Origin of the sequence: Catellatospora tritici, assembly GCF_019083965.1 — a bacterium.
Lineage (GTDB): Bacteria > Actinomycetota > Actinomycetes > Mycobacteriales > Micromonosporaceae > Catellatospora > Catellatospora tritici.
In genome coordinates this window covers 169,552-224,833 of sequence record NZ_JAHRCY010000009.1, presented here as the reverse complement: position 1 = coordinate 224,833, position 55,282 = coordinate 169,552, and the positions used below count along the sequence as shown (strand labels likewise).

Genomic DNA, 55,282 nt, shown 5'->3' with positions numbered 1-55,282 from the left:
AGGCGCCGCCCGGCGTCCGGTTCGCCCATGTTGTTGTGGCAGGCCTGGTAGTACAGCTCGAGCCAGCGGTCCAGTTCCGGCAGCTGCGGATACCAGGCGAAGCCGCCGTAGTCGCCGTCGCGGGCGGCCACCACCCCGCCCGGTCGGCACACCCGGCGCATCTCGCGCAGCGCCCCGACCGGGTCGGCCACGTGCTGCAGCACCTGGTGGGCGTGTACGGCGTCGAAGCTCGCGTCGGCGAAGTGCAGCGCGTGCACGTCGGCGACCACGAAGTCGATGTTGTCGACGCCGCGCCCGGCGGCCTCGGCGCGGGCCAGTTCCAGCGCGTCCGCGGAGATCTCCATGGCGGTGACCCGGCCCGGTGCGACGATCGCGGCGAGGTCGCAGGTGATGGTGCCGGGGCCGCAGCCGACGTCGAGCAGCGACATGCCCGGGGCCAGGTGGGGCAGCAGGTAGGCGGCGGAGTTCTCGGCGGTGCGCCAGCGGTGCGAGCGCAGCACGCTCTCGTGGTGGCCGTGGGTGTAGACCTGGTTCGGCATGCGGTCCACGTTAGGACGCGGTCCTGCTATACGAGACAATTTTCCTAAGATATGGGCGCCTTATGGCGCTGACCTGCACATGCGGAATGGACCGCGACGCATATCGCTACTTGGTGCGCCGGTCGGCGCGGCGCGCGGTCGGCTGGGCGCCGGCCGCGCGGCTGGTCAGCGCAAGTGCTTGCGGGGGGCGCGCTCGGCGTGGGGCTCCGGCACGGGCCAGAGCCCCACGCGACAGACTGCCGGACCGATCACCCGCAGTTGTGGATGTCGCTCTTGGCCTGCGACACCACCACGTCGGCCACCCCCGGCGCGCTGACCCGCAGCGCGGTGACGGTCAGACCGGCCGAGGCGCCCGGGATGGGCTTCTGCTCGTTCAAGGTGATCGTCAGGAGGCCGACCCGGATGACGGTATTGGGCGTGATGTCGCCCAGTCGCCGGTTGATCCCGCCGATGGTCAGCGAGCCGATCGTCGTGCGACCGGTCGCGTTCGCGCCGTACGACCCGATCTTGCAGGTGCTCCGCGAGCTCGCCACCAGGTCCGTCGCCCGGATGGCCGGCAGGCCCGGCAGGCCCAGGGTCAGCTCGGTCGTCCACGCTCGGGCGGCGGACTCCCCGTCGCCGGTGATGACGCGCGCGCCCACGCCGCTCGCGCGGACCGGTCCGGCCGTCAGGCTGCCGCCCACCTTCTCGGTGGTCGATCGCATCGACGTGGACACCTCGCCGGTGTCGCTGACCACCGCCAGCGGCCGACCGACCACCTTGCTGGACAGGCCGACGGCCCGGCCGGTGTAGAACACCAGCTTCGCCGTGGCCGACGCGGTCGACGGCAGGTAGGTGCCGTCCCCGGCGAAGGTCGCCGTGACCGGCACGCTGGTCGCTGTGGCGGGCTGGGCCACGGTCCCGATGGTGCAGCTCGCCGCGCCCGTGCCGTCGGTGGTGCCGGTGCACGACTGTGCCGACGCTCCCGAGCCGAGCGTGAACGTGATGGTCTTGCCGCTGATCGGGCCGTTGCCCGTCTCCTGCAACGTTCCGCTCAGCGTCGCCGGGAAGCCGTTGGCTACCGTGGCCGGACCGGTGACGGTCAGCGTCGTCGCCCGTACGCAGTTCAGCGTGGCCGCGAACGGGGACTGGATCAGCTCCGCGTCGCCGTTGAGGTCGCTGCCCCAGTCGGCGGTCTTGACGATGACCTGGCCGCGGACGTCGGCGTGGTGCAGCATGGTCAGCGCCGCGCGGGGTGCGTACAGCGTGCCCAGCACGCTGCCGAAGAACGTGCTGATCGAGGTGGCGGTGGGGAAGTTCCAGAGGGCGTACGCACCGTCGACGGACAGGTCGACGGCCCCGACGACGGCGGGCATCTGATGCCAGTCGTACACGTCGGCCACCGCGGCGGTGTCCACGTTGACGAGCAGCGGCGTCGAGGCGTTAGGCCTGTTCGCAAAGGTCAGGGTCGCGATGTTGGTCAGGTTGGGCGCGGAGATGTTCAGGACGTTCGTGACGCCCGGGGCCAGCGTCAGGAACGCGTTCGTGCCGGGCGGGATCACCGCGGGCAGGGGCTGGCCCTGCGCATCGGTGAGCACGATCGTGTTGACGCACCGGGCCAGTGCGGACGAGGCCTTGCGGAAGTCCTGGAACGCCGCAGCGAAGTCGATGCCGGTCGCCGCGCCGACCGACGCGACGGGCTGGGTCAGGAACAGGCTCACCCGGGGGGTGCTGTCGTAGGCGGCGCCGTCGGCGACGACGTGCGTGACCGCCGGGCCGTTCGTGTCCTGGTTGAGCACGTCAGCGTTGGACAGGTCTGCGATCTTGGCGTAGGCGTCGCCGCTCACCAGCAGGTCCCCGTCAGCGGCGCTGCCGGCGAAGTCGACGGCTCCACCGACCACCAGCCCGCTGGTCTTGGTATCGCCGGGGGCCGTGAAGGTGCTCCGGAAGGCGCTGAAATGGTCACCGCCGATGATCAGGTCGCCGCCCAGCGCTACTGAGGCACCTCCGCCGTCGGAGAGCTTGGCGTTGCCCTCCACGAAGATGTCGAAGCCGAGCGCGGCGGCCGTTGGTGCGGCCGGGCTGGCGGCGCTCGCCGGGCCGGCCGGGCCGAGGATGAGGAGCATCGTCGCGGCGGCAGCGCCCAGCGATGCGGATGTGGCGACGATGCCACGGAGCAGTTTGTGCATCTCTCGACTCTATCGACCGAATAATGCCTGCTCAGGGCATTTGTTCGGGGAACGGGTGCCGCGCCCGGCCCGGAGGCGTCAGGTCCGGGCCGGGCGCGGCGGTGGGGCTCAGGACGGGACCGGTACCCGAGCCCGGCCGGTCGCCTCCACCAGAGCCAGAGCCGCGGAGGCGACCGCGCATGCGGTCATCGTGTAATAGATGCCGGGATAGTTCCACCCCGTCGCGATGAGCCCGGCCAGCGGACCGCCCGCGGCCAGGCCGATGTCCCAGAAAGAGGTGAACGCGCCCAGGGCCGCGCCCTGCTGCGACTGCTCGGTGCGGTTGATGACGACCAGCGCCAGTGCCGGGAACAGCAGCGACAGCCCGGCCCCGACGATCAGGCCGCCGATCACGGCCACGACCAGGTTCGGCGCGACCGCGACGGTGAGCAGGCCGACGGCTTCGACCAGCGCCGACCACAGCGCGACCCGGCTGGGGCCGAGCTTGTCCGGCAACGCGCCGAGGAACAGCCGTACGCCCACGTAGGTGAAGCCGTAGGCGTTGAACGCGGCGATGCCGCCGCCGATGCCACGCGCGTCCAGGTGCAGCACCACGAACGCGGCCAGGGCGGCGTAACCGAACGCGGCCAGCGACAGGGCTATGCCGGGCAGCACCGCCGAGGGGGCCACCAGCGGGGGCCGGGCCGTGGGCGCGGGCTGCTCGGGCTTCGGCTTGAGCGCGACCAGCAGCCCGCCGACCGCCGCCGCGGCGACGCAGAACAGCCACACGGCGGTGTATCCGCCGGACGACTTCAGGATCAGCGTTCCGATCAGGGCACCGAGCGTGATGCCAGTCCACATGAAGATGCCGTACAGGCCGACGACCCGCCCCCGCCGGGCCGCCGGGGACAGCAGCACCAGCCACGCCGCCCCGGCGGTGTAGATCATGCCTTCGCCCGCGCCATGCAGGATCCGCACCGCCACCAGCACGACCTCGTTCGAGGCGACCAGGTAGGCCAGGCTCGCCACGCCGCAGGTGACCGCACCGGCGAGCATGACCCGCTTGTACCCGCGCCGGTCGGCGTACCGGCCCGCGATCGGCCGGGTCACCACGGCCGACACCGCGATCGCGGCGATGACCACGCCGACCATCACGTCGCCGCCGTGCAGTTCGCCCTTCACGTACAGCGGCAGCACCGCCAGTGACGCCCCGACGCTGAGCAGGCAGCAGAAGATCGCCCCGAACAGGGGCTGGAACGGGGCGTAGAAGCGCAGCGCCTCGAACCGGCCGGTCACTGCCCGCTCCGCTGCTGCGGGATCGCCGCCGGGCGTACGTGGAAGAAGTGGGTGGGCAGGTGCACGGCCACGCCCGCCCAGATCTCGGCGCACACGGCCAGGCCGGGCTGCGCGAACGTGCCCGGCGGGGGCTCGGCGATCCGGATGCTGGACCGGCCGCCGTCGAGCAGCCGGGCCGCCATGGCGAAGTCGCCGACCAGCGCGCAGCCGGGGTCGACCATGCGGGTGCGGCTGATGATGGTGCCGTTGCGGGCCAGGTCCTCCAGCAGGCTGCCCTTGCCGACCAGGTGGTAGTAGTAGTCCACCGGGTTGATGATCATCGCGTGGGCGGTGGCGCCGGTCTGCTCGATCTCGTTGCACGCCGCCATCAGCCCGGTCACATAGTCGCCGTGGTACGGCAGCTCGGCGATGCCCGGGTGGCTCAGCAGCCCCTGCTCGCCGATGGTCAGCGCCTGGTTCTCGGCGGTGGCCAGCCGCACCAGCAGCCGGAAGTCCACGAACACGGCCAGCGCCTCGAGGTCGTCGACCAGCTCCGGCGGGATCTGCACCCACGCCCGCACCGGCGCCACCTTCGCGCTGGACATGCCGAACTTGAACGCCGCCTCCCGGCGCAGCCCCGACTCGTGCACCGTGGCCGCCTCGTCGGCGGTCGGGCGGCTCTCACTCCAGAACCGGGTCTCGTCCCCTTCGGCGGGCCGCTTCTTGAACAGGTTGCGGACGGTCACCCGGGGCCGGTCCTTGGTCGGCTGGAACGCGTCGGTGATGGTGAAGTCGAACACGACCTCGGCCTTCTCCCGATCGGCGGCGTAGGCACGGGCGAACGCCTCACCTGGGGACAGGCTCTTGTCCACCGGCGTCACGACTGCGGTGCTCATGGGCTGTGCTCCATTCATATCGCGTGCTCAACAAGTCGTTCGTAGAAGGGCAGGTGATGGTCGTAGTACGACCGGAGCAGGTCGTTGTTGGCGACCGTGGCCCGGTATTCCTTGGCGGGAGCACCGAAGCCGCTGCTGCGGCTGGCGTCGACGTGCCACTGCTTGGTGCGCTGCCACTCGGTCCGGTCCTCCGGCTCCCAGGTCAGCGCCTCGGGCCGGAACGGCAGCCCGACCGCCGCGCAGTACGCCGCCACCACCGCGGCGGGTTCGCGCAGCAGCCGGTCGGCGTCGATCACCACCGGCTCGCGGCCCAGCACCGTGCGGGCCAGCTCGAACAGGTGCCACTGGTGCTCGTAGCCGACGTCCGAACAGGACATCGTCGGCTTCATCGCGTAGTGGGAGCTGATCGCCCGCGCCGGGTCGCGCACGATGAACGTGTGCTCGATCCCGGCGATCTGGTCGGGGTGGTCGTGCAGGTACTGGTACCGGTACTCCATCGTGTCCTTGAAGAACACCGTCCGGTCCCGGCCCAGATCGACCAGGTGCGCCAGGATCTCCCCGGGGGTGCGGCAGACCCTCGTCCCGCCGTCGCGATCCGGCAGTGGCGTCTCCTGCCAGTCGGTGAGGGTGACCAGCGGCTCGTGTACGACCGTGACGTCCCCGCGGGCGATCATCATGCGCAGGAACGCCGTCGAGGCGGCCCGCGGATGTGCCCACATGGCGATCACGGTCACATCGACCACCAGGTGGGGGTCCGGTCCCAGCGGTGCTCGCGCAGCTCGGCCAACAGCTCCGGGCTCAGTGGCACGCCGTCGCTGACGGCCAGGTTGGCGCGTACGTGCGGCAGGCGGCGCATGCCCGGGATGACCGTGCCGACCGCCGGGTGGTGCAGGATGAACCGCAGCGCCAGCTCCGGCAGGGTCATGCCCTCCGGCAGCAGCTCCTTGAGTCGGTCGGCCCGCGCCACGCTCGGCCCAAGGTTCTCCTCCCCGAAGTAGGTGGCGCGCCAGTCGCCCTCCGGGAAGGTCGTGTCGACGGTCATCGTGCCGGTGAGGCTGCCCTCGTCGAACGGCACCCGCGCGATGATCGCGACGTCGTCGCGCTGGGCCCGCTCGAACAGCTCGTCCTCGGGCGCCTGGTCGAAGATGTTGTAGATGACCTGGATCGCGTCGATCAGCCCGGTGTCGATCGCCTTCAGGCAGTTGACCGGCTCCCACCGGTTGACGCTGATGCCGACGCCGTCGATCAGGCCCTCGCGCTTGAGGTCGCTCAGCGCCTCCTGCCAGGCGCCGTCGTCGGCCCAGCGGTCCTCCCACACGTGCAGCTGCATCAGGTCGATGCGGTCCACGCCCAGGTTCTCCAGGCTGCGCTCGGTGTATTCGCGAATGTGGTCGGCGGGGAAGACCTCGTCCAGCGTGTCGGCCGGGCGCGGCGGCCACTCGCGGTTCTTCGGCGGGATCTTCGTGGCCACGTACAGGCGGCGGTCGGGGTGGCGCTTGAGCAGGGCGCCGAGCAGCTGCTCGCTGACGCCGCGGCCGTAGACCCAGGCGGTGTCGAAGAAGTTGCAGCCGAGTTCGACCGCCTCGTCGAGGGCGCCGGGCGCGGCGTCGTAGTCCCAGCCGGTGAAGCCGCCGGGACCGCCGCCGATACCCCACATGCCGTAGCCGATCTCGCTGACCTCCCAGCCGAGGCGGCCCATCTTGCGGTATTGCATTCTTTTCCTCTCGTAGTGGTGCACGCGGGTGTTCAGTGCGCCGGCGCGAGCGCCGGCAGGTCCAGGCGGCCCAGCGGGGCCAGGTGGCGGTCCAGGTGGTCGCGGTAGGCGGCGATCGGGCCGTACAGCCACTCGTCGGACAGGCCCCAGCGCTGCTCCAGCCGCCGGCACTCGTCCTTGGCGAACAGGCGCGGGTTGTCCGTCAGCAGCCCGCCGAAGCGGCGGCCAACCGCGTGCTCGGTCGCGCCCGGCGGCACCTTCAGCAGCATGAGCAGCGTGTTCAGCTCCGCGTCGCCGGTGTCCAGGGCGGCCTCGCGCAGCCGGGCCAGGAAGTCGAGGTTCGGGATGCGCTCGATCGGGCGGCCCACCCGCGACAGCACGTCGCCGAAGCAGACGCTCTCCGGGTGGAACACGTGCAGCGTGCGGCCCCACGCGGCCGGGTCGGTCAGTCCGGCGACGACGCGGCGGGCCACGTACCCGACCGGGGTGTAGTCGGAGCGGCTGGCCGCGCCGGGGCACACGCCGAGCCGGTGGTAGGCCGACAGCATCAGGTGGGTCAGCGCGCGCCGGTTCGGGAAGCCGTTGTCGGCGTCGGGCATCACCTCGCCCAGCCGGTAGATCGTGACCGGTGCGCCCTGCGCGGCGGCCTGCGCCAGCAGCCGTTCGGCGACCCATTTGGACCGGCCGTAGCCGCTGTGCGGGGTGGTCGCGGCGGCGACGTCGAAGCGTTCGCCCAGCGGCCGGTTGTGCCGCGCCGCCTCGGTGTCCAGCACGCCCAGGGTCGACACGTGGTGCAGCTGCTTGGGCCGGTGCGCCAGGGCCAGCCGCAGCACCTCCCGGGTACCGGTGACGTTGGCGGCCCGGTGCGCCCGGTAGTCGAACAGGAAGTTCACCAGGGCGCCGTTGTGCAGCACCGCGTCGACGGTGCGGGCCAGATGGTCCCAGACCGTCGGCGCCAGGCCGAGGTCGGGTCGGCCCAGATCGCCCGCGTACGCGCGTAGCCGGTCGCCGAACCGCGCCTGCCACAGCCCCTGCTCGGTCAGCGCCGCGACCACCCGCGCCAGCGCCTGGCCGTCGTCGTCGGCCCGGCACAGGCACACCACCTGCATCGGCGTACGCGACAGCAGTTCGTGCACCAGCCTGCTGCCCACGAAGCCGCTGGCCCCGGTGACCAGTACCGTGCGCGGCTCGCGCCCGCCCTGCGTCGGGATCGCGGCGGGCACGGTCAGCCCGGTGGCGCCGCGCGCGTCGCGGTCCATCTGCACCGCCTCGTCGACCTCGACCTCGGCCGGGTCGGCCTGCCGGGTGGCCAGCAGCGCCGACAGCCGCTCGGCGGTCGGGTGCGCGAACAGGTCCTGCACGCCGACCTTCACCCCGCTGTCGCGGCTGAGCACCGAGGTCAGCGTCAGCGCCTGCAGCGAGTCGCCGCCCGCGCGCACGAAACTCTCGTCGGCGCGCAGCTCGGGCCGCCCCAGCGTGCGCCGGAACAGCGACAGCATCCGGGCGGTGGGTTCGTCGGGGGCCGGGCCGTCTTCGGCGGCGAGCACCGCCGCGTTCCCGCGCAGCCACGTGTCCAGCCGCTGGTGCAGCGCGGCCCGGTCGACCTTGCCGTTGGCGTTGCGCGGCAGCTCGGGCAGCACGAAGTGGTGGCGGGGCAGGCTGTTGCGGGGCAGCGCGGCGCGCAGGTGCTCGCGCAGCGCCGCCTCGGTGACGGTGCCGTCGACGAACAGCGCCAACGACTTGGCGCCGTCGTGCTCGGCGACGAGCACCCGCGCCTGCCGTACGCCGGGGCAGCCCTCGGCCACCGTCTCGATCTCGCCCAGCTCGATCCGTACGCCGCCGATCTTGACCTGGAAGTCGCGCCGCCCGTGGAAATGCAGCAGCCCGCGCTCGTCGTAGCGCCCCAGGTCGCCGGTGCGGTAGAGCCGGTCCCCGGGGATCTCCGGGAACGGGTTGGCCACGAACACCTGCCCGGTCCGCTCCGGGTCGCCCAGGTAGCCGCTGCCCAGGCACGCCCCGCCGATGACGATCTCGCCGACCGCGCCGCGCGGCAGCGGCCGCAGCGCCTCGTCGACCACCACCGCGTAGCAGTTGTCGATCGGGCGGCCCAGCGGCACGGCGCCGGTCTCGTCCGGGTTCACCCGGTGGAAGACCATGCCGATGGAGGCCTCGGTCGGGCCGTACCCGTTGGTGAGGCTGACCGCGGGCAGCAACGCCATCAGCCGGTGGGCCAGCTGCCGGTTCATCTCCTCGCCGCCGACGATGAGGCGGCGCAGCGTGCTGATGCGCGCCAACGCCCGCTCGTCGTGGTCGACCAGCGTCACCAGGGCGTTGAAGATGCTGGGCACGAAGTCGGTCATGGTGACGCCGTGCTCGGCGATGGTGTCGACGGTCCGGCCCAGGTCCAGGAAGTCGCCCTGGGCCGGGACGACGGTGCGCCCACCGGTGGTCAGCGGCCAGAACAGCTGCCACACCGAGGAGTCGAAGGTGTGTCTGCTGTTCTGCAGCACCACCTGTCCGCCGGCGCCGAAGTAGCGGGTCATGAACCGGAACCGGTTGGTCAGGCCGCCGTGCAGGTTCATCGCGCACTTGGGCGTGCCGGTGGTGCCGGAGGTGAAGATGCCGTAGATGACGTCGTCCGGGCCGAGCACCACGCCGGGCCGGGGCGCCGGGGCCGGGCTCGCCACGACCGCGACGGGCAGCGCCCGCTCACGCCAGCACTGCGGCAGCGCGCCCGCGTCGGCGCACAGCACCACCGGCGCGGCCAGCACCTCCAGGGTGGCCGCGAGCCGGTCGGCGGGCCAGGCCGGGTCCAGCGGCACGAAGGCCGCGCCGAGTTTCATCAGCGCCAGGTACGCCACCGGCAGCTCCAGGCTGTTGCCCAGCAGCACCGGCACCGCCGTGCCCCGGGCCACCCCGTGGCCGGGCAGCTCGGCGGCCAGGGCGTTGGCGTGGTCGTCGAACTCGCGGTAGGTCAGCGTGCGGCCGCCGTAGCTCAGCGCGGGGGCGTCGGGCTGCTCGTCGACCCGGTCCTCGATCATGGTCGGGATGGCACGGAACGGTCCGTGTTCGACCTCGCGTCCAGCCAGCCGCCCCAGCAGCAGCTGCCGTGAGGCGGCGCCGAGGCCGTCGGCGTCGGCGGGGGACAGGTGCGGGTCGGCCAGCAGGGCCCGTACGACCTCGGCGAACAGTTCGGCCACCGCGTCGGCCATCCCGGCCCACGGGTCGCCGGGCGCGATCGCCACGTCGGCGGTGAGCCGGAGTCCGGTCACCCGCACGCTGACGCGTACGCCCAGCAGCGGGCGGCCGGTGCCCTGCCCGAGCAGGACCTCCAGTGCGGCCTCGGTGTCGGCGGGCAAGCCGCCGACCAGTTCGCGCACCTGGGCGCGGGCGGCGGGGCCGTCGTGTTCGCGCAGCGTGTCGGGCCAGGTCGGTAGGCAGTGCCAGGTGTCGGACTCGCGTACCCGCACGGGCAGGGTGCGCGAGAGGCGGGTGGCGGTCTCCACGGCGGCCAGCGCGGCCGCGCAGGCGAGCTCGCCGGGCTGCTCGCCTGCCTCGGGGTCACTCGGATACGCGGGGATGGTGCAGGAATAGTGACCGTTTTCCGGGGCGTGACCGGAGCCCATCCGTCCTCCATCGTCGGTGGACCGCCGGGCGCGGGTGGCGCAGGCGACAGCGATCCATCCATGAGTGCACATGCCTGATGGAGGGGAAGACTAAAGCATACAGAGGGCTTTGCGAATATCTACGGGGATCGTTTACGAGACTTTAAATAGTTGTCCGCAAGATTCACAGGTGGCGGTATCAGGAGAGGAGGCGCTTCACCGCCATCATTTCATTCACCTCGGTGAGTGCGTCCGGCCCTCCGGCGACCGCCGCGGCGAGCGCCCGGCCCACCGCCGGGGCGATCTGCACGCCGTATCCACCGAGCCCGGCCAGCCAGTGGAAGCCGTCGGCGGCCGGGTCCGGGCCGACCACCGGCACGTCGTCGGCGACGCTGGTGCGCAGCCCCGCCCAGGCGTGCCGCACCCGCCGCGCGGGCAGCGTGGTCGCCTCCCGCAGCCGTTCCAGCCCGAGCGCGACGTCCAGGTCCTCCGGGCGGGCGTCGCCGGGCACCGCCGGCGTCGCGTCCGCCGGTGACACCAGCAGCGCCCCCGACTCCGGCTTGACGTAGAAGGTCTCGGTCACGTCGCAGACCATCGGCCAGGCGCTCGCGCCCTCCGGCCCGTCCACCAGGAACGCCGTACGCCGCCGGGGCACCAGGCCGACCGGCCGCAGCCCGGCCAGCGCCGCGACCTCGTCGGCCCAGGCCCCGGCCGCGTTGACCACCACGGCCGCGCGCACCTCGCCCGCGGTGGTGCGGGCGCGCCAGCGGGCGCCATCGCGCGTCAGCTCCTGTAGCCGGGCCCGGGTCAGCACCAGGCCGCCCGCGGCGGTGACCCCGCGCAGGAAGCCGCGGTGCAGCGCGTCCACGTCGATGTCGGCGGCGGCCGGGCGCAGCAGGGCGCGGGTGAACCACTCCGGGCGCACCACCGGGCAGTGCCGGGCCACCTCGTCGGGCCCGATCTCGTACGCGGGCACCGGCGCGCTCCGCCCCCGGGCCAGCGCCGTCTCGAACAGCTCCTCGGCCCCGGCCGGGCACAGCGCGACCACCCCGCGCGGGGTCAGCAGCGGGTGCTCGGCGAACCCGGCGGGCGGGTCGGTGAGAAACGGCCTGCTCGCCGCGGTCAGCGCGCGCACGGTCTCGTTGCCGTAGTACTCGGAGAACAGCGCCGCCGAGCGGCCGGTGGCGTGGTAGCCCGGCGCGGTCTCCATCTCGACCAGCGTCACCGCGCCGTGCCGGGACAGGAAGTAACCGGCCGCGGCCCCGGCGATCCCGCCGCCCACGACGAGAAAGTCCGTCATGCCTGCGAGACAGTACCGTCAGTTATGTATGTATGTAAATGCCTCAGCGCCTGTCAGGCCGGGACCAGTGCGGGCGTCTCCACCCGGCGCAGCCGCCGGATCGGCGCGATGACCAGCAGCAGCGCGCAGCCGGTGACACCGACCACGCACCCGGCCAGCAGCAGCCGCTCCGCCCCCAGCAGCGCCGCGAGCGGCGCGGCGAGCACCTGTCCGAGCGGAATCCCGAGCACCGACCCGGCCACCTCGTACGCCGAGACGCGGTTGAGCACGTCGCGCGGGATCTGCGTCTGCACGCTGGTGGCCCACATGACCGACCAGAACGCCCAGGACAGCCCGCCCACCGCGTGCCCGGCCAGCAGCACCGGCAGCGGCGCGCCCAGCGCCGTGGTCAACGGCACCAGCACGAACCCGACCAGCACCATCGCCCCGGCCGCCAGCGGGCGGACCGGCTTGAGCCGCATCGCCGCCAGCCCGCCGAGCACCGTCCCGGCCCCCATCGCCGACATCGCCCACCCGTACGCCGCGTCGCCGAGCCGGTCGGTGATCAGCGCCGACCCGATCGGGATCAGCGGTCCGAACAGGATCACGCCGTACCCGAACCAGATCAGGATCACGCTCCACATCCAGCTGCGCGACCGGAACTCCGCCCAGCCCTCGCGCAGGTCCCGCCGCAGCGTGGTGGTGCTCGCGGCCGCTGCGACCGGATGTGCGGGCAGTCGCAGCGCGAGCAGGCACCCGGCGCTGACGGCGAACGTCGCCGCGTTCAGCGCGTACACCGTGCCCGCGCCGATCGCCACGACCAGCACCGCCGACAGGGCCGGGCCGAGCAGTTGCGCGCCCGCGTCGGCGACCCGCAGCGCCCCGTTGGCCCGCTGCACGTCCCCGGCCAGCAGCGGCACCATGCTGGCCACGCCCGGCTGGAACATCGCCGCCGCCGCTCCCGCCAGCGCCGACATGCTCACCAGCAGCCACAGCGGCGCGTGCCCGGTGAACAGGGCGACCGCGGTGACCGTCTGCGTGCCGACGCGGACCAGGTCGGCGCCGACCATCAGGCGCCGAGCCCCGGCCCGGTCGGCCAGCACACCGCCGAACAGGATCAGTGCCACGAACGGCACCATGAACGAGGCCAGCACCAGGCCCACCCCGGAGGCGCCGTGCCCCGCCTCACGCACCGCCAGCGCCACGGCGACGGGCAGCATCCCGTCGCCGAGCAGCGCCACCGCGCGCGCCACGAAGTACAGCGTGAAGTCACGCGTCCACAGCCGGGCCATCCGTCGCCTCCCCAGGGTCAGTACTGATCACGAACCGAGAACTGTAAACACACCTTCCCGTTTCGGGTGTGGCGCCGGTCACGACCGGCGACGGTGTTACATGGGACAGGACGCCGTTGGGAAGGGGCCGACACATGAACCACCACACCGCCGTACCCGGAACACTCGCCGACGTGCAGTGCGAACCGAACGGCCAACGCTGGACGCTGGTGTTCACCCGCGACCTGCCGCACCCGCCGCACACCGTGTGGACCGCGCTCACCGACCCGCGGCGACTGTCGCGCTGGGCGCCGTTCGACGCCGACCGCGACCTGAGCGGCACCGGCGGCGCGGTGCTCACCATGGTCGACGGCGACGAGCGCCACGACCTGGCCGCCGAGGTGCTGCGCGCCGAGCCGCCCGTGCTGCTCGTCAACACCTGGGGCGAGGACAACCTGCGCTGGGAACTCGTCTCCGCCCCCGGCGCGGGCACCCGGCTCACCCTGCGCCACACCATGACCGACCGCGACTGGCTGCCCAAGGTCGCCGCGGGCTGGCACCTGTGCCTCGACGTCTGCGCCCGGCTGCTCGACGGCGAACCGGTCCAGGCGATCCGCGGCCAGGCCGCGCTGGCCCACGGCTGGGCCGACCTGCGCGACGCGTACGCGGCCAAGCTCGGCCTGCCCGCCACCCCCGACCAGGAGTAAGCCGCACGTGATCCTCACCGTCACGCTCAACGTCGCGCTTGACGTCACCTACACCGTCGACCGACTCGTCCCGCACAGCACCCACCGCGTCACCGCGGTGGCGCAGCGGGCGGGCGGCAAGGGCGTGAACGTGGCCCGGGTGCTGCACGCCCTGGGCGAACCGGTCGTCGCCACCGGCCTGGCGGGCGGCCCGACCGGCGCCCGCGTCCGCGAACTGCTGACCGCCGATGGGATCGCCGAGGCGTTCGCGCCGGTCGCCGCCGACGCCCGGCGCACGGTCGTGGTCGGCGACGGCGAGGACGCGACCGGCTTCTGGGAACCCGGGCCGGTCGTCACACCCGATGAGTGGCAGGCGTTCACGGCGCATTTCTCGGGGCTGCTGCCCGGCGTGCGACTGGTGGTGCTGTCCGGGTCGCTGCCCGCCGGGGTGCCCGAGGCCGCGTACGCCGAACTCGTCGCGCTCGCCCACGCCGCCGGTGCCGACACCATCCTCGACGCTGACGGCGCCCCGCTGCGCCACGGCCTGTCCGCCGCCCCCAACCTGGTCAAACCCAACGCGTACGAGCTGCGTGCCCTCACCGGCCTGTCCGCCGCCGACCCCGCCACGGCCGCCCAGGCGGTGGCCGCCGTACGCGACCTCGGGGCGCGCGACATCGTCGCCTCCCTCGGCGCGGGCGGCCTGGCCGCCGCGACCGCGGACGGGAGGTGGCGGGCCCGGCTGCCGCACCCGCTCACCGGCAACCCGACCGGCGCCGGGGACGCGTGCGTGGCGGCGCTCGCGCGAGCCCACGTGCACGGCCTGCCCTGGCCGCAGCGCCTACGCGAAGCCGTCGCCGTCTCGGCGGCCGCGGTGGCCGTCCCGTACGCGGGCGCTTTCGACCCCGCTGTCTACCGCGACCTGCATCCCCAGATCGAGATCACCCCCTGGGCCACCCCGGCTGCGGGCTGAACTCGTCGACCCTGACCGCAGGCGCCGATCTTCGGGCCTGGTCCCGTCCAAGATCGCTGTCTGCGGTCGCTTTCTCGGCTCCAGGCCCAGGTTTCGACCGCGGACGGCGATCATCGACGGGACCAGGGCCGAAGATCGCGGCTTTCCGCATCACCGCAGGACTATCGATGTTGCGGTGGGCCGGGTCAGGCGCGCGTGACGGTGAGGCTGGAGACTCCGGCTACCGCGTCGACGTCGTAGCGGTCGGCGGCGGTGTCCCAGCCGGGCGGGGCGAACACCGAGCCGCCCGCCACGCCGGAGCGGCGCTGGCCGTCGACGGTCACGTCGGCCGCGCCGCCACCGGCGCTGACCCGGACCGGAACGCCCTGCGGTGCCCGTACCAGGAAATCGCTCGCACCTCCGGCCATCCGGACCGTCCGCGTCCCTTCCGGACGCGGCAGCACCGCCTCGATGCGGCTCGAGCCAGCCGTGAAGTCGAGCCCGCCGAGCCGCCCGGTGCCCATGTCGACCAGCGTCTCGGTCGCCCCGCCGGAGAAGCGGAGATCCCAGCGCACCTGCTCGTTGAGCAGGACTTCGACGACGGCCGGACCGTGGTCGCCGGTCGAGGACAGGTGCAGCTGATGGCGGCCGCCGGACTCGATCATGTCGGGGGAGATGCCGGAGTCCTCGGGCGTACTGACGCGGAAGAGGTCGTCGCCCAGGTCGGCCGCGCGCACGGTGACAGTCGTGGCCCCGCTGACGACCGTCAGCGCGGCGGTGTCGCGCTCGCCCCGGGCCGCCGCCACGGTGTGCGCCCGCCCGAACCCGTCGCGACCGCGCTCCGGGCCGTCCTCCCGCCACGGGGCGCAACCGGCCGCGAGCAGCGGTGCGAGGCAAAGTCCAGTCAGGACGGTACGTCGGTGCATGACCGCCGATTACCCGCCGGGGGCGGCCGTTACACCGCCAGGCGTCGCAAGGGGTTGACCGAGCGGTTGTGCTGTCTACAGTCGGCGGAATGACGACCGAGGCCGAGGCCACAGCGGGCACCGAGCGGGTACGGCGCTACTACGACAACAACGCCGCCGCCTTCGAACGGCTGGGGCAGGGCGGGGCGTCCATCCACCGGGCGGTGTGGGGACCGGGCGTCACCACCCGGGCTGACGCGTTCCATCACGTCGACGAGCTGATCCTCGCCGCGCTGCCGCCGCAGGTGGCGGTTCCGTCGGTATTGGATCTCGGCTGCGGGCTGGGCGCGAGCCTGCTGCACCTCGCGAGCCGGACCGACCTGACCGGCGAGGGTGTCACGATCAGCCGGGCGCAGGCGGTACGGGCGGCCGAGCTGATCGAGCAGGCCGGGCTGGGTGCTCGGGTACGCTGCCGGGAGGGGAACTATCTGTCCCTGCCTGACGATCTGGCCGGTTCGGCGGACCTGGCGTTCTCGATCGAGGCGTTCATCCACAGCCCGGACGCCGACGGATACTTCCGCGAGGCGGCGCGCTGTCTGCGCCCAGGCGGTCGGTTGATCGTCTGCGACGACTTCCGCACCCCGGTGGCCGCGCCGGACTCGCCGTGCAGTGCGCGCCGCATGGCCGAGTTCCGCACCGGTTGGCACGTCGGCTCGCTGCTCACCGTCGAGGAGGTGCGCGCCGTGGCCGCCCGGCACGGGCTCACGTTGGTACGCGACCTCGACCTCACGGCGTATCTCGAACTGCGGCGGCCGCGGGACCGGTTCATCAGCGCGCTGCTGGCCGTGGGGCGGGTGTTCCGGCCGTCGGGGCCGTACTGGCAGTCGCTGGTGGGCGGCGACGCGCTGCAGTGGGCGCTGCTGCGCGGCCTGCTCAACTACCGCTTCCTCGAACTGCGCCGTGCCGACTGACTCGGCGGCGAAGTTGGCATACCCGGAGCAGTGACTACCGAGTCGACTATGTCGTATGGTTGCCGTGGTGCGAGCCGGGAGTGGCCTCGCCCGTCATCACGGCGGGCGAGGCCGCTTTCCGTAGTGGGGCGAGCTTGACGGACAGGTCGGGCGTGGTGCGAGTGCGAAGACTCGCCATTGCCCGACGTCTCCTGCAAGTGACGTGCTCTAAAAAAGGGTCTATATAGCAAAGCTCACGATTGCCACATGTCAGACTTTCACTCAGGAACGGGGGGACGCATGTATGCAACCGTACGTCGTTACGACGGGGTGACTGATCCTCGCGAGGCGGCGCGGCGCGTGAAAGAGGGGTTCGTCCCGATCATCAGCGCAGTTCCGGGCCTCCTCGCCTATTACTGGGTCGACGCCGGAAACGGCGTGATGGTGTCGACGAGCGTCTTTGAGAGTCTGGAAGGCGCGGAGGAGTCGAATAGGAGAGCCGCAGGTTGGGTGAAGGAGAATTTGGCGTCCCTGCTGCCGAACCCGCCCCAGATCACAGCCGGTGAGGTCGTCGCTCACCAGGCGGAGTGAGGGACCGCTGTCCGCGAAAGAGTAACCCCGGGCTTGAGCGGATTGTCGCTACCATGCCTCGATGGGTGATCTTGCTGATCGAGTGCCGATGGACCTCGCGGCCTACGAGCACCGAGTCCGCTCCGGAAGGTGCTTCATCTGCGCATTCCTCGCCGGTGAGCCCGGCTACGAGCACGAACTGGTCTACGACGATGGTGTCTACGCCGCATTCCTCAGCCGCTACCCGACCCAGCCTGGCTACACGCTGGTCGTTCCGTGTCGTCACGTCGAGGACGTGGTCCGCGACCTCGCGCCGGACGAGTATCTGGCGCTGCAGGCCGTGGTGCATCGAGTCGCCAGCGCGGTGGGAGAGGTGACGCAGCCGGAGCGTACGTACCTGCTGTCGCTGGGGTTTCGAACTGCTGGTGGTTAGGTGAGCTTTGGTGTGCTCCAGTGGTCGTTGGTGTGCTCGGTCCGGGGTGGTGCCTGGCTGGTGGTGGCCGGTGTTGTCGTACCCGGTGTCTAGCGTGTGCCGTGTGTCTGATGTGGCCGGTTGGGTGGTGGTGCAGGCGTATCGTTTCGCCCTCGACCCGACTCCGGCTCAGGACCGTGACCTGTACCGGCATGCCGGTGCGGGCCGGTTCGCGTTCAACTGGGCCCTGGCCGCGGTACGCGCCAACCTCGGCCAGCGCGCCGCCGAGCGCTCCTACGGCCTGACCGACGCTCAGCTGACCCCGGCGTTGGGTTGGACCCTGCCCGCGCTGCGCCGTGCCTGGAACGCGGCCAAGCCGCAGGTGGCGCCGTGGTGGGCGCAGTGCTCGAAGGAGGCGTACAACACCGGATTGGACGGCCTGGCGCGGGCGTTGGGCAACTGGTCGGCCTCGCGCAGTGGCCGCCGCGCCGGGCCCAGGGTCGGGTTTCCGCGGTTCAGGTCGCGTCGCCGGGTGGTGCCGTCGGTGCGGTTCACCACCGGCACGATCCGGGTCGAGGACACCCGCCACCATGTGGCCCTGCCGAGGTTGGGTCGGATCCGTACCCATGAGTCGACCCGCAAACTGGCCCGGCGTCTGTACGCGGGTACGGCCCGGATCCTGTCGGCCACCGTCCGGCATACCGGCGGGCGTTGGCATGTGTCGTTCACGGTAGACGTCACCCGCACCATCCGTACCCCCGCCCATCCGGGGCGGACCGTCGGTGTCGATGTCGGGGTCGCCAACCTGGCGGTGCTGTCGACCGGCCTGGTCGTGCCCAACCCCCGCCACCTGGCCGCCGCCGCCGCACGGCTGCGCGGCGCGGCCCGGACCCTGTCCCGCAGACAGGGACCCGACCGGCGCACCGGCCGGCAGCCGTCGCGGCGTTGGCGGCAGGCCAAGGCACGGCTGGCCCGCGCGCACGCCCGGGTCGCAAACCTGCGTACCGACGGCCTGCACAAACTCACCACCACCCTCGCCGCAACCTACGGCACCGTGGTCGTCGAGGACCTCAACATCAAGGGCATGATGGCCAACCGGCGCCTGGCCCGGCACATCGCCGACGCGGGCTGGGCCACCCTGCGGCGGCAACTGGAGTACAAGATCGCCTGGCGTGGTGGGCGGGTGGTCGTGGCCGACCGCTGGTTCGCCTCCTCGAAGACGTGTTCGTCCTGCGGCGCCGTGAAACCCAAACTGCCGCTGCGGGTACGGGCCTACACCTGCCACATCCACTGGCACGTGGTGCCGCTGCCGTCCGGGGTGCCATACGAGAAGCAGCAGTACCACGCGCTCATGGCCGAGAACGGCATCCTGGACTACAGCCCGGAACAGACGGCCGAGTTGGCGGCGCGAATCCGCTCCGCCCTTGGCTGAGAGATAGGCGACGACAGAGAGGCCCGGTTTAGAAAAGGGCCCGACGGTCAGCATCATCAAGACCGCGAAGAACAAGTAGAGGAACATGAACCCGCCGGTCAGCGGGGCAGCTTCTCAAAGAGTTCGTTCGGGGTGTCGTAATACTTCGTCGTGCGGCCCAGGTGGGTCATGCCGAGCCGCCGGCATACGGCCTGGGAGGCGTGGTTGTCGGGATCAGTGACCGCGAGGGCCTTCGGCAAACCCCGACTGAACGCGTCCTCGAGGACCACCTTCGCTGCTTCGGTGGCGTAGCCGTGTCCCCACGCGTCCGGATGTAGATGCCAGCCGATCTCGGCGTCCTTCGGGCCGCCGGAGGGTTCGCCGGCCGACAGCGGAATTGGCTTGAGCAGCATGTTTCCAATCCGCTGGCCGTCCGTGGCTGTGGTGATCACCCAGATTCCGTGGATCGGGTCGTCGATGGCGCGTCGGCGTGCGATCGAGGCGAGCGCGTCCTCGCGGGTGCGCATGGTCGTGGGATGCGCACCCAGGAAGCGCACGACCTCCCAGCGCGACTCGACATCCAGGAGGAAGTCGGCGTCGTCGTCGCGCCAGGGACGCAGCAGCAGGCGATCGCTGGTGATGATACGCACGCGACCGAATCTAGCCTGGGCCGAGCACGCGCCTTGGCCCGACTTCCCTCGCGCATCTGCTGCGAGCCGCACGGCCATCCGTACGGGCAGCTGCCAATCGCCACAACGAACCCGGCTCGTGCAGCGCAGGTCGTCATGCCCAGCGGCTCGACACCTTCGGACGTCCTGGCGTAGGACAGGCCGGACCTAACAGCCTCGATAGCATCAGCCCGGAGGGAGCGCCCGACCGCGGCACGGGCGACAGCCCGAGGTATGTCCGCGCCACTGCCTCAGCTCCGTGACCCAGCAGCCGGACCTACTCGAGGTCCTCAGGATCATGCGGTAGTTCGGTGGCGCACCAGGGGCAGTACCTGATCGCGATGAAAGACGAGCCGCCATCGTGGATGATCAGACCGTACCGGCCTGACTCTGGGTCATACCAGATCAGGTTGTCTGCGCAGTCGAACGGATCGGGATGGTCGTCGCAGCGATGCTCGGCGTTGGCCTTCATCATGTCGCAGCAGTGGATCACCGCCTGACTGTAATTCCCGGCGTCGACCAGCCAGAACGATGTTGCCCACAAGCCGTGGCGAGGGCGTTACCGTGAGCTGGTTCGGGCGGCAACTCATCGGCTACCGCGCTGCACAGGGGAGTACCGCTTGTACGTCATCGCCCACGTCAGTGACACCCACTTCGACGGCCGCGAGCGTAGCGCCGCCCGTGCCGCCAAGGTGATGGCCTACCTGGCCGCACTGCGCCGCCCCGCCGACCTCGTCCTGGTCACCGGCGACATCACCGACAACGGCCTGCCCGAGGAGTACGAGCAGGCCCGCGAGACCCTGTCCGCCGTATCCCCGCTGGTCACCCTCCCCGGCAACCACGACGACCGCGCCGCCTTCCGCGAGTTCCTGCTAGGCCAACCGCCCTCGGACGCTCCACTGAACCGTACGGTGCAGGCCGGTGCCGCGATCCTCGCCCTGTGCGACTCCACCATCCCCGGCCGCGACGACGGCGTACTCGCTCCCGAGACCCTCGACTGGCTGCGCACCGTCCTCGCCGACGCCGCCGGGGCACCCGTCCTGATCGCGTTCCACCACCCGCCCGCGGTGCTGCACGAACCGTTCATCGACAGCCTCCGCCAGTTCGACGCTCAGCCGCTGGCCGACCTCGTCGCCGGATACCCGAACGTGATCGCACTGCTCAGCGGCCACGCCCACACCGCCGCCACCACCGTATTCGCCGGACGCCCGCTCCTGATCGCCCCCGGCGTCGCGTCGACCCTGCGCCTGCCCTGGGAGCACGGCCCGCAACTGGACCACGAGGCACCGGTCGGGCTCGCCTTCCACGTCCTCGACGACGACCACCGGATCACCACGCACTACCGCGCGGTGCAGCCCTGAACCGCCCGCTCCTCGGCTGGTGGCCCGCAGCGGGATGAACCTCGGCGTGCCTACGCTCCTGACCATGGCCAACTCGCGAAAGTGGGCCGTCGTCGGCCACGGCGTCCGACCCGGCGGCAGCCGACGAGCCGACCGTCTAGGCCGGGACGGGTCGGCCCGGGTCGGTGGCGAGCTTCACCGCGATGAGCCCCAGCATCGAGCCGGTGACATACCGCTGGACCCGCAGCCAGCTCGGGCGGCGGGACAGGAACGCGGCGATCGTCCCCGCGGCGAGCACCAGTGCCGAGTTGACGGCGAGGCTGACGCAGATCTGCACGCTGCCGAGCTGGAGGCTCTGCAGCAGCAGGTGGCCCGCTGAGACGTCGATGAACTGCGGGATCAACGAGGCGTACATGATGGCGGCCTTCGGGTTGAGCAGGTTGGTGAGCAGGCCCATCAGGAACAGCCGGTGTGGCGGATGCGGCGGCAGTTCCACCGGGCTGAAGACGGAGGTGCCGCCGGGGCGGATCGCCTGCCACGCCAGGTAGGCGAGGTAGGCGGCTCCAGCGATCTTCACGCCGAGGTAGAGCTCCGGGACCGCTGTGAACAGCGCTGACAGTCCGAGCGCGGTGGCGACGATGTAGACGACGAAGCCGACCGCGACGCCCGCGAGGGAGATCAGGCCTGCCCGGCGTCCCTGGCCGATGCTGCGGGAGACGACGTACATCATGTTCGGGCCGGGGGTGAGCACCATGCCGAGCGCCACTGCGGCGACCCCGAGTGCCGCGCCAAAACTGATCATGGTGCGATCCTGTCAGCGAGGGGGAGCGCGTGTCGAAGGCCAATCACCAGGACGTGGCCGGACATCGGGTTCCTCGGTCGGTGCCCGTGGTGGGATGACAACCGTCTACGGCAGCGGTTGTGGTCGATGTCCAATCGCGACCGGATGTCGGCTGGGTGCTCCGTATCCAGGCTCCGGGCCATGGCCAATTCACGAAAGCGGGCGGTGGTGGCGGCCAGTGCGCTGGCTGTGGCCGTCAGCACGGTCGGATTCGCCGGCCCGGCCCAGGCGGCCTTCGATGACGGCTTCTCGGTGTCCGTGCCGAACGGCCGCGGTGCCCAAGGCTGAGGGGGCGCGATCACGGTGGTCGCCACGGCCACTGGGCTGCGGCTCAACCGGATCGTCCATCGTGCCCGGTCGAGTTTCCGAGCCCGGTGGCCGGGCCAGGTGTGCCCGGTCGGACGATCTTCATTGGTGATCTTCCCCGTAGGGTCGCGGAATCCGAAACGGGGAGAGAACCGTGACATATAGACGTCTCGCACTGATCGCGGGCGCCGCCCTCATGTTCGCAGCCGGGTGTTCGTCGCCCTCGGCGCCAGGCGACAACCAGGCCGATGGCAGCCCGAGCCCTTCGGCCGCCGCGGCGTACGAGCCGAAGGTGGGCAACTGCCTGAACGTCATCGGCGGCGACATCGAGAAGGTCGCCCAGGACCGGGAGGCCGACAAGGTCGTCGCCTGTACCGAGTCCCACGACCTGCAGATCGCCGGAGTCGGCACGCTGGGGTCGGGCATCGTGAGCGTCGAGGACGTCGACAAGGCCTACCTCGAATGCGACAAGATGGCGCGCAAGTTCCTCGGTGAGGACTGGCGCAACGGCAAGCTCGAAATCCAGGTCGTCCACGACAAGTCCGCCAACTCGTCCGACGGCCCGCGCTGGTGGGAGTGCGACCTGATCCCGTACCACGCCCTCGGCTCCCCGGCCTCCACCGACCAGGACATGTCGGGCAAGATCCCGGCGAAGCTGCGGTACACCTGCCAGACCATGACCGAGGCCAACAACGAGATCGTCGACATCCACGACGTCGCCTGCTCCACGGCACACCAGGCCGAGTACGCGGGCGCGGTGGTCATGCCGGTCGGCACCAAGTACCCGGCCGACGAGGCGACCTGGAAGCCGGTCCACAACAGCTGCGCGGCGGTGGTCGCCGCGTATGTCGGGGTGTCGAAGTCGTCGTCCAAGCTGTATTACTACGGCGATGTGATGCGTGGTGAGAGCGACTGGTCGAAGCGACGTGACGTGCGCTGCTTCGTCTACTTCTGGCCCAAGAACATGACCGGCTCGGCCAAGGGCACCAAGGGCAAGGGCGTGCCCTGGTAGAGCCACACCGCCGTTCGGCAGGGCCGCCATGCACACGGCCCTGCCGGTATGTCCGACATGCAGTTTCGGGGAAACTGCACGAATCTTGGCCCGAATTCCAGCACATTCCCCGAAACTGCAGCTGATCATGTGCGCGACGCGGGCAGGCGGCGGGCGGCGGGCGGCGGGCGGGCGGCGGGCCGGGCGGTGACAGGTGGTGGTATGGACCGCGGGGGCCTACGCTGGGCACGTGGCCAAGGCGGTGCTGGAGCATGAATGGCGGGTCGACGCGGCGCTGGACGACGTGTTCCGGCACCTGGCCGACCCCAACAGCTATATCGGGTTGTCCCCGCTGGTGGTGACCGTCCGCGACGTGAAGATGGCCGTCGACGAACGCGACCGCCCGGTCCTCGACTACATCGCCGTCGAGCGCTTCAAGTTCCTCAAGAAGCTGCGCTGGGACAACCCCATCAAGGTCCGCATGCGTACGCTGCCCGACCAGTCGAAGCTGGCCCAGAGCGTGAAGAGCCCCGGCGGCGTGCGGCTGGAGTCCACGGTCGAGCTGGTTCCCGACGGCGACGGCACCCGCATCCTGGAGCGGCTGGACCTGTCGATGCCCGCCCCGCTGAAGGGTTTCGTCACCGGCCAGGCCCGCTCGGTGCAGCTGTTTCGCGCCGCCGAGCTGGCCCGCCGGATGGCGCGTTCCTGAGTCAGCGCTCGGCCGCGTGCGCCAGCAGGGCGGCCACGTGCGGGTCGTCGCTGCTCGCGGACAGGTCGTCGGCGTACACCGCGACGAGCCGGTCGCCGTCGGACAGCGTGTCGCGTAGCTTCCGCCAGCCCCACAGGTTGTGGTGCGGCAGGTCGGTGCAGGCCTCGGCGGGGGCGAGTTCGGCCAGCGCCGCGTCGAGCTGTGCCGGGGTGAGCTGGTGCGACGCGCTGCCGGCGACATGCCCGCACAGGGCCGCGACGACCACCGCGGGCAGCAGGCCCGAGCCGACGTTGACGTGCGCGAACTCGACCCGGTCACCGACGAGCTGCCCGAGGCCGAACGCGGCCGGCGGCTCGTACCCGGGGATGGCGTCTTCGCGCTGCCTGCGGGCCGCGTTGATGTCCTCGACCGTGCGCCACTGCTCGCTCATGCGCCGATGATCGCACGCTACGGTGCGAGCAGCGGTATGCGGTCGAGCACGCGCCAGCTGTAGTACACGAGGTCGCCACGATGCTGCGTCACGTCCACGAGGTGCACCTGCCGGACGGTCATCGGCGCGTGGCTGGGCCGCACGCGGGTGCGCAGCGTGGACTGCACCTCGCCGGAGTCGCCGCTGCCGGTGGCGTAGGCCAGGGTCACGTGGCCGGGCATGGCGTCGTACGCCAGTGCGCCGGGGCCGAACAGCTCGCCGATGACCTTGCGGGTCAGCGTGTACACGGTGTGCAGGGGCTGGCCGGGCAGGTCGCCGTCGAGGTCGAGTCCGACCGTGGTCGACCCGGCCAGCGGTGACCCGGCGCTCAACGTGAACGCGGGCAGGCCGCCGAGGGCGACGCGCAGGCGGGCGGCGAACTCGGCCCGGGTGGCTGCGTCGACGGTGGCGGCGGGCACGCCCATCACCGGGGCGACGGTGGCGTGCAGCCAGGGTGTCGGCACGGGCTTGATGAAGTCGTACGCGGACAGCACCTGACCGCAGTCGTCGACCAGCCGCGCCAGGTCCAGGTCGTGATCCAGGTCGGGCAGCAGGTAGACGTGCAGCAGGCTGAAGCCGTCGGGCCAGGTCCGCTTGCGGGTCAGGAACCGCTTCATCGTCCGGATCACTGACCGAGCGGGGGCTGCCACAGCTCGATGCGGTTGCCCTCGACGTCGTACGCCCAGCCGAACCGTCCGAACTCGCCGTCCTCGACCTCGTCGACGACCTTGACCCCGGCGGCGCGCAGCTGCGCCAGCATCGCGCCGAGGTCGTCGACGCGGAAGTTGAGCATGAACGGCTGCTCGGTGCTGCCGAAGTAGTCGCTGTCGGCTTCGAACACCGACCAGGTGGTGGAGCCGCCCGCCTGCCAGAAGAACTTGTGGCCGCCCCACGCGGAGACGTCGATGCCCAGGTGGTCGCGGTACCAGTTCCGCATGGCGTCGGCGTCGCGGGCGCGCAGGAACACGCCACCGATACCCGTCACTCGCTGCATTCGGACAGTGTGCCAGAAGGTATACGGAAATCCAGGCATTCTGGATCTTCGCGGGTGCTCGACGCGGCGTCGTGGCGGGAGCATGATGCTGGCATGCTTCGTTCGATCATCGGCGGTGCCCCGGCCGACGCCACCGCGCGTGTCGTGGACAGCCGCAACCCGGCGGATCTCGCCGACGTCGTCGCGCAGGTCGGGTTGGGCGAGCCCGCCGAGGTGGTCGCGGCCGCGCGGGCGGCGCACGCGGCCCAGCGGGCCTGGGCCGACGTGCCCGCACCGGTACGCGGACAGGTCGTCGCCAGCGTCGGCGCCCTGGTCGAGGCGAACGCCGAAGCGCTGGCGCGCCTGGTCACCCGCGAGATCGGCAAGCCGCTGGCCGAGGCGCGCGGCGAGGTCCAGGAGATCGTGGACACCTGCCGCTTCTTCCTCGGCGAGGGCCGCCGCCTCTACGGCCAGACCGTGCCGTCGGAGATGCCCGACAAGCAGCTGTTCACCTTCCGCGAGCCGGTCGGCACCGCGATGATCATCACGGCGGGCAACTTCCCGGTCGCCGTACCGTCCTGGTATCTGGTGCCCGCGCTGCTGTGCGGCAACACGGTCGTCTGGAAGCCCGCCGTGTACGCCGCCGCCAGCGCCGACGCGCTCTACCAGCTGTTCGCCCGCGCGGGCCTGCCCGCAGGCGTCCTCAACATCGTGCACGCCGACGGCCCGCAGACCTTCGCCGGACTGCGCACCTCACTGGAGCAGGGCCTGGTGCAGAAGGTCGGCTTCACCGGCTCCACCGAGGTCGGCCGGGCCATCGGCGAGCTGTGCGGCCGCCACCTGCAGACGCCCTGCCTGGAGCTGGGCGGCAAGAACCCGATGGTCGTCACCGAGGACGCCGACCTGGACCTGGCCGTCGAAGGCGCGCTGTTCGCCGGGTTCGGCACCGCCGGGCAGCGCTGCACCTCGCTGGGCACCGCGATCGTGCACGAGTCGGTGCACGCCGAGTTCCTGCGCCGGTTCACCGCGGCCGTCGACGCCGCCGCGATCGGCGACCCGACCCGCGACGTGCTGTACGGCCCGCTGCTCGACGAGCGCTTCGCGACCTCCTACGAGGGCCACCTCAAGTCGATCACCGACACCCAGCGCGTCCTCGGCCCGACCGGGCGCGTCACCGCCACCAACCCGCGCCCCGGGTTCGTCGGCGACCCCGAGCGCGGGCTCTTCTACCACCCTGCCGTCGTTGACGGCGTACGCCCCGGCGACGCGATCTTCGACGAGGAGACGTTCGGCCCGATCGTCGGCGTCACCACCTACCGCAGCCTCGACGAGGCGATCGAGCTGGCCAACGCCCCCGGGTACGGCCTGTCCAGCGCGATCTACACCACCGACCCGGGCAAGGCGTTCGCGTTCCGGCGCGGCATCGGCGCGGGCATGGTCAGCGTCAACAACTCCACCTCCGGCGCCGAGGCGCACCTGCCGTTCGGCGGCAACGGCCGCTCCGGCAACGGCAGCCGCCAGTCCGGCATGTGGGTGCTGGACCAGTTCACCCGCTGGCAGTCGATGAACTGGGACTACTCCGGCCGCCTCCAGAAAGCCCAGATGGACGTCGCCACCATCACCCCCGACCTCACCTTCCGCCTCTGAGAGATAAGGAAGGGCCCCTTCTTATCGTTATCTGATGTAGAAGGGCCCCTTCCTAACGCCGTCAGGCGGGCGGCGCCGTCGGTCGGGCGGCGTCGCCAGGCGGGCGGCGCGGTGAGGCTGGCGGCGGGGTCAGGCGGCGACGGTGTCGAGGTCGTGCAGGCCCTTGAAGGTGTCGGTCTGGATGGCGTCGTCGGGGACGGCGGCGATGCGCAACTGCTCGGCGGCGGCGGCAACGAAGCTGTCCGAACCGGCCACCAGATACGCGGCGGGCGGTTCGATCAGGGCCACCTCGGCCAACTTCGCCGCGAGCTCGGCCCGGCCGACGCGGTGGTACGCGATCGGCATCTGCGCGAACTCGGCCGCGTACAGGTGGTGCTCGCGGGCGGCGTGCACCAGCGCCACGGGCGTGCTCGGCTGGTGGGCGCGCAGGTGGCGCAGGATCGACCGGAACGGCGTCACGCCGATGCCGCCGCCGACCAGCACCAGCGGCCGGGCCGCGTCGTCAGGCAGCCGCAGATGTCCGCCGATGCCGAACACCTGCATCGGCGCACCCGGCGCCAGTGCCCGGAAGTGCTGCTGGAATGGCGAGTTCGACGAGTGGTCCAGGGTGAACCACACCTCGTCGTCGCCGGGCGCCGAGGCGAACGAGATCTCCCGCACCGGCTTGGTGAACCGGCGCAGCAGCTGCGGGAAGAACAGGTGACCGTACTCGCCGGGGCGGAAGTCCAGCCGACCCTCCGGGCGGAACCGGTAGGTGTGCACGTCACCGTACTCGTGGGCACTGCCGATCAGGTGCAGCCGGGGCATGCGTACCTCGTCTCTGAACGGGATGTCGCGCACATCTTCGCAGAAACCCACTGGGGCAGCCGACCCCAGGCGGCGACGATGGGCGGGTGGAGTTCCCGACCTCACCCGAGCATCCCGCCCCCGGCGCACCCACCCTGGCCTGGCTCGCCCGCGTGCTGCCCGGCCCGGTGACGGCCGTCGTCGCGCTCAAGGGCGGCATCGCCAGCAGCGTCAGCGCCGTGCACACCGCCGAGGCGAGCTACGTGCTGCGGCTGTGGTCGCGGCCGGGCTGGGCGGACGACCCACCGGTCTTCACCGCGTACGACGAGATGCGCGCCCTGACCATGCTGGAGGGCAGCGGCCTGCCCGTGCCCCGGCTGGTCGACGCCGACCCGGGCGCGGCCGAGTGCGAGTTTCCCGCCCTGCTGATGACATGGCTGCCCGGCGTCATGCTGCACAGCGTCACCCATCGCGCCGACGGGGCCGAGGAACTGACGCCCGACCTGCTGCGCCAGCTCGTCGAGGCGGGCAACGTGCTGCATGCCCTGGCCGGTTTCGGGTTGCCGGACTGGCAGCCGTACACCGACCTGAGCCGCCTCGCGCCGCCCCCCGCCAGCACCAGGCCCCGACTGTGGCACGACGCCATCGCGGCGGCCGCCCGACCGGCACCAGCCGGCGCACCGGGCGTGTTCCTGCATCGTGACTTCCATCCGGGCAACACGCTGTGGCGCGACGGCCGCCTGACCGGCATCGTCGACTGGACCAACTCCTCCCGTGGCACCCCCGGCTACGACTTCGGCTACCTGCGCGCCAACCTGCTGCTCGCGTACGGGCAGACCGCCGCCGACGCCCTGCTGCCCATGCTGGACGAGCACGACCCGCACGCCGACCTGCTCGCCTTCTTCGACATGTACGACAACGATGCGCCACCCGGCCCACTTGACCTGCTCGAGCCGTACCTGCACAGCCTGCTGCGCTCCTAGCCCGCACCCTCCTTTCGTTGATCTCAGCATCAGCGTTCTCACAGCTTGGCGCCGTTGAGAACGGAGACAGGGTGTCGACGGAGGGAAGTGATGGGTGGATGAACGGGTTCTGGCGGGAACGGTTGCGGGCTGATCTGCCCGCTTCTCTGGTGGTGGTCCTGGTCGCGTTGCCGCTGTCGCTGGGCATCGCGGTGGCGTCCGGGGCGCCGGTGATCGCGGGCCTGATCAGCGCGGTCGTCGGTGGCATCGTCGCGGGCGTGCTCGGCGGCTCGGTGGTGCAGGTCAGCGGCCCGGCGGCCGGGCTGACCCTGATCGTGGCGCAGACGGTCGCCACGTTCGGCTGGCGCGGCGCGTGCGCGATCACCGTCGCGGCGGGTCTGCTCCAGCTGCTGCTCGGAGCGTCGAGGGTGGCCCGCGCCGCGCTGGCGGTGTCTCCGGCGGTGGTGCACGGCATGCTCGCCGGGGTCGGCGCCGTGATCGTCCTGTCGCAGGTGCACGTGCTGCTCGGCGACGCGCCGCAGGCCTCGGCGCTGGCCAACCTGAAGGCGCTGCCGCGCGAGCTGATGCACAACCACACCACGGCCGTACTGATCGGGGTGCTCACGCTCGTGGTCCTGGCGCTGTGGCGCTACGTTCCGGCGCTGCCCAAGGTGATTCCGGCGCCGCTGGCGGCGATCGTGGTCGGCACGGCCACCGCCGTGGTGACCGGCTGGCCGGTGCGGCGGGTGGAGATACCGGACGACATCCTGTCCTTCGAGGCCGGGCCGCAGTGGCCGGGCGGCCCGCTGCACGCCGCGCTGGCCGCGGTCGGCGCGATCGCGATGGTGGCCAGCGTCGAGTCGCTGCTGTGCGCGGTCGCGGTCGACCGCATGCACTCCGGCCCGCGGGTCAATCTGGACCGCGAGCTGTGCGGGCAGGGTGCGGCGAACATGGTCGCCGGGGCGCTGGGCGGCCTGCCGGTGGCCGGGGTGATCGTCCGGTCCTCGACGAACGTACGCGCCGGAGCCCGCTCGCGGCTGTCCACGGTGCTGCACGGCGTCTGGATCCTGGTGCTGGTCGTCGCGGCGGTGCCGGTGATCGAGCTGATCCCGCTGCCCGCCCTGGCGGCGCTGCTGGTCTACACCGGTGTGCAGATGGTCAACCTCACCCACGCCCAGCAGGTGCACCAGCACCGGGAGACCCCGGTCTACCTGCTGACCCTGCTGTCGGTCGTGGTGCTGGGCCTGTTCGAAGGCGTCCTTATCGGTATGGCCTGCGCGCTGCTGCTGTCGGCGTGGCGCCTCACCCACGCCACGGTGCGTGCCTACCTCGACGGGCAGGGCTGGCACGTGCTGGTCGAGGGCTCGGTGACGTTCCTGGCGGTGCCGCGGCTGAGCCGGGAACTGGCCCGCATCCCTGCGGCGACGGTGGTGTCGGTCGAGCTCAACGCCGACTTCATGGACCACGCGGCGGTGACCGCGCTGCACGACTGGCTGGTCGGCCACGAGCGCGGCGGCGGCACCGTCGAGGTGCACGAACTGCACCACGACTGGTACGCGGGCGCCGTCACCGGCCAGCGGCCCCCGGCCCGCAAGCTGCACCCGACCGCGTGGTGGCTGCCCCGCATCCACCGTACGGCCGCGCCCGACTCGGCCGAGACCGACCCGGCGGCCGACGCGGCATCGGCGGGCGGTGCCAAGGAGCGGCTGGTACGCGGCGCGCGCATGTTCCACCACCACGCCGCCCGGCGCATCGCCCCGCTGCTGGCCGACCTGGCCCGCACCGGACAGCAGCCGACACAGCTCTTCCTCACCTGCTCGGACTCACGCGTCGTGCCCAGCCTGATCACCGCGACCGGCCCCGGCGACCTGTTCGTGGTGCGCAACGTCGGCAACCTGGTGCCTCGCTCCGAGGACGGCGACGCCGATCCCAGCGTCGGCGCGGCGGTCGACTTCGCGCTGAACGTGCTGCAGGTGCGGACCATCACCGTGTGCGGCCACTCCGGCTGCGGCGCGCTGGCCGCGTTGCTGCGGCCGGTGACGCATCCGGCGCCGATGCCGCACCTGGGCCGTTGGTTGCGGCATGCCCGGCCGAGTCTGACCCGGGTCGAGTCGGCCCCGCCGTCCGATGCCGACCACCTGACCCGGCTCTGCCAGACCAACGTGGTGCAGCAACTGGAGCACCTGGCCACCTACCCGGCGGTGTGGGAACGGGTCGCCGACGGGCGGTTGGAACTTGTCGGCATGTACTTCGACCTGGCCACCAGCCGGGTGCACCTGCTCGGCCCGGACCACACGTTCACGGCGGTGGACACCCCGAGCCGGGTGTGAACGCCCTGGGGCGGCCCCCGACCGGGCCGCCCCGTCCCTGTCGAGATGCTGACGGCCGCCTAGGCACGGCGACGGTCCGCGCCCACGATGAGGGCCACCGCGCGAGGGCGCGGGCCTGCCCGGTGAGGGGAGTCCGGCGATGATCCGTACGACGCGTGTCCCGATCGGTCTGGCCACGGTGTGCGCACTGCTGCTGGCCTTCTCCGCGCCGGCATCGGCGGTGCCCACCCGGGGACCGCTGCCGTGCCTGGCTCCCACCTCGTCCGACCTGCTGGACGAGGGCGCGGTCCTCAAGTCGAGCCTGGGTACGTACCGCATCACCACCGCCCACTCCTACTGGTCGGTCGTGGCGACCCGCGGCTCGCAGGGCTACGACTCCGACATCGTGCTGCACGATCCGACGAGCTGCCCGCTGAACTCCAGCACCCTTGGCGGGTTCTCGCCCGCCGACTGGGTCGCTTTCGACAACAACGCCGGCCGCCTGCCGATCGGGACGTACGCCACCCGCGTCAACGGTCACCCCGGCAACACCAGTCCGGTCAAGTATCTCGTGCAGTTCGTCCAGGGTGACCAGACCCTGTCGACGACCACGACCGCCTTCCAGCCCGTCGGCACCGGCTACGGCGACTGGATCGTCGACATCCGCGACGTCTACCTGTCCGCGGGCACGCCCTACACCTTCACCGTGAGTGGCGGGCTGTCCGCCCTGTACGTGCTGGGCAGCAGCGCGGGCGCGCCGGGCGGTTGGAGCAAGACCGCCGCCACGGCGGACTTCTCGCTGACCCTGCCGGGCACCGACCTGTACACGCCGCAGACCGGCACGCTCGCCGTCACCCCCGCGCAGTCGGGCTGGTATGCCGCGCTGTTCGTCCGCAACGGCTGGTGGGGCGCCCCGGTGTCGGCACGGATCACCTCGCCCTAGCGGTGACTGCCGCCGACTGGGTGCAGGTCGTGCCCGTCAGCGCAGGACGAGCAGGTCGAGCGTGTCGATCACCGGGCCGTCCTCGGTCTCGCAGGCGCGGTGCAGCCGCGCCAGTCCGGCCGCGTACTCCGCGTCGGTGATCAGCTGAAGTGGCGTGTGCGCCTCCCGGCGCAGGTTGGCCGTCAGTTCGCGCAGCGACGGGCCGGTGATCTGAGGCACCGGCTCGAACGCGATCGTGGACATGCCGACCGTGGCGAAAGCGGCTTCGACCTCTTCGACAGTGGGGAAGGTGTCCAGGACGCGGACGGCCTCGGGGAAGAAGCGGAACAGCGCGATCGCCTCGTGACGCCCGGGGAACGCCGAGCGGATCAGCACCTGGCCGCCGGGGCGCAGCACGCGGCGCAGCTCCCGCGCGGCGGCGGTCAGGTCAGGCACGTGGTGGATGATCGTCGACAGCCAGGCCGCGTCGACGTGGTCGTCGTCCAGCGGGATGTCGGCCGCGTCTCCGGGCAGCACTCCCGGATGCCGACAGCGTGCGCGCATGGCCGCGGCGGGTTCCACGGCGATGACCTCCATGGCGGGGTACCAGGTGGTGAAGGCTCGCGCCCACATTCCGGTGCCGGCGCCCAGGTCGAGCAGGCGGTCGTGCGGGCCGGTGCGCAGGTGCCGGTCCACCGCCGCACGCCAGGCGGCCAGCCCGTGGTCGGAGAGGTGGCGGGAGGTCTCGAACGCCGCCGCGTCCTTGCCGTCGTAGGCGATGCGTGCCATACGTCGACCCAACCGCTTCCGCGACGCTGTGACAAGGATGGATGTCGAGATTCACAGGCCGCGCACGCTCAGGGCCGAGCGACCCCGGCGAGTGCTTCGGCGAAGCGGGCGGCCGGGCCGGTGCGGGCGTCGCGGTCGCGCAGCGCGGCGTATACGGCGCGTACCGGGGGATCGCGCAGTTCGCAGACGGTCACATCGGCCCGTATCGCCGGGACCAGCAGGCCGGGCACCAGGCAGACTCCGAACCCGGCGGCGACGAAGGCAAGCTTACCCATCCAGCCGCCGGTCTCGATCTCCACGCGCGGGGTGAACCCGGCACGGCCGCAGGCGCTGGTCAGCACCGCCGCCGCGCCCGCGTAGTCCTCGACCCACGCCTCGTCGGCGAGGTCGGCCAGGTCGACCGGGCCCCTCCCGGCCAGCCGGTGGGTGCGCGGCAGCGCCAGGTACAGCCGGTCGTCGAGCAGGTGCAGCACGCGTACGCCGTCGAGCACGGGCAGGCCGGGTGGGTAGTCGGTGACCACGACCAGGTCGAGCTTGCCGTCGCGCAGGCGGGGCAGCAGCCGGGGGGTGACCCCTTCGGCGAAGCTGACCCGCACGCCAGGGTCGGTCGCGGCGTACGCGGTCAGGGCGCGGGGGAGCAGGTGCCCGACCGCGGTGGGCACCGCCCCGACGCGCAGCCGCGCGGGCTGCCGGGTCCGGGCGGCCGCCACCTCCTCGGTGGCCTGCTCGACCCGGGCCAGGATCGCCGCCGCGTGGGCCAGCAGCGCCTCCCCGGCCTCGGTCGGCTGCACGCCCCGGGCGTGCCGTTGCAGCAACGGCCCCCGCAGGGCTGCCTCCAGCGTCGCGAGCTGCCGCGACACCGCCGACTGGGTGTAGCCCAGGGCCTGCGCGGCGGCGCTGATCGAGCCCTGCTGGCATACCTCGTGGAACGAGCGCAGCGCGGTGAGGTCCATCCGGGCAGCCTAATCAGCCATGCGAGACACGCATGGCTCGGATGACATACGTGCGCTACTGCGATGACCCGTGACCGGCCACAATCGTGGAGTCGATCTGGAAAGGACCCGACATGTCCCACGTCGTACGCATACCGGCCCCCGACGGCCTGGCCGGTTCCCCCAACTACAGCCACGTCGTGTACGGCACCGGCCGCCTGGTCGCCGTCGCCGGGCAGGTCGCCTTCGACGAGGGCGGCGAGCTCGTGGGTGCGGGCGACCCGCTCGCGCAGACGCGCCAGATCTTCGCCAACCTCGGCACCGCACTGGCCGCCGCCGGGGCGACCTTCGCCGACGTGGTGAAACTCGGCTACTTCGTCACCGACGTGGCCTACCTGTCCGCGATCCGGGACGTACGGGCCGAGGTGATGGGGTCGCACCTGCCCGCCAGCACCGCCGTGCAGGTGGCGGCGCTGTTCCGACCGGACCTGCTGCTGGAGATCGAGGCGTGGGCGATCGTGCCGGCGGACCGGGCATGAGAGTCGCCGTCTGCGGGCTTGGCCGCATGGGTACGGCGTTCGCCGGGGTGCTCCTGGACGCCGGGCACGACGTGGTGGTGTGGAACCGTACCGCCGGGCGGGCCGCCGACCTGGTGGCGCGCGGTGCGACCGAGGCGCCGACCGCAGCCGCGGCCGCGGCGGGCGCGGACCTGGTCGTGCTGATGGTGTTCGACGGCCCGGCGAGCGAGCAGGCGCTGTTCGCCCCGGACGGGATCACGGCCGGGGCGGCCGCGGGCACCCTGCTCGTGAACGCGAGCACCGTCGGGCCCGACGAGTCGTCCGGTCTGGCCTCGCGTGTCGTCGCCACCGGACTGCGCTACCTGGAGGCGCCGGTGCTCGGCTCGGTGCCCGCGGTGCTGGCCGGGTCGCTGACCGTGCTCACGGGTGGCGACGTGGCTGACGCGGCCGAGGCGGCGCCGGTGCTGGCGGCCTGGTCGCACGCGGGTCGCTGTCGCCACGCCGGGCCGGTCGGCGCGGCGACGGCCCTCAAGCTGGTCGCGAATCTGGCCCTGGGTGTGGTCGCGGCGGGCATGCGCGACGCGGTGAGCCTGGGCGAGGACTTCGGGCTGCCCCGCGAGCTGGTGCTGGACACACTGGCGTCAGGCGCGTTCGAACGCGTCGCCGGGCGTAGTCGCGCCCGGCTCGGCGCGCAGGACTACGCCGGGGCGCCGTTCACACTGGCGGCGCTGGACAAGGACCTACGGCTGGCGACCGGGTACGCGCACCGCCCGCTGCCGGTCGCCGCGGCCGCCGCGGCCGTGACCTCGGCCGGGGTGGCCGGGGGCGACGGGGACTGCGACATCGCGGTGCTGGGCCGGGGCACGCCCGGCTGAGTGGCACATCGCACCGGGGATCACATCTTCGCGACGTATCCTTCGGTGCGATGGACACCTGCACCGCACCCGCGCTTACCGCGTTCCTCGCCGCGTTCCTGGGGGACTGGCCCGACCGCGACGGGCTGACCGTCGTCGGCACCGACCTGCGTACCCGCCCCGGCTGGGACGGCCGGGTCCACGACGTGATCGGGGTGTCGTGCCCCGGCGGCGGGGTGCTGTCGGTGGCTCCGGACGTGGCGGAGGGGGTGCGTGGCGCCGTACGCGACTGGGCGGATGTCCCCGCGCACCTGCCCGCCGCCCTCGGCCGCCCCGAGGCCCGCGTCTTCGCCGGGGTCTTCCGGTGGACCACCGCACCCACCGAGCTGCCCGACGCCGGGATCTGGGTGCCCGCCACCGACCCACGCCTGCCGGAGTGGCTGCGCCCGTTCGGCGGCGAAGCGCTGGTCGCCTTCGACGACGAGGGTCGCTATGCCGCCGGGGTCGGCGTCAAACGGCACAACCCCGCCGGAATGGAGATCTCCGTCGGCACCGACGAGGCTCACCGCGGCCGCGGCCTGGCCTCGCGCCTGACCGCCCAGGCCGCCCGCTGGATCCTCTCCCACGGCGCCGTCCCGATCTACCTGCACGACCCGGCCAACACCGCCTCCGACCGCACCGCCCTGGCCGCAGGCTTCCCCAACCAGGGCTGGCAGATCCACGGCCTCTTCCAACCCCCACCCACCCCCTAACCCCACCCACTCCCCAACCCCCCGCAGCGCCGTCGCCGCGGCGTGCGCGATCAGGCTGCAGTTTCGGGGAAACTGCAGGAATCTTGGCCGCCGTTCGTGCAGTTTCCCCGAAACTGCACGGCGCTCGAGGCGAGGGCGCGCGAGGGCGTGGGCGCAGGGTGTGGGGAACGGGCGGTGGGGTGGGTGGTCAGCGGGGATCATGGCGGTGTGGTGAGTGAGCTCGACCGGGTGGCCGACGCGCTGTACGCGGCGCCGCCGGACGGTTTCGTGGCGGCCCGCGACGCCGCCGTCGCCGAAGCGAGAGCCGCGGGCAGGGCCAAGGACGCCACCGCGCTCGGGCGGTTGCGCAAGCCCACCGTCGGCGCCTGGCTGGTCAACCGGCTCGCCCTCACCCGTCCCGCCGTGATCGGGCAGCTCACCGACCTTGCCGAGCAGCTGCGGCAGGCTCAGCGTGAACTGGCGGGTGACCGCGTACGCACCCTGTCGGCCCGCCGCAAGGACCTGCTCGCGGACCTGGTCGCCCAGGCGGCCGAGCTGGCAGTCCAGGCCCAGCCGGACACTCCCGCGGCCCGCCTGCCGCTGTCGGAGGCCGAGGACTCCCTGGCCGCGGCCCTGGCCGAGCCGGACGTCGCCGAGCAGGTCCGCACCGGACGGCTGCTGCGGGCGGTCTCGTACACCGGCTTCGGTTTCGGCGCGGCCCTGCCGGACCATCCGTCAGCCGCAGCGGAGGTTGGTGCTGACGTCGAGGCCACGGACGTCGAACCGGCGGCCGCCACCTCGGCGGGCAACGTCATCGACATCAACCGGCGCGGGAGGTCCTCGACCAGGCGGGACGCCGACGCCGCATCGCCAACGGCGGCGGGCGCGAACCGGCGGGCGCCCGAGCAGTCGGCTCGGTCGGCACAGCAGGCAGCTCGCGGACGGCAGCCCGCGCGCGCGACGGCGGGCGCCCCGGCAGCGGACCGGGAGGCACCGGTGCGCAAGGCCGCGCGGGACGAGTTGGCGGACCGGCGGCGCAGGTCCGAAGAGGAGAAGCGGGCGCGCGTGGCCGCGCGGCAGGAGCTCGCCGCGGCCCAGGCGGAGTTGGCCGCGGCGGCTGACCGGCTCGGTGCGGCTGATCGGGCGCGGCAGGCGGCCTCGGCGGAGCTGTCGGAGATCGAGGAAGCCCTGCTCGCCCTGGCCGAGCGGCGCGAGCAGGCCCGTGCGGAGTCGGTACGGGCCAAAGCCGAGCACAGTGCCGCCCGCCGTGCCCTGGTCGCCGCCGAACGCAGGCTCACCAAGGCGGAGGCCACCTGATGGCACAGCCCGGACGCTGCGTCGCGCACCGTCCGGGCCGCTCCTCCGCGCACTGCTCCGGGCCCCCAGGCCGAGCAGGCGTATGTTTCTTACATGAATCAATACTGAAATTGCAACCGTAGATGTGCTCTTGTCTTAACACGGTAGACGTTTTAACCTAACCGCACGGCACACGATCCCAGGCGGGCGTTGGCGACTCCCCGAAGTCCCGGCGCCCGCTTTGCCGTCTCGGCCACCGGGTCGCACGCTGTCGGGATCGGATGTCCATTGCGGTCCGGCGAAATCACCCGGTCGAGTGGCGCCCACCGACGCGCAAGGGCGCTGTCGCAACGCCGTCGCAGCTCTGGTCGATGTGGACAGCACCGGGCACACTCGGTCGCAAATACGCTCAGTAGTTTCATCGTCTACTGGTTGACACCGCTAGGGCTCATCTATATATGCTGCTCGCGCGCGGACAACCAACAGTTTGGATTGGCCGACAAAAGCAAACTGTCGGTTGTGTCGGTGTGCTTCCACGTCCTGTCCGGGGCGTTGCGGGCCCGGGGCCGGTCAGGCGCCGTCTCGCGTGTCCCACCCATCGAGCTGGAGGCGACGATGACCCAGACCCCGACAGCACCACCGACCGACGCCAGCCTGTACGAGCTCATCGGCGGCGCCCCCGCCGTCCGCGAGGCGGTGTCCCGGCTCTACACCTACCTGCTCGCCGACGAGCACCTGCGCGGCTACTTCGACGGCGTGGACGTGGCCACCCTCAAGGGCCACATGGCCCAACTGCTGACCTTCGTGCTCGGCGGACCGGGGACGTACCCGGTGGAGCGGCTGCAGCCCGCGCACGCCCGACTGGACATCAGCGGCGAGCACTTCGACCGCACCGCGCAGTACGTCGCGGGCGTGCTGTTCGAGCTGCACGTGCCGATGGACATCATCCTGCAGATCGGGGAGATCCTCGGCGGGGTCCGGCCGCTGATCGTGGCGGCCGCCTGACCATGGACACCGCCCGGTTGCAGCGCAGTTTCGCCACGGTCCAGGCTCACGGGGACCGGGCGGCGCAGCACTTCTACGCCTACCTGTTCGTGGCGTACCCGGAGCTGCGCGACATGTTCCCGATCTCCATGGCCGCCCAGCGCGACAAGCTGCTGCAGGCTCTGGGCCACATCGTGTCGCATGTCGACCGCCTCGACCGGGCGGCGCCCTACCTGGAGAGTCTGGGCCGCGACCACCGCAAGTTCTCGGTGGTGGGCTCGCACTACGGGCAGATCGGCCAGGCGCTGCTGGCCACCCTGGAGCACTTCCTCGGCGACGCGTGGACCCCGGAGCTGGCCCACGACTGGGTCGCGGCGTACGACCTGGTGTCCTCGACGATGATGCGCGCGGCCGAGCACGCCTCGCGCAGCCAGCCCGCCTGGTGGACGGCGGACGTGCTCGAGCACGAGCTGCGGGGGCCGGACCTGGCCGTGTTCACGGTCCGCCCGACGATGCCGCTGCCGTACTGGCCGGGGCAGTCACTGTCGCTGGAGTGCCCGCTGCGGCCACGGGTGTGGCGCTACTTCTCGCCCGCCAACACCCCGCGCGCCGACGGGACGATCGAGTTCCACGTCCGGGCGTACCGGGGCGGGCAGCTGAGCCCGGCGCTGGTGTACCAGTTGCGCGAGGGCGACCAGATCCGGCTCGGCGCCGCCGTGGGCGACCGCCTCACCCTGCTGCCGGGCGGAGGCCGCGACCTGCTGCTCATCGCGGGCGGCACCGGCCTGGCGCCGCTGCGGGCGCTGGTCGAGCAGGTGGAGGTCGAGACGGGGTCGGGGGTGCCGGTGCGCGGCGTGGAGCTGTACGTCGGCGCCCGTACCGACGCCGACCTGTACGACCTGGACACGCTGCGCGGGCTGCAGGCGGCGCACCGCTGGCTGTCCGTGGTGACGGTGTCCGGGGGCCGCGACGACGTGGTGTCCGCCGCGCTGAGCGCGGGCAAGCTGAACGATCTGGAGATCTACGCGTGCGGTCCGCCGGCGATGGTGGCCGCCGCGCGCGAGGACCTGGCGGCGGCGGGGGTGCCGGTCGACCGGGTGCATGTGGAGGAGTACGACGGCACGCGTTACCGACCATCCACCGCCGGCGCGGGTTACTCCGCGGCGACCCGTTAGAGAGCAGGCAGGGTGACCCCGACCAGCGCCGCGAGCGCCCACGAGCAGCCGGACCTGCGCAGGCGGGTGCCGCACACACCAGAGTCGATCATGCGGTACCACCTGCCCGACGCGACCGGGCGCAAGCGCGGCTACGACAAGGAGGCAGTGGACCGGCTGCGGCGCGGTCTGGCCGAGGACGTCGACGCGCTCAACGCGTACATCCTGGCGCAGCAGGCCGAGCTGGACCGGGTCAAGCGCCTGGGCGACCGGTTCCAGCCGGTGGACGCGGCGGCGCGGGCGCGGCAGGTGGCCGCCGAGGCGGTGACGCTGACGGCGCGGGCGCAGGCGCAGGCCGACACGGTGATCGCGGCGGCGCAGGAGCAGAGCCGCCTGATCGTGGAGTCGGCCGAGAAGCAGGCGGCGCACATCATCGACAACGCCCGCCGCGACGCCGACCGGGCCGCGGCCAGCTACCGCGCCACGGCCGGGGGAGCGTACAGCCCCGACCGCGAGCGGCTGGCCCGCGACGTGGCGATGCTGGCGACGTGCCTACGCGCCCTGGAGACGGCCCGGTCCAACCTGCCTGCCATCCAGGCCCAGTTCGACGCGGTGATCATGGCATTCGGGCATCAGCTCGACGAGTTGCAGGGGTCGGCTGAGAACTGACCGGCTCCGTCGGGGCGCATGGGGCAGGTTGCCGAAGACATCGGGCCTGTTCGATGATTGTCCATAGTGGAGGACCCACGATGCGGTATCCCCGTCCGCCCGATGAGACGCGGCACGACCCCGGAAGGGCCGAACGCATGCCTCTTCCCAGTGCGCCACCGGCGCCCCCGCCCTTCGCCGAGCGGTACAACCACCTGCTGGAGACGATCAAGCCGGGCGGCGTACGGCAGACCGACGAGATGGTGGCCCAGGCGACCGAGGTGTCGGCGCAGTACATCGGGATGCTGCGCACCGGCAAGCGCACCAACCCCAGCCACGAGCTGGTCGGCCGCATCGCGGCCCACTTCGGCGTGGACCTGGCCTACTTCCTCGACCCCGACCGCGCCGCCGCCGTGGACAAGGAACTGCGCACGCTCGGCGCCCTGCGCGACTCCCGGGTCCGCCGCCTGGCCCACCGCATGTCCGGCCTCTCCCCGGCCAGCCTCGACCTGACCGCCGAGATCATCGAACGCCTCCGCCGCCTGGAAGGCCTCCCCGACACCGACTAACGCTCACCCCGCCGCCCCCACCCCCACCCCACCGCGTTGATCATGAACTTGTGGACGTGTTCGACGGCGTGTCCCCACCCTGACACCGTGATCATCCGGTCGGGGTGGCGTGCCCGACTGTGCGCAGCGGCGGTCACACGGCGCTGAGCTGGGGTGCGGTGGCTTGCGGGGGCATGCTCCAATGTCCGGCATGTTGGACGACATCCAGACGCGGCTGACCGCGGCGGCCGAGGCCGTAGGCGAACACCAGGTGACGACCCAGCGCTGCCGCGAGCTGCGCGAGCGGGTCGACAGCGCGCAGCGGAAGCTGGACATGGTGACCGAGGCGCATGCCACCGAGGCCGCCGACGTCGCCAAGCTGGAGAGCCTGTCGCTGACACGCATCTGGGTGGCACTGCGCGGTTCACGCGACGACGCGCTCGCCCGCGAACGGGCCGAGGAGCAGGCTGCCGCCTACCGGGTCGCCGAGGCGAAGGAGCGGCTGCGGGTGCTCGCCGACGAACTGGCCGCCGCCCGCGCCCGGCTGTCGTCGCTGCGTACCGCCGAGGCCGACTACGCGGCCGTGCTGGCCGAGAAGGAGCAGCACCTGGCCGCCACCGGTGATGCGCGCGCCGGGCGCCTGCTGGAGCTGGCCGAGCGGCGCGGCAGCCTGACCGCCGAGATCAAGGAGCTGCGAGAGGCCATGGCGGCGGCCGGGCGGGCGGCCGACAGCCTCGACCACGTCGCCCTGCTGCTGGGCAAGGCCGACGACTGGTCGGGCTATGACACGTTCCTGGGCGGTGGCGCCTTCAGCAGCGCGATGAAGCACGAGCGGATGGATGAGGCGGCCGCCGCGGCCACCATCGCCGACCATCACATCGCCGTGCTGCGCACCGAGCTCGCCGACGTACGGGACCTCAACCTCACCCTGCCCGAGCTGGAACTGGAGGGATTCACCCGGTTCGCCGACGTGTGGTTCGACAACATCTTCACCGACCTGGCCGTCCGCGACCGGATCAAGAAGGCGTTGGCCAACGTCGGCGTCTCGATCGAGCGGGTCGCCGGCCTGCGGCGCACCCTCGACAAGCGGCTGGCCGCCGCCACCGCCGCCCTGGACGGCACCGAGCGCGAACGGCGGACCGTGCTGGCGGGCTGAGCAGCCTGGATTGAGCCCCGGCTGGCCGGGGTACGACCACCGCGTGGCTACCCGTACCGAACCGGGCGCGCAGGAGTTCGTGCCCGCGCACCCGGGCTCCCTCGACGAGCTGCGCGCAGCCGCGGGCGGCTGCCGCGGCTGCCACCTCTATCGCGACGCCACCCAGACCGTGTTCGGCGCCGGGCCGGTTCGTCCGGCCGTGGTGCTGGTCGGCGAGCAGCCCGGCGACGTCGAGGACCGTCGTGGCGCCCCGTTCGTCGGCCCGGCGGGCAAGGTGCTGGACCGGGCGCTGGCCGAGGCCGGGCTGGCCCGCGCCGACACCTACCTGACCAACGCGGTGAAGCACTTCAAGCACCGCGACACCGGCAAGCGGCGCATCCATCAGACGCCGACCCGCACCGAGGTCGTGTCCTGCCTGCCCTGGCTGACCGCGGAGCTGGAGCTGCTGCGGCCCCGGTTCGTGGTGGCGCTGGGCGGTACGGCGGTCAAGGCGCTGCTGGGGCCGTCCGCGACGATCTCCGCCGTACGCGGGCAGCTGCTGCCCTGGCCTGCGGCGGCCCACCACCCCGCCGACTTCCCGCACGCCGACGGCTGGTTCGCCGCCACCATCCACCCGTCGGCGGTGCTGCGCGCCGAGGACCGCGACGCGCTCTACCAGGGACTGGTCGAGGATCTGGCGCTGGTGGCCCGTGCGCTGGGCGACGTTTAGACACCGCCGGGCGCGGGCATGGCCACACCTGGATCGCGTCGGCGACCCGGCCGTCGTGCCGGGGGCGCGAGGCGCGCGTTACCGAAGGAGGGTCATGCGCGCCCGGACGATACGTGAGGTCATGACGACCGACCCGGTGAGTCTGCCGCGTACCGCGAGCCTGCTGGAGGCGGCTCGGCAGATGCGTCGGCGCCACATCGGCGGCGTGCTCGTCGTCGGCGACGACGGCGCGCTGGCGGGTGTGGTCACCGACCGTGACATCGTGGTGCGCTGCGTCGCCATGGGCGGCGAGGCCGCCAGCACCAGCCTGGCCGAGGTGGTCAGCGAGAAGGTGGTGACCATCGGGCCGGACGAGCCCGTGGTCGCCGCGATATGGCTGATGCGCGAGCACGCCCTGCGCCGTCTGCCCGTCGTCACCGAGGGCCGGGCCATCGGCATCGTCACCCTCGGCGATCTCGTCGTCGTCCGCGATCCCGCCTCGGCGCTGGCGAGCATCAGCAGTTTCCCGCCCAACCACTGATCGGAGACGCGATGGGACACCTCACCCGGTTGGCGCCGACCGCCGTGCTCGACGCGCGGTTCAGCAGCCCCGACGCCGAACCCGTGCCGTGGGCGGACGCCCGGACGCGGCTGGTCGACGCGCCGGTCTTCTGGCTGTCGACGGTACGCCCCGACGGCCGCCCGCACGTCACGCCGCTGCTGGCGGTGTGGTCGGAGGAGGCGCTGTACTTCTGCACCGGCGCGACCGAGCGCAAGGCCCGCAACCTGGCCGAGAACCCGCACTGTGTGCTCACCACCGGCACCAACGCCCTCGCGGAGGGCCTGGACCTGGTCGTCGAGGGCGACGCGACGCGGGTACGCGAAACGCCGGAGCTGTCCCGGGTCGCGCTGGTGTACGAGTTCAAGTACGGCCCCGACTGGCGCTTCGAGGTCGCCGACGAGGCGTTCCACCACGTCGGCGGCCGTGCCCTCGTCTACCGGGTGGACCCGGTGCGCGCCCTCGGCTTCGGCAAGGGCACCCGGTTCAGTCAGACCACCTGGCACTTCGAGACCGTCGACGCCGCCACCGAAGCCGACACCGCCCTCAGCTGAAACACGAAGGAAGGGCCCCTTCTTATCGGAATCCGATGTAGAAGGGACCCTTCCAAACCTCGTGCGCGTGCCGGGCGCGGTTACGCGTCGGCGGAGGCGGCGGCCGGCTCGGCCGGTACGGTCTCCACGGCGGGGGCCTCGGCCTGGGCCGGGGCGGGGTTCACGGCGCCGCGGCGCGACCGACTCGGCTTCTTGGTCGGCTCCTCAACAGGAGCGTCCGGGAGGACGAGGCCCTCGGGTGCCGTCAGCTCCTGGATCTCGGCGGCGATCTCCTCCTCGGAGCGGCCCGCCATGCGGCGCTGGGCGGCACGGTCACGCAGGAACGCCGCGTACAGCTCCTTGTCCTGGGCGTCCTGCTCGTCGACGAAGATCGCCTCCTGGCCGTCGCGCTTGGCCCGGATCTTCTCGGCCATGTCGGTCAGGCCGAGGCGGCCCGCCAGCGACGACACGAAGCTGGAGCCGCGGGTGATGCCGGTGGCGATGAGGAAGGCGCGGCGCTTGAGCCACACGCCCAGCAGCTTCGCGAGCTCGACCAGGATCTCGATGACCGCCGCGAGCAGCGCGAGCACGCCCAGGTAGACCAGGGTGTAGACGACGGCGACGATGACCGAGCCGGTCCAGCCCCAGTGGAACGTCGACACCAGCACGCCGCCGACCAGCGCGGCGAGCACCGTGCTGGAGAAGAACGTCGCGATCGGGTCCTGCAGGCGCTCCAGGCGGCGGCCGGCGGCGACGCGCTGCAGCACCACCAGGTGCGTCAGCAGGACCGCGCCGATGATGAAGGCCGGGGCCACCGAGGAGTCGAACCCGGGGTCGGCGCCGTCGAAGTTGTCCAGCCACTGGACGGCCTTGCGCATCGGCAGGTCGCCCCAGGGCCAGCGGTCGGCGAAGTAGATCAGGTAGAGCGGGATGGACAGGATCGAGAGCGCGAACGCGAACTTCTGCGGGCGCTTGTCGAAGAAGACGGCCTTGACGAAGAACGCCACGGCCGCGAGCAGCACTACGGCCACTGTCCAGACGAGAATGTCGCCTACTGACACGATGATCCTTTGGATTGGTGGGCCACTGGTTCATTGACCTATGGCAGTCGCCCACCGACCGTCAGCCCGGCAGTGCCGTGTTGAAGTCGCCCCGTTGGGACGTCTGACCATCACCAGGCCCGTGCCCGAGCCGTCAGGCCCGACCGTGGCCGATGTCGGTGTCACCCAACCACCGGCGTCAGCAGCACACAATCAGATGATCAGTCCGATGGGTATCAGTCTTCCATACCGCTCGGAACCGCGAAGACAATGATGCGCCCCGGCACATCCGGAAAGCCGCTTTTGGACGGTGTCCCGGCGCACCCGAATGCGACACCGCGGTAACCAATCCGACACATCGTCGCGGGTGCTTTATAGCAGCTTTTCTCCATGCTTCGTCCGGTTACCACGGCAGCGGACGGCCGTGCCGGAAGAAGCCTCCGGTCGGCCCCCGGTCGGGCAGATCCACCGCCCACAGCACGCTCGCGGCGCCGTCGGTCACCGGGCCGCCGCCGGGGCCGCCCATGTCGGTGGCGATCCAGCCCGGACAGACCGCGTTGACCAGGATCCCGCTCCCGGTCAGGTCGTCGGCGAGCTTGCGGGTCAGCGCGTTGAGCGCGGCCTTGGACACGCCGTACGCCGGAGTCTCGCCGCCCATCCCCGTCAGCGACCCAGCCTCGCTGGACACGTTGACCACGCGCGGATGACGGCCCGAGCGCAGCAGCGGCAGCAGCGCCTGCGTGGTCTGCCACGCGCCGAGCAGGTTCGTCTCCAGTGCCTGGCGCACCGTGTCCAGGTCGGCGTTCTCGGTGCGTTGCCAGGTGTCGTACAGGATGGCGGCATTGTTGACCAGCACGTCCAGCCGCCCGAACCGCTCGCCCACGGCGGCGGCGACCGCGCGCAGGTTCACCGGGTCGGTGACGTCCAACCCCAACGCGACGATCTCACCGCGTCCTGCCAGCCCCGAGCGCAGCTCATCGGCGGCCTGCTCGCCTCTGGCCCGGTCCCGGGAGCCCAGCACCACGCTCGCGCCGCCCGCGGCGAGCTGCCGCACCACCTCACGCCCGATGCCCCGGTTGGCGCCGGTGACCACCGCGACACGCCCGACGAACCTGTCTTCTTCCACCGTGCCATTGTCCTCGGTGCGAGCGGCGCTTTCGGCCACAACGCGCATACCCGGGTGAATGAAAGATCGTCGATTTCTCGGGAAAGGGATATTCTGTCGACCCGCCTCGTGCACGTGAGGAGACGCGGATGCGCCAGGTGCTGCGCCGTGCCGACTTTCGGCTGCTGTTCTTCGGCCTCATCGCGAGTATGGCCGCCGAGTCGATCCTCGTCCTGGCGCTGGCGATCTGGGTCAAGGACATCACCGGCTCCAGCGGCCAGGCCGGAATGATCATATTCGCGGTGGTCGCCCCCATGCTGCTCGCGCCCCTGGTCGGCTGGTTCGTCGACCGGTTCCGGCGGCGGCCGTTCCTAGTCGGCGCCAACCTCACCGTCGCCGTCGCGCTCACCCCGCTGTTCGCCGTACGCGACCGCGCCGACGCCTGGGTCATCTACCTCGTCGCCGTCCTCTACGGCCTGTCCTACCTCGCCGTCAGCGCCGCCCTCACCGGCCTGATCAAAGTCGTCGTCCCCGACGACCTGCTCGCCGAGGCCAACGGCGCCCTGCAGACCGTGCGGCAGGGGCTGCGCCTGGGCGGCCCCATCGCCGGAGCGGCCCTCTACACCGCCGTCGGCGGCTGGACCGTCGCCGCCGTCACCATCGCCGGGTTCGTGCTGTCGGCCCTGGCCATCGCCGTCATCCGGGTCCGCGAGGACCCTCCGGAACCGTCCGCGCCGCACTGGCTGACCGAAGCCGGCGCCGGGCTGCGTCACGTGGCCGCCCACCCGGTGCTGCGCCGCATCACCACCGGCATGGCGATCAGCATCTTCATGCTCGGCTTCAACGAGACCCTCGTCTTCGCCTACGTCGACCAGGGCCTGCACCGGCAGCCCGGCTTCGTCGGCGTGCTGTCGGCGGTGCAGGGCATCGGCGGCCTGCTCGGCGGCGCCCTGGCCGCGGCCCTCATCCGCCGCCTCGGCGAGGTGCGCACCGTGGCACTGGGCATGCTCGCGCTCACCCCGGCGTCGCTGTCGTTCGTCGTACCGCACCTGTGGCTGTCCATACCCGGCATGGTGTTCTTCGGTTGTGGGCTGTCGGTCACCGTCGTCAGCTTCCACACCCTGCTGCAGCGCGCCACCCCGGCCGCGATGATGGGCCGGGTCGCGGCCGGAGTGGACGCCCTGATCAGCGGCCCGTCCGCGGTGGCGATCGCGGCCGGGGCCGGGCTGGTCTCTGTGCTCGACTACCGGCTGCTGTTCGTCTGCACCGGGCTGGCCCTGCTCGCCTCCGGCTGGTCGGTGTGGCGCTCGCGCCTGCCCGGATCGGCGAACCAGCACGTCACCGACGACGGCCAGCCCGCGGTGGCCACTCCGCGTTTCTGACTGTGTCGTATTGAGCACCCACGAAGATCCCCCGGCGAGCTACCGTTAGGACACCCTCACCGGGAGGCACCCCCATGACCATCGCCGTACCCTCGGACCAGTCGACCGCTGTCGCGGGCATCGAGGTGAGCCGTTACCTCGGCCTGCTGCGCCAGTACGCCACGACCGTCACCGTGGTCACCACGTCCGGGCACGGCGACATCGGACCGGCGGGCTTCACCGCCACCTCGTTCACCTCGGTGTCGCTGCGGCCGCAGCTCGTGTCGTTCTGCCTCGACCGCGACTCCACCAGCTGGCCCGCCGTCGCCGGTGCCCGCCACGTCGCGATCCACCTGCTCGCGGCGGGGCAGCAGGAGCTCGCGCGCAACTTCGCGACCAGGGGCATCGACCGGTTCGCCGACACCAGCCTGTGGGCGCCCGGCCCGTACGGCGTGCCGGTCCTGGGCGGGGTGCTGGCCACGCTGGTGTGCGAGGTGGTCGAGCGGATCCCGGCGGGCGACCACGCGATCGTGCTCGGGCGGCCGGTCGACGCCCACCAGCGCGACGGCGAACCCCTGCTCTACCACATGGGCGGCTACTCCCAGCTGGCCCGCTGAAGCTGCCGCGTCACGGCTCCGGCGGCCGCGTACGGACCACTGCCTGATCGCCGCGCGGCCCGAACAGGTGCAGGATCTCCACCGCCTCGCTGCCCGCGGGACCGAACCAGTGCGGCTCGCCGGTGTCGAACTCGGCCACCTCGCCGGGCCGCAGCGTGAAGTCGCGCTGCCCGAGGATGAGCCGCAGCGTGCCCGCCAGCACATAGAGCCACTCGTACCCGGCATGGGTGACGAGCTTCGGCTCGCGAGGTGCGAGAACCTGCTTGAACACCTGCACCCGCCCCGGGTACTGGGTGAGCGGCACCAGCACGCTGCCCTCCCGCCGCCGGTGCGGGCGCAGGTGGACCCGGGGGTCCCCGGTCGCCGGTGCCGCCACCAGTTGGTCCAGGGCGACCCGGTGTGCCTGGGCGAGCGGGATCAGCAGCTCCAGGGTGGGGCGACGCAGGCCCGATTCCAGCCGTGACAGCGTGCTCACCGAGATCCCGGTGTCGGCCGCGAGCGCCTCCAGGGTGAGCCCGCGGTCGCGACGCAGCGCGCGCAGTCGCGGACCGATGCCTGCGAGGATCTCTTCCAGCTCGGTGTTCACAGCCTCATTTTTGCAGTTTCCGCAAATTCGCTGCACCGCGTCGGCCGCGCGGGCCGAACATGGCCCCGGACGTGTTCCGCAAAACCTGGAGGTGACCCGATGTCCACGACAACCCTGGTCGCGGCGCCCGCGTTGACCGCGCGCGGCCGCTGGACGGTGCTCGCGATCTGCGCGCTGAGCCTGTTCCTGGTCGGCCTGGACACCACGATCGTCAACGTGGGTCTGCCCGCCATCGGACGCGGGCTCGGCGCGAGCATCCGCGATCTGGAATGGGTCGTGGACGCGTACACGCTGGTGGTCGCCAGCCTGCTGATCACCTCCGGCGCACTGGCCGACCGGTTCGGGCGGCGCCGGATCTTCCGTACCGGGCTGGTGATCTTCGGTGCGGCGTCGCTGGCGTGCGCCCTGGCGCCGTCGCTGGGCGTGCTCGTCGCGGCGCGGGCCGCCCAGGGAATCGGCGCCTCCATGCTCAGCCCGGTGGCGTTGGCGATCGTGGTCAACGCCATGCCCGACCCGCGGGAGCGGGCGCAGGCGATCGGGATCTGGGCCGCGGTCTTCGGGCTGAGCATGGCCGCCGGGCCGGTGACGGGCGGCGCGCTCATCGCGGCGTATGGCTGGAGGTCGGTGTTCTGGGTCAACGTGCCCGTGGTCGTCGCCGCGCTCGTCCTGACCGCGCTGTTCGTGCCCGAGTCCCGTGGCTCGCGTGGCCGCCGGCTCGACCTGCCCGGCCAGGTGCTGCTCACCGTCGCGCTGTGCGCCACCGTCGGCGTGCTGATCGAGGGCCCGCACCTGGGCTGGGCATCACCGCTGGTCCTCGCGGGATGCCTGATCGCCGCGACCGCGATCGCCGGTTTCGTGGCGGCCGAGCGGCGCGCCGCCGAACCGCTGATGGATCTCGCTCTGTTCCGGCGACCGGCCTTCGCCATGGCCGTACTGGGAGCGGTGGCGCTGTTCGTCGCCCTGGGCCTCGCTCTGCTGCTCAATACCCTCTACCTGCAGCACGTCCACGGCTGGACCCCATTGGCGGCGGGCAGCGCCACCCTGCCCATGGCCTTCGCGACGATCGTGTGCGCGCCGCTGTCCGGCCGCCTGACCGGCCGATTCGGCGCACGGCGGCCGCTGCTGCTGGCCGCGTCGTTCGTGACCGCGGGCGGTCTGCTGCTGGTCGGCCTGCGCTCCGACACACCCCTGGCGCAACTGCTGCCGGCCTACCTGCTCGTCGGAATCGGCTTCGGCTTCGCCAACGCCCCGATCACCAACACGGCGGTGACCGGCCTGCCGTCGGACCGGGCCGGTGTCGCCGGGGCGATCACCTCCACCGCCCGGCAGGTCGGCTCCGCGATCGGGATCGCGCTGGCGGGCGGCCTGGTCGCCGGAGTCGGCCCGGCGGAGCTGGCTCGGGCGTCCCGGCCCGGCTGGATCCTGGTCGTGACCTGTGGACTGTTCCTGTTCGCCGTCGCACGAGCCGCCCGCCCGGTGCCCCGCCCAGGCTCGGCGGGCTGACGCGTGGGCGCCTGGGGCGTACGGCGTCCCAGGCGCCCCGGCGCCCGTGCGGCGGATCCGCCTCGGCCTTGCCTCGCGCGAACGTCAGCCCGTGCCCGGCTCAGGCGGTGACCAGGGGTAGTACGTGGGTGCCGATGCGGGTGGCCTCCTCGCGGTGTGGCCAGGCGGACAGGATGAACTCGTCGAGCCCGAGCGCGGCGTACTCGCTGAGCCGGGCCGCGACCTCGGCGTAGCTGCCGACCAGCGCGGTGCCCGCGCCCTCGCGCACGAGCCCGACGCCCGCCCACAGGTTCGGCGCCACCAGCAGGCTGTCCGCGCTGCCGCGGTGCAGGGCCGCCATCCGTGCCTGCCCGACCGACTCCATCCGGGCGAACCGTTGCTGCGCGGCGGCGATGCGCTCCGGTGACATCCCGGCCAGCAGCCGGTCGGCCTCGGCCCACGCCTCGTTGGCGGTGGGCCGGGCGATGACGTGCAGCCGGATGCCCAGCCGCAGCGTGCGACCCTGCTCGGCGGCCAGCGCCCGCATCCGCGCCACCCGCTCGGCGATCGCGGCCGGGGGCTCACCCCACATCAGATAGACGTCCGCGTGCCGCGCCGCGACCTGTTCGGCGGGCGCCGACGCGCCGCCGAAGTACAGCGGCGGTGCCGGGTCGAGCGGCTGCTTCAGGCCGCCACCCTCCACCTGGTAGTGGTGCCCCTGGTAGTCGAACGGCTGCCCGGCCCAGGCGCGACGCAGCACGTCGAGGCATTCGGCCGTACGGTCATAGCGGTCGCCGTGCTCGAGGAAGTCGCCGTACGCCCGCTGCTCGGTCCGGTCGCCGCCGGTGACCGCGTTGAGGGCCAACCGCCCGCCGGTCATCGCCTGGAACGCCTCGGCCTGCTGCGCCAGCAGCGTGGGCAGCGCGAATCCGGTCCGGAACGCGACCAGCAGCTTGAGCCGCTCGGTGTGCTGGGCCACGGCCGCGCAGACGATCCACGGGTCGGGGCAGCCGGCGCCGACGGGCGTCAGGGCGGCGGTGAATCCGGCCTGTTCGGCGGCCTGGGCGACCTCGGTGAGGTAGCCGATGGTCGCGGCGCGCGCATGCCGGGCCGCGCCCGCGGCGACGGTGGCCGAGCCGATCTCGTGCCCGTCACCGGAAGTCGGCAGGAACCAGTGGAACGTGGTCATGGGGTGGCCCTCCTCGGCGCTGCGGCTGCCCATCAGGACGATAGCCTACTGTTCCGGTAGGAAAAATGGGATACCGAGTGGTGCGTGAGCTGCGGCTCTTCATCGAGGCATTGACGTAAACCGTAGCGCGTGGTCTGATCCCCGAGCAAATCTCACGTTCCTATCAGGAGAAAGGAGCGAAAGTGACCAGACTCCGTCGCGTCACGCTCCTGGCGGCGGTCATCACGGCGCTCGGCTCCGGAGCCGTCGCGGTCGCCACCCCCGCCACCGCCGCCCTGCCCACGGCGGCCGTGGCGATCGGCGACAGCTTCATCAGCGGCGAGGGCGCGGGCGCCTACCAGGCCGTGGTCGACGTCAACGGCGTCAGTCAGCCCTTCCCCGGCTGGTCCGCGGCCAACAGCAACGCGTTCTTCTGCCACCGCTCGGCCAACGCGTCCCTGCAGCAGGCCAGCCTGCCCGGCATCGCGGCCCGGTTCAATCTCGCCTGCTCCGGCGGGCAGCCGCGCGACATCGCCAGCGCGTCCAACACCCGCACCAACGGCCGCCTGGTCGCGGCCCAGCTGGACCAGCTGCGGGCGGTCGCGCAGACCAACGACATCGACCTGGTCCTGGTCGGACTCGGCTCCAACAACAGCTCGTTCACCTTCGGCGACGTGGCGTCGCTGTGCGCGAACCGGTTCATCGCCGACGCGTGGACCGGCTGGTGGGAGTTCTGGGCGTACCTCAACGGTCCGGTCCCGCAGGAGCCCTGCACCGACGCCGACCTGGCCACCGCGGCCGAGGTCGCCGCGGCCACCACCGAGACCACCAACGCGCTGCGCCAGCTGCTGACCACCCTCGACCAGATCGACGCCGACGGCCAGCACCGCATCGTGCTGCAGGACTACACCAACCCGCTGCCGCCGGAGCTGTACTCCTCATTCTGGGACCAGGACGGCCGCGACGACACCCGCGACAAGTTCCGGGACCTCGGCGCGGAGCGGTACGCCGCGGGCTGCCCCATCCACCGGGCGAGCCTCGCCCCCGGCCAGCGGTTCTCCGCCGCGCTCGGCACGATCGTCAGCGACTCGCGGGCCACCCTGGCGGCCGAGTTTCCCAACGCCGACCTGGTCTACCTGAACGTGCAGCGGGCCTTCGACGGCGCCCGCCTGTGCGAGAACGCCAACAGCCCCACCGCCACGCTGGCCACCCCGGTACGCATCCAGGACGGCCCGACCGGCAACCCGATCACCAGCCTGTCCGGGTACGACAAGATCGCGATCCAGCGCTTCGCGAACGCCTGCGTCACGTACTTCCAGACGTGCCAGGAGTCGTGGCACCCCAACGCGTCCGGCCACGCCGTCCTCGGTCAGTGCCTGGCCGCCGCGTCCACCACCGCCAACCGCACGCTCGCCTGCGTCCGCAACCCCGCCACCGGCACCCTCTCGTTCCAGTAACCACCGTGCGGGTAAGAAAGGGCACCTTCTCCTCGTTCCGCGAGGTGGACGGTGCCCTTTCCCGGTGGACAGCTCGGCGGGGTCCTGCGACGCTGTCGCCCTATGCGCTACTGGCGACAGGTCTTCGAGCAACGGCTGGATGAGATCGACAAATATCTGTGCGGGTGCTGCGAGCGTGGCTGGGTGGTGAACTGCGTCGTGCTGGCGACCGGAACCGCCCTGTGGGTGTGCCAGGAGTGCGACGCGGTCTGGCTCGACGCCGTGCAGACCGCACCCAAGGCGAGCGCGGTATCACCCGAAGTCGCCTTCCAGCAGATCGTCAGCCGGCCGTCCGGCGGGTTGCACCAGTACGTCCTGCCCTACTGCCGCCCCGCCCAGCCGCTGACCGACTGGGACCAGATCAAGCTGGCCATCGACGTGTAGCAGCCGGTGGTCGGCTTCAGGCCCGGTGCGCCTGAGAGCGGCGCAGCCACCATTCGGCGACGATCAGGTTGGGCACCCAGGCCAGGAACGGGACCAGCAGGTACGCCCGGTCGAACGCCGTCTGCCCGTCCACCCCGGCGAGCGCGATCTGTGCCACGATCAGCACGGGCAGCCACAACCGCAGCATCACCGCCGCGTACGTCACCGCGAACGTCCGCACCATCCACCGCCGGTGTGTCTCGACGTCCCCGCCGCGGATCGCCCGCAGCGCCGTAACCGCGCTCCACAGCCAGACCAGCGCCAGCCCGCCGAACCCGAGCACACCCACCAGCCCGGCACCGTTGAACGGCGCCAGGACCAGACCGGACACCCCGCCGAGCATGATCGCGCCGAAGACGACCCGTCCGGTCACCCGGTGCAGCCGGGGTGCCCGCGCGCGCAGTCGGGCCGCGAACTGCAGCGGGGACAGCAGCAGCGCGACCGCTCCGCCGACGATGTGCGCGTACAGCGCGAACTGGACGGTCGCCGGTCGGGTCGCGTAGTTGGCGGCCAGTCCGTTGTCGCCCTCGGCCAGGCTCGGCAGTGAGCTGGTCAGGTACGGCAGCGCAGCGAAGACCGCGATCCCCGCCGCGCTGAGCGTGAACCACCAGAACGCCGCGGTACGCCGTCCCCGTCGTACCGGTGCCGCAGTGGCCGTCATGTCATTCCTCCACCCCGGTCGCCGCGACCGTCGCGGAGACCCTGCGTCATCATCGATGGCCTGGGCGCCGCGCCGGGAGGGTGATCACCCGGAGTCGGCGGGCATGGTTCACCCCGAGGCGGCAGGCCGGTGCGGCGGTGGCGTTCGCTCTGCTCGCAGCGAACGGAAGCGGCTCAACGCCTGCTCCGGCATTTCTCCGGGGAGCGTCAGGGTCATGTCCGCCCGACTATCGGCATGTGGTCGGTGACGCCGCCGGTGACCGCATCGAGATCGGCCAAGCGCCTGCTCGGTGCGGTCGTACCGGGGATCATCAGGGTTATGTCGGCCCGTACCGCGGCACTGCCGCCGCGCCCCGGACCCGCGCCGCGCGTGACGATCCCGGTGCCGCACGTGTCGTACCCGCTGCAGCGGTTCCTGGCCACCGAAGCGGGCAGCGGCCTGATGCTGCTGCTGGCCACCGTAGCCGCGCTGGTGTGGGCGAACGTTCCCGGCGGCGGGTACGAGTCGTTCTGGCACACCGAAGCCTCGGTGCGCATCGGCGACGCCGGAATCACCCTTGACCTGCGACACTGGGTCAACGACCTGGCGATGGCGCTGTTCTTCCTCACCGTCGGCCTGGAGATCAGCCGCGAGATCACGGTGGGCGAGCTGCGCCGCCCCCGAGCCGTACTGGTGCCGGTCCTCGGCGCGGTCGGCGGCCTGATCCTGCCCGCGCTGATCTACCTGGCGTTCAACCCGGCCGGTGAGGCGGCCCGCGGCTGGGGCATTCCCGTCTCGACCGACACCGCGTTCCTGGTCGGCATTCTGGCCCTGTTCGGCCCGCGCTGCCCGGACCAGCTCCGCCTGTTCCTGCTCACCCTCGCGATAGCCGACGACATCGGCGCGATCACGGTCATGGCCGTCTTCTACACCGCGCACGTGTCCGTCCCCGCGCTGCTGGCGGCACTCGTGCTGGTGCTGGTGCTCGCGGGGCTGCGCTGGGCCCGGGTATGGCAGCTGCAGCCGTACGTCCTGGTCGGGCTCCTGCTGTGGGCCGCCGTGTACGCCTCCGGCGTGCATCCGACGCTTGCCGGTGTCCTCGTCGGCCTGCTCGTGCCCGCCACCCCGGTGGAACCCGAGCAGGCCGAGCGGCTGCGCTTCTATGGCCGCGCGGTGCTGGAGCGGGCCGACGCGGCACGGGCTCGCCTGGCCGCGACGGCGGCACGGGCCACCGTGCCGCCGAACGACCGCCTGCAGGACGCGCTGCACCCGGTCAGCGCATACCTGGTCATCCCGGTGTTCGGGCTGGCCAACGCGGGGGTGCGGCTGGACGCCGACACGCTGCGCCGAGCGGCGACCTCACCGGTCACCATCGGGATCGTGGTGGCGCTGGTGGTCGGCAAGACCCTCGGCATCAGCGCCGGGGCGGCCCTGGCGCTGCGTACGGGCCTGGGCGAGCTGCCCGGCCGGGTCCGATACGGCCACCTGATCGGCGGGGCGCTGCTGGCGGGTATCGGCTTCACCATCGCGCTGTTCATCACCGACCTCGCGTTCATCGACGGTGAGCTGCGCGAACAGGCCAAGATCGGGGTACTGGCCGGATCGCTGCTGGCCGCTGTCCTCGGTTCGTTGGCGCTGCGCTGCCTGGGCGAGCGACTACCCCTGTGCACCGCCGACGAACCTGGCGACATGCCCGCGCTGCCCACCGGCCCCTGGCGCGACCCCACCCTCCCCACCCCCTGACCCATGCGCCGCCGCGAGGCACCCGCCCCGAACATGTCGGCGAGTCGTGGCGTTTGGAAGGGGCCCTTCTACCTCGCAAAGCGATGAGAAGGCGCCCTTCCTTACCTCGCGCGGAGCGGGCGGTCAGGGGAGGCCAAGGGCGCTGCGGAGTGCGTTGAGTTCGACCTTGCCCTGGTACAGGCGGCCGTCGGTGAACAGGGTCGGCGTGCCGCGTACCCCCGCCTCGACGCCGCTGTTGTAGTCGGCTTCCACCTCGGGCCGGTGCTGCTGCGCCGCCGCGCCCGTGACCTGCCCGGCGTCGATCAGGTGGGCGTAGTTGTCGAGGTCGGCGTCGGTGAGCCGGGTCTGGTGGGCGAAGAGGAGGTCGTGCATCTGCCAGAACCGGTCGCCCGAGGCCTCGGCGGCCAGCGCCGCGGTGAGTGCGAACGGGTGTGAGTTGAACAGCGGGAAGTGCCGGTACACCAGCCGCACCATGCCGCCGGAGGTGTCGACCAGCCGTCGCAGCACGGGAGCCGCCGCCCCGCAGTACGGGCACTCGAAGTCGCCGTACTCCACCAGGGTGACCGGGGCGTCGACCGCCCCGTACACGTGCCGGTCGAGGTCGATCTCGGCCACCACCCCACTCTAGGCGCGCGGCTCGTCCGAGGCGGGTTGATCAGGAAGCTGTGCCCATGACACACCGTCGAGCCGTGCCCTAGG

General features: G+C 72.0%; 57 protein-coding genes (1 of these 57 cut by a window edge). 32 read left to right on the top strand and 25 right to left on the bottom strand.

The window, feature by feature from the left end; translation table 11 throughout:
* From KUA19_RS21885 to KUA19_RS21845, 9 genes are all read right to left on the bottom strand, one after another.
* On the bottom strand, nt 1–539 hold the 5' portion of the coding sequence (locus KUA19_RS21885; protein ID WP_217398383.1) for a class I SAM-dependent methyltransferase. It extends 265 nt beyond the left edge of the window; 539 of the gene's 804 nt are visible here — the first part of the coding sequence; the start codon lies at nt 537–539; its stop codon lies off the left edge, out of view.
* Between the two features lie 248 nt (nt 540–787).
* On the bottom strand, nt 788–2,707 hold the full coding sequence (locus KUA19_RS21880) for a collagen-binding domain-containing protein (RefSeq protein WP_217398381.1): 1,920 nt from the start codon (nt 2,705–2,707) through the stop codon (nt 788–790).
* A 108-nt stretch (nt 2,708–2,815) separates the two neighbouring features.
* The gene (locus KUA19_RS21875; protein WP_217398379.1) at nt 2,816–3,982 is read right to left on the bottom strand and encodes an MFS transporter; all 1,167 of its coding nucleotides are present in this window, start codon (nt 3,980–3,982) and stop codon (nt 2,816–2,818) included.
* A complete protein-coding gene (locus tag KUA19_RS21870) occupies nt 3,979–4,857 on the bottom strand; it encodes a family 3 encapsulin nanocompartment shell protein (protein ID WP_217398377.1) in 879 nt (292 codons plus the stop codon). The genes KUA19_RS21875 and KUA19_RS21870 overlap by 4 nt, the downstream gene beginning before the upstream one ends.
* Nucleotides 4,858–4,871: 14 nt before the next feature.
* Entirely contained in the window at nt 4,872–5,591 is a 720-nt protein-coding gene (locus tag KUA19_RS21865) for a sulfotransferase-like domain-containing protein (protein ID WP_217398375.1), read from the bottom strand.
* A complete protein-coding gene (locus tag KUA19_RS21860) occupies nt 5,588–6,571 on the bottom strand; it encodes an aldo/keto reductase (protein ID WP_217398373.1) in 984 nt (327 codons plus the stop codon). Before KUA19_RS21860 ends, KUA19_RS21865 begins: the two co-directional genes overlap by 4 nt.
* 32 nt (nt 6,572–6,603) lie before the next feature.
* Nucleotides 6,604–10,197 (bottom strand): non-ribosomal peptide synthetase, encoded by a 3,594-nt coding sequence (locus tag KUA19_RS21855; RefSeq protein WP_217398371.1) that lies wholly within the window; start codon nt 10,195–10,197, stop codon nt 6,604–6,606.
* A gap of 178 nt (nt 10,198–10,375) precedes the next feature.
* Nucleotides 10,376–11,476 carry an NAD(P)/FAD-dependent oxidoreductase gene (locus KUA19_RS21850; RefSeq protein WP_217398369.1) on the bottom strand — a complete coding sequence of 367 codons (1,101 nt, stop codon included), beginning with the start codon at nt 11,474–11,476 and terminating at the stop codon, nt 10,376–10,378.
* Nucleotides 11,477–11,529: 53 nt separating this feature from the next.
* Complete coding sequence (locus KUA19_RS21845; RefSeq protein WP_217398367.1) at nt 11,530–12,747, bottom strand: MFS transporter; 1,218 nt, start codon at nt 12,745–12,747, stop codon at nt 11,530–11,532.
* A gap of 134 nt (nt 12,748–12,881) precedes the next feature.
* Here KUA19_RS21845 and KUA19_RS21840 point away from each other — a divergent pair, with 134 nt between their 5' ends.
* Nucleotides 12,882–13,433 carry an SRPBCC family protein gene (locus KUA19_RS21840; protein ID WP_217398365.1) on the top strand — a complete coding sequence of 184 codons (552 nt, stop codon included), beginning with the start codon at nt 12,882–12,884 and terminating at the stop codon, nt 13,431–13,433.
* Nucleotides 13,434–13,440: 7 nt separating this feature from the next.
* Nucleotides 13,441–14,382 carry a 1-phosphofructokinase family hexose kinase gene (locus KUA19_RS21835; RefSeq protein WP_217398363.1) on the top strand — a complete coding sequence of 314 codons (942 nt, stop codon included), beginning with the start codon at nt 13,441–13,443 and terminating at the stop codon, nt 14,380–14,382.
* 185 nt (nt 14,383–14,567) lie between these two features.
* Here the strand turns inward: KUA19_RS21835 and KUA19_RS21830 are convergent, their stop codons facing one another.
* Entirely contained in the window at nt 14,568–15,287 is a 720-nt protein-coding gene (locus tag KUA19_RS21830) for a hypothetical protein (RefSeq protein ID WP_217398361.1), read from the bottom strand.
* 89 nt (nt 15,288–15,376) lie between these two features.
* Here KUA19_RS21830 and KUA19_RS21825 point away from each other — a divergent pair, with 89 nt between their 5' ends.
* The 4 genes from KUA19_RS21825 to tnpB all read left to right on the top strand — a co-directional run bounded on the left by KUA19_RS21825 (nt 15,377) and on the right by tnpB (nt 18,630).
* Complete coding sequence (locus KUA19_RS21825) at nt 15,377–16,237, top strand: SAM-dependent methyltransferase (RefSeq protein WP_217398359.1); 861 nt, start codon at nt 15,377–15,379, stop codon at nt 16,235–16,237.
* Nucleotides 16,238–16,516: 279 nt separating this feature from the next.
* Nucleotides 16,517–16,807 carry a hypothetical protein gene (locus KUA19_RS21820; RefSeq protein WP_217398358.1) on the top strand — a complete coding sequence of 97 codons (291 nt, stop codon included), beginning with the start codon at nt 16,517–16,519 and terminating at the stop codon, nt 16,805–16,807.
* Between the two features lie 61 nt (nt 16,808–16,868).
* On the top strand, nt 16,869–17,219 hold the full coding sequence (locus KUA19_RS21815; protein ID WP_217398356.1) for an HIT family protein: 351 nt from the start codon (nt 16,869–16,871) through the stop codon (nt 17,217–17,219).
* Nucleotides 17,220–17,322: 103 nt separating this feature from the next.
* Nucleotides 17,323–18,630 (top strand): IS607 family element RNA-guided endonuclease TnpB, encoded by a 1,308-nt coding sequence (tnpB, locus tag KUA19_RS21810; protein ID WP_217398354.1) that lies wholly within the window; start codon nt 17,323–17,325, stop codon nt 18,628–18,630.
* Nucleotides 18,631–18,728: 98 nt separating this feature from the next.
* On the opposite strand, the gene KUA19_RS21805 is transcribed toward tnpB, so the two are convergent.
* Both KUA19_RS21805 and KUA19_RS21800 read right to left on the bottom strand, forming a co-directional pair.
* Nucleotides 18,729–19,259: a GNAT family N-acetyltransferase gene (locus KUA19_RS21805; RefSeq protein ID WP_217398352.1), complete on the bottom strand. Its 531-nt coding sequence runs from the start codon at nt 19,257–19,259 to the stop codon at nt 18,729–18,731.
* Nucleotides 19,260–19,554: 295 nt separating this feature from the next.
* Nucleotides 19,555–19,770 carry a DUF6980 family protein gene (locus tag KUA19_RS21800; protein WP_308167566.1) on the bottom strand — a complete coding sequence of 72 codons (216 nt, stop codon included), beginning with the start codon at nt 19,768–19,770 and terminating at the stop codon, nt 19,555–19,557.
* A 127-nt stretch (nt 19,771–19,897) separates the two neighbouring features.
* On the opposite strand from KUA19_RS21800, the gene KUA19_RS21795 reads away from it, so the two are divergent.
* The gene (locus KUA19_RS21795) at nt 19,898–20,638 is read left to right on the top strand and encodes a metallophosphoesterase (RefSeq protein ID WP_217398350.1); all 741 of its coding nucleotides are present in this window, start codon (nt 19,898–19,900) and stop codon (nt 20,636–20,638) included.
* A 136-nt stretch (nt 20,639–20,774) separates the two neighbouring features.
* Here KUA19_RS21795 and KUA19_RS21790 read toward each other — a convergent pair whose 3' ends face one another.
* A complete protein-coding gene (locus tag KUA19_RS21790; RefSeq protein ID WP_217398348.1) occupies nt 20,775–21,419 on the bottom strand; it encodes a LysE family translocator in 645 nt (214 codons plus the stop codon).
* Nucleotides 21,420–21,599: 180 nt separating this feature from the next.
* On the opposite strand from KUA19_RS21790, the gene KUA19_RS21785 reads away from it, so the two are divergent.
* The 3 genes from KUA19_RS21785 (at nt 21,600) to KUA19_RS21775 (ending at nt 23,464) form a co-directional block, all read left to right on the top strand.
* Nucleotides 21,600–21,746 (top strand): hypothetical protein, encoded by a 147-nt coding sequence (locus KUA19_RS21785; protein ID WP_217398346.1) that lies wholly within the window; start codon nt 21,600–21,602, stop codon nt 21,744–21,746.
* Between the two features lie 172 nt (nt 21,747–21,918).
* Entirely contained in the window at nt 21,919–22,776 is an 858-nt protein-coding gene (locus KUA19_RS42990) for a septum formation family protein (RefSeq protein ID WP_217398344.1), read from the top strand.
* A 229-nt stretch (nt 22,777–23,005) separates the two neighbouring features.
* A complete protein-coding gene (locus tag KUA19_RS21775; protein WP_308167565.1) occupies nt 23,006–23,464 on the top strand; it encodes an SRPBCC family protein in 459 nt (152 codons plus the stop codon).
* Nucleotide 23,465: 1 nt separating this feature from the next.
* On the opposite strand, the gene KUA19_RS21770 is transcribed toward KUA19_RS21775, so the two are convergent.
* The 3 genes from KUA19_RS21770 to KUA19_RS21760 are packed head-to-tail and all read right to left on the bottom strand — an operon-like array spanning nt 23,466 to nt 24,927.
* Entirely contained in the window at nt 23,466–23,894 is a 429-nt protein-coding gene (locus KUA19_RS21770) for a hypothetical protein (protein ID WP_217398342.1), read from the bottom strand.
* A 17-nt stretch (nt 23,895–23,911) separates the two neighbouring features.
* Nucleotides 23,912–24,550, bottom strand: a complete 639-nt coding sequence (locus tag KUA19_RS21765; RefSeq protein ID WP_217398340.1) for a hypothetical protein — start codon at nt 24,548–24,550, stop codon at nt 23,912–23,914.
* Between the two features lie 8 nt (nt 24,551–24,558).
* On the bottom strand, nt 24,559–24,927 hold the full coding sequence (locus KUA19_RS21760) for a VOC family protein (protein ID WP_217398338.1): 369 nt from the start codon (nt 24,925–24,927) through the stop codon (nt 24,559–24,561).
* A gap of 93 nt (nt 24,928–25,020) precedes the next feature.
* Between KUA19_RS21760 and KUA19_RS21755 the strand changes: the two genes are divergently transcribed.
* Nucleotides 25,021–26,553 carry an aldehyde dehydrogenase family protein gene (locus tag KUA19_RS21755; protein ID WP_217398336.1) on the top strand — a complete coding sequence of 511 codons (1,533 nt, stop codon included), beginning with the start codon at nt 25,021–25,023 and terminating at the stop codon, nt 26,551–26,553.
* 129 nt (nt 26,554–26,682) lie between these two features.
* On the opposite strand, the gene KUA19_RS21750 is transcribed toward KUA19_RS21755, so the two are convergent.
* Nucleotides 26,683–27,360 (bottom strand): FAD-dependent oxidoreductase, encoded by a 678-nt coding sequence (locus KUA19_RS21750; protein WP_217398335.1) that lies wholly within the window; start codon nt 27,358–27,360, stop codon nt 26,683–26,685.
* Between the two features lie 86 nt (nt 27,361–27,446).
* On the opposite strand from KUA19_RS21750, the gene KUA19_RS21745 reads away from it, so the two are divergent.
* The 3 genes from KUA19_RS21745 (at nt 27,447) to KUA19_RS21735 (ending at nt 31,553) form a co-directional block, all read left to right on the top strand.
* Complete coding sequence (locus tag KUA19_RS21745; protein WP_217398333.1) at nt 27,447–28,322, top strand: aminoglycoside phosphotransferase family protein; 876 nt, start codon at nt 27,447–27,449, stop codon at nt 28,320–28,322.
* A gap of 98 nt (nt 28,323–28,420) precedes the next feature.
* Entirely contained in the window at nt 28,421–30,631 is a 2,211-nt protein-coding gene (locus KUA19_RS21740) for a SulP family inorganic anion transporter (protein WP_217398332.1), read from the top strand.
* Between the two features lie 139 nt (nt 30,632–30,770).
* Complete coding sequence (locus KUA19_RS21735; protein WP_217398331.1) at nt 30,771–31,553, top strand: hypothetical protein; 783 nt, start codon at nt 30,771–30,773, stop codon at nt 31,551–31,553.
* Nucleotides 31,554–31,589: 36 nt separating this feature from the next.
* Here KUA19_RS21735 and KUA19_RS21730 read toward each other — a convergent pair whose 3' ends face one another.
* Both KUA19_RS21730 and KUA19_RS44020 read right to left on the bottom strand, forming a co-directional pair.
* Nucleotides 31,590–32,321 (bottom strand): class I SAM-dependent methyltransferase, encoded by a 732-nt coding sequence (locus tag KUA19_RS21730; RefSeq protein ID WP_217398330.1) that lies wholly within the window; start codon nt 32,319–32,321, stop codon nt 31,590–31,592.
* A 68-nt stretch (nt 32,322–32,389) separates the two neighbouring features.
* Nucleotides 32,390–33,274 carry a LysR family transcriptional regulator gene (locus tag KUA19_RS44020; protein WP_217398329.1) on the bottom strand — a complete coding sequence of 295 codons (885 nt, stop codon included), beginning with the start codon at nt 33,272–33,274 and terminating at the stop codon, nt 32,390–32,392.
* 113 nt (nt 33,275–33,387) lie between these two features.
* On the opposite strand from KUA19_RS44020, the gene KUA19_RS21720 reads away from it, so the two are divergent.
* The 12 genes from KUA19_RS21720 (at nt 33,388) to KUA19_RS21670 (ending at nt 42,943) form a co-directional block, all read left to right on the top strand.
* The gene (locus KUA19_RS21720; protein ID WP_217398328.1) at nt 33,388–33,792 is read left to right on the top strand and encodes a RidA family protein; all 405 of its coding nucleotides are present in this window, start codon (nt 33,388–33,390) and stop codon (nt 33,790–33,792) included.
* On the top strand, nt 33,789–34,646 hold the full coding sequence (locus tag KUA19_RS21715; protein WP_217398327.1) for an NAD(P)-dependent oxidoreductase: 858 nt from the start codon (nt 33,789–33,791) through the stop codon (nt 34,644–34,646). Before KUA19_RS21720 ends, KUA19_RS21715 begins: the two co-directional genes overlap by 4 nt.
* A gap of 50 nt (nt 34,647–34,696) precedes the next feature.
* Entirely contained in the window at nt 34,697–35,377 is a 681-nt protein-coding gene (locus tag KUA19_RS21710; protein ID WP_217398325.1) for a GNAT family N-acetyltransferase, read from the top strand.
* Between the two features lie 210 nt (nt 35,378–35,587).
* On the top strand, nt 35,588–36,673 hold the full coding sequence (locus tag KUA19_RS21705; RefSeq protein ID WP_217398323.1) for a coiled-coil domain-containing protein: 1,086 nt from the start codon (nt 35,588–35,590) through the stop codon (nt 36,671–36,673).
* A gap of 594 nt (nt 36,674–37,267) precedes the next feature.
* On the top strand, nt 37,268–37,657 hold the full coding sequence (locus KUA19_RS21700; protein WP_217398321.1) for a group I truncated hemoglobin: 390 nt from the start codon (nt 37,268–37,270) through the stop codon (nt 37,655–37,657).
* Between the two features lie 2 nt (nt 37,658–37,659).
* Entirely contained in the window at nt 37,660–38,811 is a 1,152-nt protein-coding gene (locus tag KUA19_RS21695; RefSeq protein WP_217398320.1) for a globin domain-containing protein, read from the top strand.
* A 12-nt stretch (nt 38,812–38,823) separates the two neighbouring features.
* Entirely contained in the window at nt 38,824–39,459 is a 636-nt protein-coding gene (locus KUA19_RS21690) for a hypothetical protein (protein WP_217398318.1), read from the top strand.
* 137 nt (nt 39,460–39,596) lie between these two features.
* Nucleotides 39,597–40,007, top strand: coding sequence for a helix-turn-helix domain-containing protein (locus KUA19_RS21685; protein ID WP_217398316.1), 411 nt, complete (start codon nt 39,597–39,599; stop codon nt 40,005–40,007).
* Between the two features lie 190 nt (nt 40,008–40,197).
* Nucleotides 40,198–41,142: a hypothetical protein gene (locus KUA19_RS42975; protein WP_254549864.1), complete on the top strand. Its 945-nt coding sequence runs from the start codon at nt 40,198–40,200 to the stop codon at nt 41,140–41,142.
* A gap of 43 nt (nt 41,143–41,185) precedes the next feature.
* Complete coding sequence (locus KUA19_RS42970) at nt 41,186–41,851, top strand: UdgX family uracil-DNA binding protein (protein WP_308167562.1); 666 nt, start codon at nt 41,186–41,188, stop codon at nt 41,849–41,851.
* Between the two features lie 94 nt (nt 41,852–41,945).
* On the top strand, nt 41,946–42,371 hold the full coding sequence (locus KUA19_RS21675; RefSeq protein ID WP_217398312.1) for a CBS domain-containing protein: 426 nt from the start codon (nt 41,946–41,948) through the stop codon (nt 42,369–42,371).
* Between the two features lie 11 nt (nt 42,372–42,382).
* Nucleotides 42,383–42,943: a pyridoxamine 5'-phosphate oxidase family protein gene (locus tag KUA19_RS21670; protein ID WP_217398310.1), complete on the top strand. Its 561-nt coding sequence runs from the start codon at nt 42,383–42,385 to the stop codon at nt 42,941–42,943.
* Between the two features lie 80 nt (nt 42,944–43,023).
* On the opposite strand, the gene KUA19_RS21665 is transcribed toward KUA19_RS21670, so the two are convergent.
* Both KUA19_RS21665 and KUA19_RS21660 read right to left on the bottom strand, forming a co-directional pair.
* Nucleotides 43,024–43,983 carry a hypothetical protein gene (locus KUA19_RS21665; protein WP_217398308.1) on the bottom strand — a complete coding sequence of 320 codons (960 nt, stop codon included), beginning with the start codon at nt 43,981–43,983 and terminating at the stop codon, nt 43,024–43,026.
* A gap of 382 nt (nt 43,984–44,365) precedes the next feature.
* Nucleotides 44,366–45,088: an SDR family NAD(P)-dependent oxidoreductase gene (locus KUA19_RS21660; protein ID WP_308167561.1), complete on the bottom strand. Its 723-nt coding sequence runs from the start codon at nt 45,086–45,088 to the stop codon at nt 44,366–44,368.
* A gap of 128 nt (nt 45,089–45,216) precedes the next feature.
* Here KUA19_RS21660 and KUA19_RS21655 point away from each other — a divergent pair, with 128 nt between their 5' ends.
* Nucleotides 45,217–46,449, top strand: coding sequence for an MFS transporter (locus KUA19_RS21655; protein ID WP_217398305.1), 1,233 nt, complete (start codon nt 45,217–45,219; stop codon nt 46,447–46,449).
* A 74-nt stretch (nt 46,450–46,523) separates the two neighbouring features.
* The gene (locus KUA19_RS21650) at nt 46,524–47,045 is read left to right on the top strand and encodes a flavin reductase family protein (protein WP_217398303.1); all 522 of its coding nucleotides are present in this window, start codon (nt 46,524–46,526) and stop codon (nt 47,043–47,045) included.
* A 10-nt stretch (nt 47,046–47,055) separates the two neighbouring features.
* On the opposite strand, the gene KUA19_RS21645 is transcribed toward KUA19_RS21650, so the two are convergent.
* A complete protein-coding gene (locus tag KUA19_RS21645; RefSeq protein WP_217398301.1) occupies nt 47,056–47,631 on the bottom strand; it encodes a helix-turn-helix domain-containing protein in 576 nt (191 codons plus the stop codon).
* A gap of 99 nt (nt 47,632–47,730) precedes the next feature.
* Here KUA19_RS21645 and KUA19_RS21640 point away from each other — a divergent pair, with 99 nt between their 5' ends.
* Complete coding sequence (locus tag KUA19_RS21640; RefSeq protein ID WP_217398298.1) at nt 47,731–49,134, top strand: DHA2 family efflux MFS transporter permease subunit; 1,404 nt, start codon at nt 47,731–47,733, stop codon at nt 49,132–49,134.
* 100 nt (nt 49,135–49,234) lie between these two features.
* On the opposite strand, the gene KUA19_RS21635 is transcribed toward KUA19_RS21640, so the two are convergent.
* Complete coding sequence (locus KUA19_RS21635) at nt 49,235–50,335, bottom strand: LLM class flavin-dependent oxidoreductase (RefSeq protein WP_254549863.1); 1,101 nt, start codon at nt 50,333–50,335, stop codon at nt 49,235–49,237.
* 149 nt (nt 50,336–50,484) lie between these two features.
* On the opposite strand from KUA19_RS21635, the gene KUA19_RS21630 reads away from it, so the two are divergent.
* Entirely contained in the window at nt 50,485–51,738 is a 1,254-nt protein-coding gene (locus KUA19_RS21630) for an SGNH/GDSL hydrolase family protein (protein ID WP_217398296.1), read from the top strand.
* 102 nt (nt 51,739–51,840) lie between these two features.
* Nucleotides 51,841–52,161 (top strand): hypothetical protein, encoded by a 321-nt coding sequence (locus KUA19_RS21625; protein ID WP_217398294.1) that lies wholly within the window; start codon nt 51,841–51,843, stop codon nt 52,159–52,161.
* Nucleotides 52,162–52,177: 16 nt separating this feature from the next.
* On the opposite strand, the gene KUA19_RS21620 is transcribed toward KUA19_RS21625, so the two are convergent.
* Nucleotides 52,178–52,861 carry a DUF2306 domain-containing protein gene (locus tag KUA19_RS21620; protein WP_217398292.1) on the bottom strand — a complete coding sequence of 228 codons (684 nt, stop codon included), beginning with the start codon at nt 52,859–52,861 and terminating at the stop codon, nt 52,178–52,180.
* Nucleotides 52,862–53,179: 318 nt separating this feature from the next.
* Here KUA19_RS21620 and nhaA point away from each other — a divergent pair, with 318 nt between their 5' ends.
* Nucleotides 53,180–54,583 carry a Na+/H+ antiporter NhaA gene (nhaA, locus tag KUA19_RS21615; protein ID WP_217398290.1) on the top strand — a complete coding sequence of 468 codons (1,404 nt, stop codon included), beginning with the start codon at nt 53,180–53,182 and terminating at the stop codon, nt 54,581–54,583.
* Nucleotides 54,584–54,706: 123 nt separating this feature from the next.
* Here the strand turns inward: nhaA and KUA19_RS21610 are convergent, their stop codons facing one another.
* On the bottom strand, nt 54,707–55,198 hold the full coding sequence (locus KUA19_RS21610; RefSeq protein WP_217398288.1) for a DsbA family protein: 492 nt from the start codon (nt 55,196–55,198) through the stop codon (nt 54,707–54,709).
* Nucleotides 55,199–55,282: the final 84 nt, after the last annotated feature.

Excerpts from the sequence above, each read along its gene's own strand:
- KUA19_RS21880 (WP_217398381.1), bottom strand. The coding sequence starts at position 2,707 with ATGCACAAACTGCTCCGTGGCATCGTCGCCACATCCGCATCGCTGGGC.
- KUA19_RS21870 (WP_217398377.1), bottom strand. The coding sequence starts at position 4,857 with ATGAGCACCGCAGTCGTGACGCCGGTGGACAAGAGCCTGTCCCCAGGT.
- KUA19_RS21860 (WP_217398373.1), bottom strand. The coding sequence starts at position 6,571 with ATGCAATACCGCAAGATGGGCCGCCTCGGCTGGGAGGTCAGCGAGATC.
- KUA19_RS21855 (WP_217398371.1), bottom strand. The coding sequence starts at position 10,197 with ATGGGCTCCGGTCACGCCCCGGAAAACGGTCACTATTCCTGCACCATC.
- KUA19_RS21850 (WP_217398369.1), bottom strand. The coding sequence starts at position 11,476 with ATGACGGACTTTCTCGTCGTGGGCGGCGGGATCGCCGGGGCCGCGGCC.
- KUA19_RS21845 (WP_217398367.1), bottom strand. The coding sequence starts at position 12,747 with ATGGCCCGGCTGTGGACGCGTGACTTCACGCTGTACTTCGTGGCGCGC.
- KUA19_RS21840 (WP_217398365.1), top strand. The coding sequence starts at position 12,882 with ATGAACCACCACACCGCCGTACCCGGAACACTCGCCGACGTGCAGTGC.
- KUA19_RS21830 (WP_217398361.1), bottom strand. The coding sequence starts at position 15,287 with ATGCACCGACGTACCGTCCTGACTGGACTTTGCCTCGCACCGCTGCTC.
- KUA19_RS21825 (WP_217398359.1), top strand. The coding sequence starts at position 15,377 with ATGACGACCGAGGCCGAGGCCACAGCGGGCACCGAGCGGGTACGGCGC.
- KUA19_RS21820 (WP_217398358.1), top strand. The coding sequence starts at position 16,517 with ATGTATGCAACCGTACGTCGTTACGACGGGGTGACTGATCCTCGCGAG.
- KUA19_RS21815 (WP_217398356.1), top strand. The coding sequence starts at position 16,869 with ATGGGTGATCTTGCTGATCGAGTGCCGATGGACCTCGCGGCCTACGAG.
- KUA19_RS21790 (WP_217398348.1), bottom strand. The coding sequence starts at position 21,419 with ATGATCAGTTTTGGCGCGGCACTCGGGGTCGCCGCAGTGGCGCTCGGC.
- KUA19_RS21785 (WP_217398346.1), top strand. The coding sequence starts at position 21,600 with ATGGCCAATTCACGAAAGCGGGCGGTGGTGGCGGCCAGTGCGCTGGCT.
- KUA19_RS21770 (WP_217398342.1), bottom strand. The coding sequence starts at position 23,894 with ATGAGCGAGCAGTGGCGCACGGTCGAGGACATCAACGCGGCCCGCAGG.
- KUA19_RS21765 (WP_217398340.1), bottom strand. The coding sequence starts at position 24,550 with ATGAAGCGGTTCCTGACCCGCAAGCGGACCTGGCCCGACGGCTTCAGC.
- KUA19_RS21760 (WP_217398338.1), bottom strand. The coding sequence starts at position 24,927 with ATGCAGCGAGTGACGGGTATCGGTGGCGTGTTCCTGCGCGCCCGCGAC.
- KUA19_RS21755 (WP_217398336.1), top strand. The coding sequence starts at position 25,021 with ATGCTTCGTTCGATCATCGGCGGTGCCCCGGCCGACGCCACCGCGCGT.
- KUA19_RS21750 (WP_217398335.1), bottom strand. The coding sequence starts at position 27,360 with ATGCCCCGGCTGCACCTGATCGGCAGTGCCCACGAGTACGGTGACGTG.
- KUA19_RS21740 (WP_217398332.1), top strand. The coding sequence starts at position 28,421 with ATGAACGGGTTCTGGCGGGAACGGTTGCGGGCTGATCTGCCCGCTTCT.
- KUA19_RS21735 (WP_217398331.1), top strand. The coding sequence starts at position 30,771 with ATGATCCGTACGACGCGTGTCCCGATCGGTCTGGCCACGGTGTGCGCA.
- KUA19_RS21730 (WP_217398330.1), bottom strand. The coding sequence starts at position 32,321 with ATGGCACGCATCGCCTACGACGGCAAGGACGCGGCGGCGTTCGAGACC.
- KUA19_RS44020 (WP_217398329.1), bottom strand. The coding sequence starts at position 33,274 with ATGGACCTCACCGCGCTGCGCTCGTTCCACGAGGTATGCCAGCAGGGC.
- KUA19_RS21720 (WP_217398328.1), top strand. The coding sequence starts at position 33,388 with ATGTCCCACGTCGTACGCATACCGGCCCCCGACGGCCTGGCCGGTTCC.
- KUA19_RS21715 (WP_217398327.1), top strand. The coding sequence starts at position 33,789 with ATGAGAGTCGCCGTCTGCGGGCTTGGCCGCATGGGTACGGCGTTCGCC.
- KUA19_RS21710 (WP_217398325.1), top strand. The coding sequence starts at position 34,697 with ATGGACACCTGCACCGCACCCGCGCTTACCGCGTTCCTCGCCGCGTTC.
- KUA19_RS21700 (WP_217398321.1), top strand. The coding sequence starts at position 37,268 with ATGACCCAGACCCCGACAGCACCACCGACCGACGCCAGCCTGTACGAG.
- KUA19_RS21695 (WP_217398320.1), top strand. The coding sequence starts at position 37,660 with ATGGACACCGCCCGGTTGCAGCGCAGTTTCGCCACGGTCCAGGCTCAC.
- KUA19_RS21685 (WP_217398316.1), top strand. The coding sequence starts at position 39,597 with ATGCCTCTTCCCAGTGCGCCACCGGCGCCCCCGCCCTTCGCCGAGCGG.
- KUA19_RS42975 (WP_254549864.1), top strand. The coding sequence starts at position 40,198 with ATGTTGGACGACATCCAGACGCGGCTGACCGCGGCGGCCGAGGCCGTA.
- KUA19_RS21675 (WP_217398312.1), top strand. The coding sequence starts at position 41,946 with ATGCGCGCCCGGACGATACGTGAGGTCATGACGACCGACCCGGTGAGT.
- KUA19_RS21670 (WP_217398310.1), top strand. The coding sequence starts at position 42,383 with ATGGGACACCTCACCCGGTTGGCGCCGACCGCCGTGCTCGACGCGCGG.
- KUA19_RS21655 (WP_217398305.1), top strand. The coding sequence starts at position 45,217 with ATGCGCCAGGTGCTGCGCCGTGCCGACTTTCGGCTGCTGTTCTTCGGC.
- KUA19_RS21650 (WP_217398303.1), top strand. The coding sequence starts at position 46,524 with ATGACCATCGCCGTACCCTCGGACCAGTCGACCGCTGTCGCGGGCATC.
- KUA19_RS21640 (WP_217398298.1), top strand. The coding sequence starts at position 47,731 with ATGTCCACGACAACCCTGGTCGCGGCGCCCGCGTTGACCGCGCGCGGC.
- KUA19_RS21635 (WP_254549863.1), bottom strand. The coding sequence starts at position 50,335 with ATGGGCAGCCGCAGCGCCGAGGAGGGCCACCCCATGACCACGTTCCAC.
- KUA19_RS21625 (WP_217398294.1), top strand. The coding sequence starts at position 51,841 with ATGCGCTACTGGCGACAGGTCTTCGAGCAACGGCTGGATGAGATCGAC.
- KUA19_RS21620 (WP_217398292.1), bottom strand. The coding sequence starts at position 52,861 with ATGACGGCCACTGCGGCACCGGTACGACGGGGACGGCGTACCGCGGCG.
- nhaA (WP_217398290.1), top strand. The coding sequence starts at position 53,180 with ATGTCGGCCCGTACCGCGGCACTGCCGCCGCGCCCCGGACCCGCGCCG.